This window comes from Streptomyces sp. NPDC058576, assembly GCF_042718715.1.
Taxonomy (GTDB): Bacteria; Actinomycetota; Actinomycetes; order Streptomycetales; family Streptomycetaceae; genus Streptomyces.
In genome coordinates, this window is record NZ_JBHXPF010000006.1 from 111729 (window position 1) to 168903 (window position 57175).

Below are 57175 nucleotides of genomic sequence, written 5' to 3' on the forward strand. Positions count from 1 at the left end.
CGCGGCCGTCATCGGGATGGCGTGCCGGTTCCCCGGCGCCGACACCCCCGAGGCCTTCTGGGACCTGCTCGTCGACGGGTATGACGCCGTCACTCCCGTACCGCATGGGCGATGGGACGACGGCCAGGACCGTTCGGGGGCCCGACCGGCAGCTCCCCGGAAGCGTTGGGCGGCGCTGCTGGAGGACCCGGCCGCTTTCGACGCCGGGTACTTCGGCATCGGTGAGGACGAGGCGCGCGCCCTCGACCCGCAGGCACGGCTCTTCCTGGAACTCGCGCACGAGGCACTCGAACGCGCCGGATACGCGGGGCCCCGTCGGCGCGGTCGCAGGATCGGGGTGTTCGCGGCGGTCGGGGACAGCGGCTACCGGGAGGTCCTGGACCGGGCCTCGGCCGACGGCTCCCCGCTGCCCACCGCTCTCACGGGGAACCTGCCCGCCCTCATCGCCGCCCGGGTCTCGCAGAGCCTCGACCTCGACGGTCCCGCACTCGCCGTGGACACCGCCTGCTCGTCGGGGCTGGTGGCCCTGCATCTGGCCCGGCGCAGCCTGCTGGCGGGCGAGTGCGACCTCGCCGTCGTCGGCGGGGTCAACCTCCACCTGACCTCGACCCCGCACCGGCTGCTCGAAGAAGCGCAGGCCCTGTCCCCCAGCGGTCGCAGCCGCGCCTTCAGCGCCGACGCGGACGGCTTCGTACCCGGCGAGGGCGGCGCGGCGATCGTCCTGACGCGTCTGGAGGCGGCCCGGCTCGCGGACGATCCGGTGCTCGCGCTGGTCCGGGGCACTGCCGTCAACAACGACGGCCGGTCGATGAGCCTGATGGCGCCCAACCCGTTGCGGCAGCGCGAGGTCATCGGCCGGGCGTACGAGGCGGCGGGCGTCGATCCCGCCTCGGTGACCTATGTGGAGGCCCACGGGACCGGCACGGCCGTGGGGGACCCGATCGAGCTGCTGTCGCTGGCCCACGCGTTTCCCGTACGGCCCGACGGCGAGCCGCGGTTGCTCGGTTCGGTGAAGACGAACATCGGCCACCTGCTGAACGCCGCCGCGCTGCCCGCGCTGGTGAAGGTCGTGCTGGCCCTGGGCCACCGCAGGCTGCCGCCGTCGCTGCACCACACCCCGGCCTCGCCGAGCCTCGCCCCCGCGGGTTTCTCCGTGGTGGCCGAGGCCCGGGACTGGACGTCCGCCGGGCCCCGCGTCGCGGGGATCAACGCCTTCGGTTTCGGCGGCACCAACGCCCACGCCGTTCTCGAACAGGCCCCGCCCCCGCCGTCGCCGGATGTCGTGCGCGAAGTCGCTGTCGAGGGGCCCCATCTGCTGACCCTCTCGACGCACAGTGCGGGCGCGCTGCGGGACGCGGCGGGCCGGCTCGCCGAGCACCTGGAGAGCCGTCCGCGGCTGCGCGAGGGTGACGTGTGCCGGACCGCGAGCACGTCCCGGGACGAGGGGCCCCACCGGCTCGCGATCATCGCCGACGGTGATCTACGGGAACGGCTCGCCGCCGTCGCCGCCGGGACGGGCGAAGCGGGAACGGGCCATGCGGGGGCGGGCGACGCGGGAACGGGCGACGCGGGCGGGCGTGTCGGCGGCATCGTCCGTGCGCGGCCGCGCGTGGTCTTCCTCTTCCCCGGACAGGGCGCGCAGTTCCCCGGCCAGGACCGGGCGTTGTACCGGACGGCGTCGGTGTTCCGGGACACGTTCGACGAGGCTTCCGCGCTCCTCGGCCCTGTCCGCGGGCGGCCCCTGCGGGACTGGGGGCTGGACCCGGAGGTGGATCCGGCCGCGCAAGCCGCGACCGAGGTGGCACAGCCGCTCCTCGTCGCCTCCGGGGTGGCGCTCGCCCGCCAGCTGCGTACCTGGGGCGTTGAGCCCGACGCGGTCGCCGGGCACAGCGTCGGGGAGATCACGGCCGCCTGTGTCAGCGGGGTGCTGACCCTCCGGGATGCGGTGCGGTTCGCGGCCGAACGCGGCCGTCTCATGGGTTCGTTCACCGAGCCGGGCGCCATGATCGCCGTTCGCGGGGGTGAGGACGCGGTCGCCGGTGCGGTGGCGGAGTCCGATGGGGCCCTCGCCGTGGCCGCGTACAACGGTCCCGGGCTCCAGGTCCTCTCCGGGAGCGTCTCGGCCGTGGAGCGCGCCGCCCTCGCCCTCGACGCGCAGGGCATCCCCACCCGTCGGCTGCGGGTCTCCCGGGCCTTCCACTCACCGTTGATGCGGCCGGTCGCCGACCGGCTCGCCGACGCGGCCCGTGCGCTGACGCCGCAAACCCCGTCCGTCCCCCTGATGAGCACCGTCACCGCCGCCTGGCAACCGGTCCTCGACCCGGAATACCTGCGCGACCACGCCGAGCGCCCGGTGCTGTTCGGGGCGGCTGTGGAACGTCTGGCCCGGGAGGGGTACGACACCTTCGTGGAAGTCGGCCACGGCGCGACGTTGTCGGGTGCGGTCCGCGCGGCGACGGCGGCGTGCTCGTCCGGCGCGTCCGGCGCGTCCGGCGCGTCCGGCGCGTCCGGCGCGTCCGGCGCGTCCGGCGCGTCCGGCGCGTCCGGCGCGTCCGGTGCGTCCGGTGCGTCCGGTGCGTCCGGTGCGTCCGGCGGCGGAGTCTCGGTGCTGGGGGCCCTGCCGGGTCGTTCCACCGGCCGGGCGGACGCCGCACTGCTGCCCGTTGACGAGCACGGTGGTCGCAGGGCCCTACTGGAGACCGTCGGCCGCCTGTGGTCGCTCGGCGTGCCGCTGGACCGGACCGCGCTCGACGCGGGGCACCGTCGCGTTCCGCTGCCCACCTACCCCTTCCAGCGCAGCCGGTACTGGGCCGATCTGCCCGCGAGTCCTCTGCTGCACCGGGTCCGGTGGGAGGAGGCCGCCCCGCCCGGAAAGCCGGCGGGGACCGTGCGTTCGGTGCTGCTGACGGGACCCGACTCCGCGTCCGTCGACCGGCTCGCCTCGCAGCTCTCCGCAGCAGGCATGCGCAGGTACGAAGCGGGCGACGGGCGGCCGGACGCCGTGGTGCTGGTGGCCGGGCCCGCTCCCGTCCAGGACACGGGCGCCGCACTCGGCCGGGCCCAGGACGCCGCGCTGACCGCCTTCGGCGAGGCCCTCGCACGGTTCGACGAGACAGGCGCGGACCGGCTGCTGGTGGTGACCGAGGACGTGCATGCCACCGGCGCCGTACGGGAAGCGCCGCGGCCCGCCCATGCCGTCCTCGGCGGACTCCTGCTGGCGCTGCCGCAGGAGACCCCGCATGCTTCGGCCACCGCCGTCGATCTCTGTTCCCTGGACACCCCCTCCCAGCGCCTGACCGCCGTGCTGACCGAGCTGGAGTCGGGCCGCGGCGCTCCGGGCAGCGCCGCCACCGTCGCCTGGCGCGCGGGCCGCCGGCTCGCTCGCCGCTTCACGCCGCTCACGAGCGGCGCCGCAGCACGGGAGGAGGCGACGCGGTCACCGTTGCCGGCCGACGGCACCTTCCTCATCACCGGGGGTGGCGGCGGAATCGGCGCCGCACTCGCCCGGGACCTCGCCGGCCGGGGCCGACCGACCCTCGTGCTCACCGGGCGCTCCCCCGGGCTTCCCGTGGGACTGGCCGAGGAACTCCGTTCGCTGGGCGCCACGGTCCATTACCGCGTGGCCGACGTCTCGGTGGAGCGTGATGTCGATGGGCTCATCGCCGGACTGCCCCACCTCGACGCCCTCTTCCACGCCGCGGGGGTCGTGCGACCCGGCACCCTGCGGAACCGGCGTGCGGAGGAGACGGCGGACGCGCTGGCCGCGAAGACGCGGGGCAGTCTGCTGCTCTCGCTCGCCCTGCGCCGGCACGGGCTCGACCCGGCGGTCCGCGTCGCGTTCTCCTCCGTCAGCGCCGTGCTGCCCGGGCTCGCGGGCGCGCTGGGCGACTATGCCGGCGCCAACGCCTTTCTCGACGCGTTCGCGGCGTCGGAACGACACGCGGGCAGGCCCTGGCAGTCGGTGAACCTCACGGCGCTGGCCGGAACGGGCATGGCGGTGGCCCTCGACTCCGGGGCGGGAGTGGGCTCCCCCGCCGTGCGGAGCGGCGAAGGCCGGCCGGTCGACCTCGCGCCCGCGCTGGCCGCGCTCCGTACGGCATGCGGCGTCGACGCACCGCAGCTGCTGCTCGCCGACCTGACGCCGTCCTCGTGGCCCGCGCCCGTGGCGTCCCCGACCGCGACGGCGGGAGCCGAGGGAACGGAAGCCGGAACGGAAAACGGAACGGATCAGGCAGCCTCGGGCCGGGCGTCCGGCACCGGCGCCGACGTGAACCCGCGTACGCGCAGGGAGACCGAACCCCCCACCAGTACCGCGGCCTTGCTTCGCCGGCTGCTGGCCTCGGCGCTGCGTCTGCCCTCCGACACGGTCCCCGACGACGAGCCGTTCCTCACCCTCGGCCTCGACTCGCTCGCCGCCGTCGACCTCGTCCGGCAGCTCGAACGGGAGCTGGGCAGGACCCTGCCCGCCACGCTCTTCTTCGAGTACCGGACCGTCGCCGAACTGGCCGCGCACCTCGACGCCACGCCCTCCCTGTCCCGTCCCTCCGCCTCATCCGGCCCGCCCCCGGTGCCGGACGGGGCCCCCTTCCCGCTCACCCCTGTCCAACTCGCCCTGCACACCAGCAGCCGCCTCCACCCGGATGTGCCGGCCCACGGTTACGTCCGCCAGACCGTCCGGGGGCCCCTGGACGCCCAGCTCCTGGGCCGGGCGCTCGCCGCGCTCGCCGACCGGCACACCATGCTGCGGATTCGTATCGGGAGCACCGAGGGCACCGAGGGCACCGAGGGCACCGAGGGCACCGGGGACAGGATCGGTCCGACGGCACCGGTGCAGTACGTCGCCCCGCCCGCACCTCTGTCCGCCTGGTATGAGGTCCGCGAGCTGCGCGGCCGTATCGAGGAGCTCGAAACGGCCCTGTGCAACCGGCCGTTCGACCTCTCCGCCGACCCTCCCGTGCGCGCGGTCCTCGCCCGGGAGAGTCCGGAGCTGTCCCATCTGGTGCTGGTGATCCACCATGCGGCCGGTGACGGATACAGCCTCAACGTCCTCGCCAGAGAACTCTGGTCGCTCTACACCGCCTTCGCCCACGGGGACGCCCCGACACTGCCCGCGCTCGGCACCGACTTCGCGCGGTACGCGGCCGCGTCCGCCGACGAGCGGTCCTCCACGGACGGCGTGAGAGATCTCGCCGTCGACCGGCGGTACTGGGCGGGCCGACTGGCCTCCCGCGAGCCGCTGCGCCTGCCGTACGACGGTGATCTGTCCGCCCTTCCCACCGCTCCCCTGACCACGCATCAGAGTTCCCTCGACGCCGCGCTGACCGCCGCGTTGGAGAAGCGGGCCGCGGATCACGGCGTGAGCCTGTTCCATCTGCTGCTCGCCGTACACGTGCGCTGTCTGGCCCGGTGGAGTGGGCAGCGGGACATCGCGGTGAACGTCGCCCGCGCCCGGCGGGACGACCGCCTGGCGGGTCTGGACCGGCTCGTGGGGCCGCTTGCCGACACCCTCCCCCTGTTGTGCTCGACCGACCCGGAGGAGTCGCCGGAGACCCTGGCCGAGCGACTGGCGGGGATCTGGCTGGAGAGCGAGCAGCACGCCGGCCTCACCGGCCTGGACCTGGCACGGCTGCTGCCGACGGACCCGTCCGGGGCCGGCCCCCGGACGGTCAGCCCGGCCGGTTTCAGCTTCTCGCGCTTCCCCGCCGCCCTCGACGGGCGTTGTCCGGTGAGCGTGCGGCCGACCGCCGCCGGCACCGCCACCGCCGCGACCCGCCTGAGCCTGCTGTGCTGGCAGGACGAGACGGTCCTGCGCTTCTCGTGGAACTTCCCCGTCCGGCTCTTCGCCCCGGAGACGGTGGCCCGCCTGGACCGTGACTTCCACGACGCGTTGACCGCTCTGGTCCGGTCCCGGCCCGACACCCCCGACCGGCGTCCGACCGCTTCCGGAACCGTCCCCGGAAGCGGAAGCGGAATCCGAACCGGAGCGGACCGGCCCGCATCCGCCACGCTCGTACACCGCCTGGTCGAGCGGTTCCGGGCCAACCCGGACGCGGTCGCCGTCGACACCGGCGCCGCCACCCTGACGTACTCCGAACTCGACCGTGCCTCCCACGCCCTCGCGGCCTCCCTCCTGGCCCGCGGCGTCACCCCGGGAAGCCTCGTCGGGCTTCTCACCGAACCCGGCGCCGACACCGTCGTCTCGGTCGTCGCGGCCCTGCGCGCCGGGGCGGGCTGGGTTCCGCTGGACGCCGGCCACCCGACCGCGCGCCTGACGGACCAGCTCACGCGCTCGGGGGCCCGGACCGTGCTCTGTCACGCCGCGACCCGGGCGGTGGGAGAAACGCTCGGCGATATCACCCTGGTGCCCGTCGACGCTTCGGCGTCGCCGCTCTCGCGGGGTTCCGCCCCGTCCGGGAGCGGGACGCCCGCGCCCGACAGCCCGGTCGACGCCGACGGCATCGCGTACGTGATCTTCACTTCCGGGTCCACCGGCCGGCCCAAGGCCGTGCCCATCACCCACCGGTCGATGGAGAACTACCTCGCCTGGGCGATCGACACCTTCGGCTACGACGAGCACGACCGGCTCGCCCAGACCGCCTCGCCCTGCTTCGACGCCTCCGTCCGCCAGCTCCTCGCCCCGCTGCTCGTCGGCGCCACCGTGGTCACGGTGGACTGGGACCTGTTGCGCGATCCCGACCGGCTGCTGACCCACGTCGAACGCCGCCGGATCACCGTCTGGAGCTCCGTTCCCACGCTCTGGGAACAGCTCCTCGGCGCCTCCGAGGCACGGGTGCGAAACGGCGCACCGCTGCCGGACCTGTCCGCGCTGCGGTGGATCCATGTCGGCGGCGAGGCCCTGTCACCCGCGCACGTACGCCGCTGGTTCGACCTCTTCGGCCACGGTCAGCGCATCGCCAACCTGTACGGCCCGACCGAGGCCACCATCAACACGAGCTGCCACATCATCCGCGACCGGCCCGACGACCAGGTGCGGCGACTGCCCATCGGCCGCCCGGTCGCGGGTACGGAGGTGGAGGTCGTCGGCCCCGACGGAGAGCCGCGGCGGCCCGGCGAGGCCGGCGAACTCCTCATCTCCGGAATCGGTCTGACCCCGGGATACCTCGGCGAACCGGCTCTGACCGAGGCCGCGTTCACGGTTCGGCGCGGGCGGCGCTGGTACCGCAGCGGCGACCGGGTGCGGTGCTCCGAGGACGGCACCCTGGAATTCCTCGGGCGGCTGGACGACCAGGTGAAGATCCGGGGCAACCGGGTCGAGCCGGGCGAGATCGAAGCGGTGCTCCAGACCCATCCCGACGTCACCCACGCCGTCGTGCTCGCCCAGGACGGACGTCTCTCCGCCTTCGTGACCCCCGGTCCCGGATCGTCCGGGGAGGATGCCGTGGCGCTGCGGCGTCATCTGGCCACGTCGCTGCCCGCGTACATGCTTCCGTCCCGGATCACCCGTGTCGAAACGATGCCTCTCACGGGCACGGGCAAGATCGACCGCCGTGCGCTGGCGGCCCGCCGGGACGCGGCCTCGACCGTCCCGCCCGAGGCCGGCCCGGAGACCGGCATCGACGCGCGTACGGCAGACGTCCGCACACCGGTCCCCGCACCGGCCCGCACGGCACCCCGCACTCCGACCGAGATCCGGCTCGCCGCCATCTGGTCCGCTCTGCTCCAGGGCGACGACGTGTGCCGTGAGGACGACTTCTTCGTCCTGGGGGGTGACTCCCTGCTCGTGCTGGAGGTGTTCGCCCGGCTGGAGAAGCAGGGCGGGCCGCTGCCCCGGCCGACCGTCATCTACCGCAGCCGCACGCTCACCGCCCTCGCCGCCGCCGTGGACGCCGCCGCTGAAGCCGCGGTTCACGAAGCCGAGGACACCGCCGCCGACGAAGCCGCCGACACGTCGGCCGACACGTCCACCCCGGGAGGCGACGGGCTGGCCGAACGCCCCGAGGCGCTCGATCCGGGGGCCGCTCCCCCGCCCTTCCCTCTCACACCCACCCAACGGGGCTTCCTGCTGGCCGAAGCCATCGCACCGGGCACGACATCGTCCTGGCTCACCCGGTTGCGCCTGCGCGGCCGTCTCGACCCCGACCGCTTCCAGAGGGCGGTGGACGCGCTCGTCGGGCGCCACCCGATGCTGCGTACCGTCTTCCCCGCCGGGGCACGCCCGGCCGTCCAGCAGGAGCTACCGCCCTCGCTGCGCCTGCCGGTCGACTTCGAGGCCCTCGACGAACCGGAGCAGGTGGAGGAGCGGGTGGCCGCCGAGCGGGAGCGCCGGTTCGAACCCTGGGCCTGGCCCCTGCTGCGCCTGCGCGTGCTCACCGTCGCACCGGACGAACACGTCCTGGTGGCACACGCCCACCACATCATCGGTGACGGCTACAGCGCGGCGCTCCTGGTACGGGAGCTCACGACCGTGTACGACGCCCTGTCCCACGGTGAGGAACCGGCTCCGGCCCCGCTCCGCAGCACCTTCCGCGACCACGCGGTCCGTCTCGCGGAGCGCACGGACAGCCCCTCCGCCACCGGGACGGACCCCGGTGCGGGATCCGTCGCACCGACCGGCGAGGACCGGTGGGCGCGGCTGAGCGCGCCCTACCGGCCGCCCGTACTCTCCGCAGGTACGAGCACCGGCACTTCTCCGGGTGCCGCGCCGAACCCGCTCTTCCACACGCACGGGTTCACCGTCGACGCGGACCGGGTGGAGGCGCTGCGCAGGCTCGCGGCGCGCACCGGATCCACCCTCTTCGCCCCCGTACTCACCGCCTACTACCGAGCGCTCGCGGCCACCACCGGCCGGGCGGATCTGGTGCTGGGTCTCGCGGTGAGCGGCCGGGACCACTCCCTGCCCGACGCACACCGGGTGTTCGGTCCCTTCGCCACGGCTGTTCCCCTGCGGCCGGCGGGTCCGGCGTCCGGGCGGTCCGACGAGGCGGGCTTCGAGGACGATCTGCGGCGCGTCGCCGCCGAGGCCGCCGAGGCGCGGGCGTACGAGGGGGCCGTGCCGCCGCTGCCCGGCGGGCTGCCCCTGGCCTCCCAGTTCTTCTTCACCTTTCTGGACTTCTCCGCCCTGGGCCCGGAGAGCGGAGAGACGCTGACGGTCACCCGGGAGGACGGCGACAGCGTGTACACGCCGCCTCCGGCCGGTACGGATGTGTTCCTGGCCGCCGGTCCGGAGGGCGGGCGGCTGAGGATCACCGTGCGCGCGGCGGCGACGGCGTTCACCCCCCGGGCGCTGGCCGTGTTCGCGGACGCGGTACGCGACGGACTGGCCCAGGCGGCCTCGGCAGAGCCCGGTCCCGGCCGGCGCCCCCGCCCGCACAAGCCTGACCACCCCGGCGGGGACCAGCGGATGGACGCCGCGCTCGTCGGCTATCTGCCGTCCCCGGCCGACCTCGCCCGGCTGGCGGGTCTCCCGGACGCGGCCTTGCCGCGCGAGGAGTTGCGCACCCTGCTGTTCCCCGACGGGCGACCGCGGCTCCTGGAGACGCTGCGTACGCCGCTGGGCCGTTCCGGTTTCGTGTGCGTCCCGCTGTTCGCGGACGAACTCGCCCCCGGCGACAGCCTGCTCGGGCACACCACGCGCGGGGTGGAGCTCGCCTCGTCCCTCGGCGCGCGGGCCGTCTCGCTCGCGGGCATGATCCCCTCGCTCACCGGATACGGCTTCGACGTCCTGCGGGCCGTCGGCACGGCGGGGGCGATCGCTGCCGCCCCCGCTGTCACCACCGGTCATGCGGCGACCGTCGTGTCCGTCGTCAGGACCGTGCACGCCGCTCTCGACGCGACGGGGCGGCAGCTGGGCTCTCTCACCGTCGCGTTCGTGGGGCTCGGGTCGATCGGCTCCTCCTCCCTGGAGCTGCTGCTCACTCTGGCCGGGCGGCCGCCCGCGCGGCTGCTGCTCTGTGACGTGCCGGGCAGTGGGCCACGGCTCAAGGAGCTGGCCGACACCCTCGTGGAGCGCCGTCTCGCCGAGGTGGTGGAGGTGGTCGAGTCGGACCGGGAGTTGCCCGACGCGGTCTACGGGGCCCGCCTGATCGTCGCGGCGGTCAGCGGGGGCAGCACGCTCCTGGACGTCGACCGTCTCGCACCGGGTACGACGGTGGTCGACGACTCGTTCCCGCACTGCTTCGACACGTCTCGCGCCTTCGCCCGGATGGAACGGGCGAAGGACGTCCTGGTCGTCGGCGGCGGGCTGCTGAGCGCCGGGCCCGCCCAGCGGCAGGTGGCCGAGGGGCTGCCGGCCGCCGCGGTGGCCGGCTATCTGGCGCAGCCGATGGTGCCGGACACCGTCGCGTCCTGCCGGCTGGAGTCCTTGCTCCACGCCTCGGGGGCCGGCGTTCCGCTCGTCCACGGTCCGGTCGACACGGCCACGGGCCTCGCCTACTGGGAAGCGGCGGAGGCGACCGGTATCCGCGCCGCGCCCCTTCATCTCCTCACCCGCACCATCGACCCGGGGATGCTCGACCGCGTTGTCAGTGGCCGGGATTAAGTTCGTACACGTCCCGCCGAGACGGTGTGGACATCCCCTTTCGCATGCATGGGAGTTGGCGCGTTGTCGGTCTGGGAGCAGTCGAGTACCGCGCGGGTGATGGCGCCCGCGCGCCCGCGGAAGCTGGCCAAGGTGCCGTTCGTCGAACTGGCCGACGGGCGGTTGCAGGGAGTCGTCTCCAGCGGATCGGATATCGGGCGGGTGTACGTGTCGTCGGTGGCGGCGCGGACGTACGCGTTCTCCTGCAGTACCAACAACAACCGGCCCTGCGGCGGTGCGCACGGCATGTTCTGCAAGCACATCCAGGCGCTCGTCGGCGAGGCGGTGCTGCAGTACGGCGCGGAGCGCGTCGCCCGCTATCTCGCGGTGGAGCCCCCGGACGGGGAGCCCGACGCCCATTCCCTCACCGCCGCCATGACCGCGAAGCGGCCGGAGAAGGCCGACTCCTCGGCGGCTGCCCAGGTGTTCAACCGGTTCCTGCGGCACCTGGCCTATCTCGAACTGACCCCGGTCACTTCACCGTTGCCCGAGATGCAGTGGTTCCCGCCGACGCGGGCGGTGGCCTGATGCGCGGCGACCTGCTGGCCGATCCGGTCGAGTGGCTCGACGAGGCGCTCGCCGCCGTGGACGCCTTCGACGGGGCACTGGTGGCCGGTCTGCTGCGGCCGGGGCCCGCCCAGGCATCCGCGGTTGCCGGGCTCGCCGACGCCGTCGCCGGGACTCCGCTGGCCGCGCGGGTCGCGGAGGCGGCCGGCCGGGCGGCAGCCGGGGCCGCCGGGGAGGACGACTTCGTGGCGCTGGCCGCCGCCCGTGGCGCGCTGCTCGGCTCTGTGCACGACGCCTTGACGCAGCGGATCGAGGAGGCGGTAGGGCGGCCCGTCGGGGCGGAGCCGGCCGCATCCGCCCTCGCGCCCGCCGCGCCGGAGCAGGGGACGAACCTCCTCGCGGCGGCCCGCAGCTGGCTGTGCGACCTCGCCCGCAGCGGCTGGCGGGGCATCGACCACGAGCTGGTCGCCGGAGCCGCGCCGGTGGTCTCCGCGATGCTGCCCGATCCGGGGCTGCGGCGTCGGGCGACGCTGCTCGACGGGTTCGCCGCCGAGCTCGCCGCGTCGTGCCCGGGGGCGACGCTGGAGCGCGTGCCGGTGCGCCGCTGGGGTGATCTGTGGTCGCGCGCCCTGCTGTTGACGGTGCCGGGGTCCGCCGGGGAGCGGCCCGCCGAGGCGGTGACCGGTCGTCTGCTGCCACTGGGGGTCGATGTGCAGGAGCACGCGACGGCCGTACAGGCCCAGGTCCACGCCGTGTTCGAGCCGGCGGACGGAGGCGTACCGCGTCTGGTGCGGGCCGGGGTGTCGGCGCCGAAGCCCGACACGGTGGTCGGGGCGGGCCTGTGGCAGTTGCTGCGTCCCCACATGTCCTTGCTCGGCGCCGTGAGTGAGGGCCGGTCGATGGAGCTGGACGCCGTGCCGGTGACCGTCGAGGGGGATCTGCTCTGGGACGACGAGCGGGCCCGTGCGGGTGAGCCCACCGACGCCTTCGCCACGGCGCGCGTGATGCTCGCCGCCGCGACGTCCGCCCGTGTCGCGCCGCTGGACCGGCATCCCGTGCGGATCGCCGTGCCGGTGCTGCTGGAGGGGTACGCCCCGCACCGCGAGGAGGACCGCCTCGCGTTCGATCTCGCCGGGCGGCTCCTGGCCGTCGACACCGACCGGATCCCCGCCGCCGGCCCGCTGACGCCCGAGGCGGTCGCCGCCTCCCACTCCTGCGTCGGGCTCCTGCGCTGGGACGCCGGGGAGTTCCTGCTCCAGCCGCTCGCGGTCGAGTCGACCGTGCGGAAGAAGACCGTCGCCGTGCACGCCGGGGCGTGGGCGGGCGGCACCACCGACAAGGCCGGTGTCCGGGCGGAGAAGGCCGCCACCGACGCCGTGGCCGTGCTGCGCGAGCGCGCGGGAAGGCTGTTGCGGACATGACCGAGGATCTCGCCCGGCGGTCGCCGGGCTCTGACGTCCCGTCCCCGGCCGGGCCCGACCCGTACGAGAACCGCCGCCAGGTGCTCTACTGGCGGCTCCTGGCCCGCCTCTTCGACGGCGAGGAGCAGCCCGCGCTGGAGTCGGCGAGCCTGGGGGTGGTCGAGGACATCGGGCTGCCGTCTGCGCTGCTGGACCCCGGGACCTCGGTCGACTCGCTTGTGCAGCGCCATCCGGAGCTGGCCGCCGAGTTCGACGGGCTGATGACGCCGGACGACGATGCGGAAGGCTCACGTGACCGGGCGGCGGAGGTGCGGCGCGCCGCGCTGGTGTCGAAGGTGCTGCTCAATGTCTTCGCGACCGGATCGAGCGCGGTGACCGCCGAGCAGTTGGCGCGCTGGCAGTCCGACGCGGGCTGGCTGGAGCGTGCGCTCGGCTGTCCGCCGGGCGGGCTGCTCGGCGGGCGGGCGGCGGGCGCGGGCCTGGACGCCGGCGGCCTCGGGCCCGAGCTGGCGGCGATCGAGGGCGACCTCGTGGGGCGCATGCGGCTTCGGGAGGTGCTGGCCGATCCGGCGCTGGCCGCGCGGCTGACGCCCAGCATGTCGCTGATCGAGCAGTTGCTGCGCGACAAGGGCAATCTGTCGGGTGTGGCCCTCGCCAACGCCAAGTCGCTCATCCGCCGTTACGTCGACGAAGTGGCCGAGGTGCTGCGTACGCAGGTGGAAAAGGCCACCGTCGGGGAGCTGGACCGATCGGTGCCGCCCAAGCGTGTCTTCCGCAACCTCGACCTGGACCGCACGATCTGGAAGAACCTCACCAACTGGAGTCCGGAGGAGGAGCGGCTGTATGTGGACCGCCTCTACTACCGGCACACCGTGCGCCGGACGACGCCGCAGCGGCTGATCGTGGTGGTGGACTAGTCCGGTTCCATGGTCGACTCGATGGTGAACTGCACCATCCTGGCGTCCATCTTCGCCGGGCTGCCGAAGGTGGACGTGCATCTCATCGCCTACGACACGCGCTCGGTCGATCTCACGCCGTGGGTGCACGACCCGTTCGACGTGCTGCTGCGCACGAATCTCGGCGGTGGGAACGACGGCCCGGTCGCGATGGCGATGGCCCGCCCGAAGATAGCCGAGCCGAAGAACACCGTCATGGTGTGGATATCCGACTTCTACGAGTTCGACCGCTCCCAGCCGCTGTTCGAGGGCATCGAGGCCGTGCACCGCTCCGGGGTGAAGTTCATCCCCGTCGGCTCGGTGACCAGCTCCGGGCGGCAGGAGGTCAACCCGTGGTTCCGGGAGCGGTTCAAGGCCCTGGGCACGCCCGTGGTCTCCGGACACATCGGCAAGCTCGTGCACGAACTCAAGACGTTCCTCACCTGAGGTCCCGCGGACCCGGTTTTCCCGCCTCCCCGGCTTCCTCTCCTTCCCCGCTGCTTCCCCGACTTTTCCTGGCTGCCCAGAAAGGCCTACTCATGTCCGATGTGTTGCGCGCCCCTGCCGAGACCAAGTACGCGGAGGAGCTCGACTGGCTGGAGTCGGTCGACGACAGCCCCAAGCCGTTCTCCTGGCGGCTGTCCCCGAAGATGGTCCGGCTCTTCATCCTGGGGTCCGAGCGCGCCGACGGCCTGGACCGGGAGATCTCGCAGAAGTGGTTCGGCGACCGGAGCTTCGTGGAGCGGTCGATCGTCACCCTCGCCTCCGACCGGGGTCTGCTGCTGATAGGAGACCCCGGCACCGGCAAGAGCTGGCTGGCCGAGCTGCTGTCCGCCGCGATCTCCCGCAACTCCACGCTGGTGGTGCAGGGTACGGCCGGCACGACCGAGGACCACATCAAGTACGCGTGGAACGTCTCCAGGGTCATCGCCGAGGGACAGTCGCGCGATTCGATGATCCCGTCGCCGATCATGACCGCGATGGAGACGGGCGCCATCGGCCGCTTCGAGGAACTGACCCGTTCCACCAGCGACGTCCAGGACGCGCTGATCTCGATCCTCTCGGAGAAGTACATCTCCGTCCCCGAGCTGCGGAGCGACGGCGCGGACGCCGGCGACAACATCGTCTTCGCCAAGCCCGGCTTCTCGATCATCGCGACCGCCAACAGCCGTGACCGGGGCGTCAACGATCTGTCGTCCGCGCTGAAGCGCCGCTTCAACTTCGTCCGCGTCCCGGTCGTGACGAACAAGAAGAGCGAGGCGGAGATCGTCCGCTTCCGCACCGAGGAACTGCTGCGCCGGCACGCCATCGACCTGGACGTGCCGCCGACGCTCCTCGACATCCTGCTCCAGAGCTTCGCCGATCTGCGGACCTCGGCCGCGGCGGCGGGCAGCGACGACGAGAAGCTGGAGTCCGCGCTGTCGACGGCGGAGCAGATCGGTGTGCTGGAGGACGCCGTCCTGCACAGCAACTTCTTCGGCGAGCGCACACTGACCGCCCGGACCCTCGCCTCCTCGCTCGTCGGCTCCCTCGCCCGGCGGGACCCGGAGGACCTGGCCATCTTCAACAAGTACCTGCACGGTGTCGTCGAGCCGCGCAGCAAGCAGGAGGGCGGCTCCTGGCCGGAGTTCCTGGACGGCGGCCGCGACACGATCGCCACACTGTCATGAGCGGGTCCCCCACGAACGGCACCGGAGAGACGTCGTTCTCGGCGCTGCGCGGGCAGTTGCACGAGGCCGCCGCAGCATTCGCCGGCGGACCCGACGCGCTGGAGGGCATCCTCCTGGGCATGGTCGACGACGTCGACCGGGCGGTGCGCGAGCCGCTGGAGATCTTCCCGGTCTGCCACCACTCCCCCGCCTCCGCCCTCGCCATGGCCCGTCGGCTGCGCGAGAAGCAGCCCAAGGTCGTGTACCTGGAGCTGTGCGAGGACATGGCGCCGCTCCTCGACGAGCTGCGCAACTGCCGCCTGCCGGTGGCGGTCCAGGCCTTCGCGAGCGACGTGGACGGGTTCCCCGCCGAGTGGGCCCCGCTGTCGGTCGTCGCCCCGATCACCGAGGCGTCCGCCGAGTATCAGGCCATCGCGTACGCGCTGGACACCCCGGGCGTCGAGCTGGTCCTCGTCGACCGGTCATCGGACCACGTCTTCCAGTGGGACAGCCGCCACGGCGAGCGCACTCCCAAGGAGCCGTCCGGTCCTGCGGGCGGGGCTCCGGAGCCCGAGGGGGCGCTGCACGGTGAGGCGGTCGGCGTGGAGATCGGCGACCTGCGGCCCCGCTTCGCGGAGCTGGAGGAGCATCTGCTGCGCCACGGCAAGGTCCGGCACTGGTCGGAGTGGTGGCACCAGTACGTCGAGGTGCCGCTCGGTGACAGCGACCACGACGCCTACCGCCAGGTGATGTTCCTCGTCGGCAGCCTGTTCCGGCGGCTCGCTCCCGGCGACGGGGACCGGGTGCGGGTGGACGAGGAACGTGAGCGGTACATGTGGACCCGGATGCGCGAGCACCTGGCGTCGAGCGGGGCGGACCCGCAGGACTGCCTGTATGTGTGCGGCGCCTTCCACGCGGCCAGCCGGGTCGAGGAGTTCGGGGTGGCGGGCAGCGCGTCGTATCCGATCTCCCCGCGCTCCGCCACCAGCTGGCAGCACGGGCTGATCCCGTCCAGCCATGCGGCGATCGAGGCGCAGTTCGGGCTGGCTTCGGGGTCGGTGTCGATCGCCGCGACGCAGTGGGCGAAGAACCTCAAGCGCACCCGGGTGCGGCCGTACCGGCTGGCGGGCCAGGACGGTGCGAGGAAGTCGGCGGTGTCGAGGAAGGCCGCCCCGGCTCTCCCCGCCGCCCCCGCTCCCCCGCAGGGCGTCGCCGCGGACCGGCTCTCCGGCTTTCTGCGACGGCCGCCGGTCCTCGACACGCTGGACGAGGCCGAGCTGCTGGGCTGGTCGGTGGAGATCGTGCGCGCGGCGCGGCGCAGTGGATATCTGGCGTCCACATCCGACGCCATCGCGGTGTTCGAGACGTCGATCCTGCTCGCCGGGATGCGCGACCGGGCCAAGCCCACCCCGTACGACTTCCAGGACGCGGCGATCACCTGCATCGAGAAGGACTCGGTGCCGGGCCGGCGGGACGTGCGGCGTCTCGTCGAGATCATGATGGGCGGCGACCGGATCGGCCGGGTCGGCTACGACGCGCTGCCGCCGCTGGCCCGCGATGTGCACGACCGGCTCGCACCGCTGGAGTTGAAGCTCCAGCAGCGAGGCGTGCGGCGCGCCCTGCTGGACATGAACTCCCGCCCGGAGCTGGGGGCGTGCTCGGACGTGCTGTGGATGCTCCGCCGGCTGATGCCGCACGGCACGGCCCGGCCGATCATGGGTGAGCGGAAGCTCGGCGAGCGTTCGATCCAGGAGTCGTGGGACCTGGCGCTGGGCACCCATCAGCGGGCGCTCATCGAGCTCGGTTACGAGGGTGTGAGCATCGAGCAGGTCCTCGAACAGCGGCTGCGCCGCGACGCCTACGGGCCGCGGGCGACGACCGCGGTCGTCCTCGCCGCAATCGAGGACGCGACGCTGTACCTCCGCGGCCGCCGTCTCGGCGATGAGCTGGGCGCCCGCGCCCTGGAGGTCCTCATCGCCGAGCGCACCGTCGACGGGGCACCGGAGGTGCTGCGCCGGATACGGGGGCTGCTGGCGTACTACCGGACCGGCGAGCCGGTCCTGCCGCCGTGGGTGGAGTCGTTCGTCAAGGCGGGTTACGCGCACTACTGCACCTTGCTGCCGACGGCGTTCACGGACGAGGACGCGACCGCGGGCCAGGTGGCGGCGATGCTGGGCTTCCTCTTCAGCATGGAGGGTCTGGCGCTGTCCCTGGGCTGCGACCGGGCGCAGCTGGAGCTGGCCGTCGCCCAGTCCCGCCCCACGGATCCGGAGCGGACGGCGCTCCTGTGGGCGGCGCAGGTGCAGCTCGGCGCTCTGTCCCGGGCCGAGCTGCGGGAGCGCTGCGACGAGCTGCTGGCGAACCCGATGGTGGTGCCCGCCTATCCGCGCTATCTGAGCGGCTTCGTGCACGCGTTGGTGCCGGTGCCGGGGCTGGCGGACGTGGTGGTGGAGGCGGTGTCGAACGCGTTCGGGCGGCTGCCGGATCCGGTCCTGCTGCCGTGGCTGCCGACCCTGGTCACGACGCTGCGCGCCGGAGCGGCTGACCTGGCCCCGCTGTTGATCCGTGAGGCGGGGCGGATCTTCCCGGCCCGGCTCGCGGCGCTGGACGCGTGGGTGCCGCCGTGGCGCGAGGTGGCGGAAGCCGATGCGTCGGCCGTCGGCCGTGCGCGGACGGCCGGAGACCGGAGCCGTGGTGCCGCGCTGCTCTTCGCCCACCCGGGGGCGCTCGACGCGGTCGCGGAGCTGCTGGGCTGCGACGGCAGATGGGCCGAGCCCGGGGTGGGCCCGGCGGGTTCGGCCGGTGCCGCGCTGGCGGCCCGTCACCCGGACACCGCGATCGCGTGGGAGTCGCTGCTCACGGGCGCGTGAGGGGGAGGTGCGCGCCGCGCGGGAGGTGCGCGCCGCGCGGGAGGTGCGCGGCGCGGGCGTCTTACGCACGCCGGGCGTTCATGTCGGCCTCCGACGAAACCGGGCATCACGGTGTTCGCCGTGATGCCTCGCCCCGCCACGTCCTTTGCCACCGCAAGCGCCAGCGTCTCCAGCGCGCCCTCGGTCAGGGCGTAGGTCACCGACACCGGAACCGACCGGTGGGCGGCGGCCGACGAAAGGTTGACGATCCGTCCGCACGGAACACCTCGTACAGGGCTTCGGCGTCTCCCTGAATACCGAGCGTGAACGGCGACCAAGGCCCGGTAGCGCGCCGTCGGGCCATCGCCCGACCGATGGCGCGGCCGGCGCCCGTGACCCACGCGCCCTTCCCGCCGTCGAACCCATGACTCCGCCGCCCTGCCTCGATCGCTCCGCAGGTCTCTCGAAGCGCAGCCGTGCCAGGTGTACGAACCCTGCACCCATCTGCTTGATATTGATTGAAAAGCTCGCCTAATATGCAGCTTCGAGCATCAATCGCCGGGAACCGCGAACAGGGAGCACAGATGACACACGTGGCTCAGGAGCTGGCCAGCCAGCCCGACTGCTGGCAGGTGGCCGCCGGCATGGCGGACGGACTGGCCCACCGGCTTCCGGCGGCCGGCGAGCGCATCGCCGTGATCGGCTGCGGGACCTCGTACTTCATGGCCCAGGCCTACGCGGCTCTGCGGGAGGGCAGCGGTCAGGGCGAGACCGACGCCTTCGCCGCATCCGAGTTCCCGGCCGGCCGGCCCTACGACCGGGTCGTGGCGCTGAGCCGCTCCGGCACCACGACGGAAGTGCTCGCACTCCTCGGGCAGATCGGTGACACGACCCGCCGCACGGTGGTCATCGGCGACCCCGACACCCCGATGGCGGCGATGGCCGACGACACGATCGTGCTCCAGTTCGCCGACGAGAAGTCCGTCGTGCAGACCCGTTTCGCGACCTCGGCGCTGACCCTCCTCCGCGCCCATCTGGGGCTGCACAGCGACGCGGTCATCGAGGACGCCCAGGTCGCGCTGGCCGAGCCGTTGCCCGCCGGACTGGTGGAGTGCAGCCAGTTCACCTTCCTCGGGCAGGGGTGGAGCGTGGGGCTCGCCAACGAGGCGGCGCTGAAGATGCGCGAGGCCGCGCTCGCCTGGACCGAGGCGTACCCGGCGATGGAGTACCGGCACGGCCCGATCAGCATCTCCACCCGCTCCACCGCGACCTGGATGCTCGGCGAGGCCCCGTCCGGACTGATGGACGAGGTGCACGCGACCGGCGCCCGATGGGTGGCCGGCGGCCTCGACCCGCTGGCGGAGCTGGTGCGGGTGCAGCGGCTGGCGCTGGCCATCGCGAACGCGCGCGGTCTCGACCCGGACCGGCCGCGCCACCTGACCCGCTCGGTCATCCTCAGCAGCACGGCCTGACGGCACAGGCCACTCCCTTCCCCCGCTTACCGGTCCCTCATCCCGGAGTCGCCATGCCCATCGCCGCCACCGGCGATCTGATCGCCGAGGCCGCCGCACAGCACAGTGCGGTCGCCGCGTTCAACGTCATCACCCTGGAACACGCGGAAGCCATCGCCGAGGGCGCGGAGGCCGCGGGGTCGCCGGTGATCCTGCAGATCAGTGAGAACGCCGTCGCCTACCACCGGGGCCGGCCGCGGCCGCTCGCGCGCGCCGCGGCCGAGATCGCCGACCAGGCGGCCGTACCCGTCTCCCTGCACCTCGATCATGTGCAGTCCACCGAGCTGCTGCACCGGGCGGCGGACTGCGGTTTCAGTTCGGCGATGTTCGACGCAGCCCGGCTGCCGTACGCGGAGAACCTGGCGACCACCCGCGCCGCCGTCGTCTGGGCACACGAGCGGGGCCTGTGGCTGGAGGCGGAGCTCGGGCAGGTCGGCGGGAAGAACGGGGAGCCGGCTCTCGACGCCCATGCACCCGGGGCCCGTACGGATCCGGGCGAAGCGCGGTCGTTCGTCGCGGCCACCGGGGTCGACGCGCTGGCCGTGGCGGTCGGCACCTCGCACGCCATGACCTCGCGGGACGCGGTCATCGACCACGCTCTGCTGAGCGGGCTGCGGGAGGCGGTGCCGGTCCCGCTGGTGCTGCACGGTTCGTCCGGGGCCTCCGACGAGGAGCTGGCCCGCGCCGTGAGGGGCGGGATCCGCAAGGTCAACATCGGCACCGCGCTCAACATCGCGATGACCGGCGCGATACGGGAACGGCTGGCCCGCGACGACCGGGGCGTGGACCCGCGCCGCTATCTGGCGGACGGCCGGGACGCGATGGCCCGCACGGTGGCCCGGATGATCGCGGTGCTGCCCTCGGGGCGTGCGCACGCCGCGTGACAACGGAGAGCCGGGGGGGGGGCGGCAGGCGCGCTGCCGGCCGGCCCCCGGCGTCTTCCTGGCGTCACGTCAGGCCGGCTCCCCCGGCCCCCATTCCCGCAGCAGGGCCGTGAGATCCGCCCGTACCCGCCGCCCCGGGGCCGGTGCGACCGGCGTCGACGAGGGCACGGCCAGCACCCGGCAGCCCGCCGCCTCGGCTGCGGCCACTCCGGTGGGGCTGTCCTCGACCGCCAGGCAGGCCTCGGGCGGCAGTCCCAGACGCGCGGCCGCCTTCAGATAGGGGTCCGGGAAGGGCGTGGAGCGGTCGCTCTCGCCGTCCGCCACCGTCGTACGGAATGCCTCGCCGCCCAGGGTGCGCAGGACCGTGTCCACCACCCGGCGCGGCGAGGCCGACACCAGAGCCGCGGGCAGACCCTCCCGCTCCAGCCGGTCCAGCAGGGCGCGAGCCCCGGGCCGCAGCCGCACGCCCGCTTCGACCGCGGCGAGGAAGGTGTCCTCCAGCTCGGATTCCAGCGCGGCGGCCGTGGTGGGCTCCGGGCACAGCTGTACGAGGCGGACGGCGGTGTCGGCGCAGGTGCGGCCGAGGACCGCGGTCCCGTCCTCCTCGGTGAGGGTGTGGCCGTGGGCCGCCGCGACGGCGCGCGACGCCTCCAGCCGGAGCGGCTCGGTGTCGACGAGCGTGCCGTCCATGTCCAGGAGCACACCGCGCGGCACGGTGGGCACCTGACGTCCGTCCAGCGTCCAGTGCGAGTCGGGCGTGCGGTCCAGGGCCGCGTACACCTGGGCGGCGACATCCTCGTGGCGGACCGGGCGGGCGGGGCGGGCCCCGGCGGTGACGTCCGGGCCCGCGCAGGCGAGCCACGCGGTGCGTTCGGCCGGGCTGTCACCGCCGTGGCCGCCCCCGTCCCGGTGCCCGTGGTCGGTGACGACGAGGACGGTCCAGGCCTCGTCCTCGTACGAGGGCCGGGAGCGCAGGGCGGCGAGCAGGGCGCCCAGGCGGCGGTCGGCCGCCTCGACCGATGCCTCGTACGCGTTGCCGCAGCCGAGGTGGTGGGCCGTCTCGTCGGGGGCGCCGAGGTGGATAAAGGACGCCTCGGGATCCTCGTGGGTCAGGACGGCCACCGCGTCGCGCACGGTCGAAGCGTCGGCCTCCTCCCAGGCGGCGGGGGTGTCGGCGGTCGGAGCGCAGTGGGTGAGCCGGGTGGGCCGGCGGAGCATCGGGCCGCCGTCGGCGACGGTGACCAGCGGCTCCCAGGCCGCCGCGACATAGGTGCGGCGGCCGTCCTGGCGGGACAGGCGGGTGGCGAAGTCCGGGAAGACGCCGAGGCGGTGGCCGCTGAAGTCGTTGCTCCACACGGCGTGCTTGGTGACGCCCACGCCAGTGACGATCGTCGCCCAGCACGGCCCCGACATGGTGGGCGTGCCCTCCCCCACCGTCACCGGGGCCAGGAAGCCGGCGTCGGCCACCACGTCGAGGTGCGGGGTGGGGACACGGTGCAGGGTGTCGAGGCGCACTCCGTCGATGCCGACGACGAGCACGCGGCGGGCACGGGTCATGACAGCTCTCCCGGAGAGGTACGGGGGTGTGGGTACGGGAACGGGTTCAGGCCTGCTGGTGCAGGGTGCGGGGGTCCACCGCGTGGGCGAACGGCAGGCCGTGCGCGTACCGTTCGAGCTCGTCGACGGCGGCGTCCGCGAGCCGGTGGAGTTCGCCGCCCTGCGAGCCGGCGATGTGCGGGGTGAGCAGCACGTTCGGCAGGTCGTAGAGGGGCGAGTCGGCGGGCAGGACTTCCGGTTCCGTGTGGTCGAGGACGGCGTTCAGGCGTCCGGTGGCCAGTTCCTTCACCAGCGCGTCGGTGTCGACCAGGGAGCCGCGTGCGGTGTTGACGAGGGTCGCCCCGTCCTGCATCAACGCGAGGCGCGGGGCATCGAACAGGTGGCGGGTTCCCGGGAGTTCGGGGGCGTGGATGGTGACGACGTCGCTCTCGGCGGCCAGGGCGTCGAGCCCGGCGCGCTCCACACCGAGGGCCCGGGCCGCCGCCTCGTCGAGGTACGGGTCGTGGACCAGGACGCGCAGATCGTAGGGGCGCAGCAGTTCGACGACGCGGCGGCCGATGCGGGAGGCGCCCACGATGCCCACGGTCCGGCGGTAGTTGCCGATGCCGGGGAACCGTTCGAGGAGGTTCACGCGGGAGCGCGACCGACGGTAGAGGCGGGCGCTCTCCAGGATGTTCTTGTTGGCGAAGAGGATCGCCGCGACCGTGTACTCGGCGACCGGGACGGCGTTGGCCGTGGCGGCGGTGCTGACGGCGATGCCGCGGTCCCAGACGTCCTGGGTGATGTGGTGCTTGACGGAGCCGGCGGTGTGGATCACGGCGCGCAGCCGGGGCATCGCGCTCAGGGCCGTCGGGTCCAGGGGCGGGCAGCCCCAGCCGGTGAACAGCACCTCGGCCTGATGGAGCCCGGTGCGCTGGGCGGGGTCGTCGGCGCCGAAGTCGGTGACGAGGAGGCCGGGGACGAGGTCGGCGACGCGGGCGAGCCGGTCCAGGGCCGCGGGGGCCAGGACCGCCGCACGGGTCTCGCCGCTCATCGCCAGGACGGTGCGGGGGCGGGCCCGCCGGTGCGGGGCGGGGTGGCTCACTTGACGGCTCCTGCGGTGAGGCCCGAGCGCCAGAAGCGCTGGAGGCAGAGGAAGGCGACGATCAGGGGGACGACGGCGACGAGGGAGCCGATGATGACCAGCGGGTAGAGCTCGGGCTGCTGGTAGACGTTCTGGTTCCACATGAAGAGGCCCAGGTTGACCGGGTAGAGCCGGTCGTCGTTGAGCATCATGAGCGCGCCGTAGAAGTTGTTCCAGCTCGCGGTGAAGGAGAACAGGAAGATGGTCACGAAGCCGGGCGCGAGCATCGGCAGGGCGACCTTCACGAAGGTCCGCACCTCCCCGGCTCCGTCGACCCGGGCCGCTTCGAGGACCTCGTCGGGCACGTACCCCTCGGAGAAGACGCGGGCGAGGTAGACGCCGAAGGGGTTGACGAGGCTGGGGATCAGGACGGCCCAGTAGGTGTTGACGAGGCCCAGTTCGGAGGCCATCAGGTACAGCGGGAGCTGGACGACGGTCGAGGGGATGAGGACGCCGACGAGGACGACCCCGAACCACTTCTCCCGGCCGCGGAAGGCGTACTTGTCGAAGGCGTAGCCGCAGGCGACGGAGATGAGGGTGGAGAGAAGGGAGGCGACGACGGTGTAGAGGAGGCTGTTGAGCATCCAGCGGACGAAGACACCGTCGTTGTGTGCGAGCAGGGCGTTCAGGTTGGCCAGGAAGTGGAAGTCGCCGAGGCTGAACGGGTTGGTGGCGAACAGGTCCCGGTAGCTCTTGGTGGAGGCGATGAGGAGCCAGGTCAGCGGCATCAGCGTGTAGACGGCGACGACGGCGAGCACGGAGTTCACCGCGACGCGGGAGGTGAGGCCCCCGGTGCGGCCCCGGCGGGCGGGCGGGCGTGGTGCGGTGCGGTGTTCGGCCCGGTCGCGCCGGGTGGCGGCGGTCGGCGCCTCGCGGTTGGCTGTCTGGATGCTCATGAGGCCTTCCACCGGTTGCCGAGCTTGGTGACGACGAAGGACAGCAGGCCGGCGACGAGGGCGAGCAGGAGGGAGCTCGCGGCGGCCAGGCCGTAGTCGTGGCCCTTGAAGGCCGCGGTGTAGATGAACATGGTCGGCGACCAGTCCTCGCCCATGGTGTTGGCACGCAGTTGGACGAGTTTGGGGGCGTCGAAGAGCTGGATGGCGCCGACGCAGGTGAAGAGCAGGGTCAGGACGACGGTCGGCCGGATCATGGGGATCTTGACCTGGAGGGCGGTGCGCAGGGCTCCGGCTCCGTCGACGGTCGCGGCTTCCAGGACCTCGCGGGGAACGGCCTGGAGACCCGCGTAGAAGATGATCATGTTGTAGCCGGTCCACTGCCAGGCGGAGATGTTGACGACGGAGAAGATCGCCTCGTCCTCGCCGAAGAAGTTCCAGTGCGCGCCGAACGCGTCGAGGGCGTCGGTGACGGGGCTGAGGCCGGGTGTGTAGAGGTAGAGCCAGATCAGTGAGGCGATCAGGCCGGGCACCGCGTGCGGCAGGAAGTAGGCGATCTGGAAGAAGCGCCTGGCCCGGGCCATGGTCGAGTCGACGAGCAGGGCCAGGACGAGCGCGCCGCCGACCATCGCGGGGATGTAGAGGGCGCAGTAGAGGGCGATGTTCCCGAAGGAGCGGAGGAATGCCTCGTTGCCCAGGGCTTCGGTGAAGTTGCCGAACCCGGCGAAGACGCGCTCGGTTCCGCCGAATCCCAGGCCGGAGGATTCCTCCCGGTAGAGGCTCATCCACGCCGCGTAGACCATCGGCAGGACGGTGACGGCGGCGAAGAGCGCGAAGAACGGGACGGTGAACAGGGCGACGGCCCGGCGCTGTCCGCGTCGTGTGCCGGGGCCGCCCGGGGCTCCGGGCTTGCCCGGTCCGGCGGGGACGGCCGGCGGCGGCACGGCCTGGGGTGCCGGGGTCCTGTCCGGCCGGGCGAGTGGGGCTGCCACCTGGTGCTCCTTCGGCGGGGTGGGGTGGGCTGGGGCGGAGGCGGCCCGGCAGTTCGTGCGCCGGGCCGACGTGCGGCTACTTGTCGAGCTTCAGGCCGCGGTCGGTGACCGCGCTCTCGCCCTTCGCCTGGCCGGAGTCGAGCATCTTCGTGTGGTCGCCGCCGGCGGCCATCTGCACCGAGGTGACCTGCTGCTGCACCGGCCCCCAGGTCCAGCCGGGCACGATGGTGCCGGCGGCCTGGCCGGCCACGGCGTAGACGTCCTGGTCGCCGAAGTAGGAGTTGTCGAACTGCTTGGCCGCCGCGGCGCGCATGCCCTCGTTGGCGGGCAGGGCGCTGCTGGGGGTCTTGAGCGAGCTGAGGCGGGCGGTCATGGCCGCCGGGTCGGTGGTGACCCACTTGATGAACTCGGCCGCGGCCTCCGTGTGTTCGCTGCCCTTGGGCACGATGTAGGAGGTTCCGCCGTACATGCCGGTGCTCGCCTCGCCGTCCCAGGTGGGCAGGGGCGCTATGCCCCACTTCCCCTGGGAGTCGGGGTAGCTGACGGGGAAGTTGCCGGCGCTCCAGGCGGCGCCGATGATGGTGGCGACCTTGCCGGTGGCGCGCTCCTTGGTCTCGCCCTCGCCCCAGAGCGGGGTCTTGGAGGCGAGGCCGTCGGCGAGGAGGTCGTCCCAGTAGGCGGCGACCTTGCGGGAGGCCGGGTCGTCGATGTTCACCTTCCAGGCGTCGCCGTTGGTGCCGTACCACCGGGCGCCGGCCTGCCAGGCGAGCCCGGAGAGCAGAGCGGGGTCGCCGCCGCCGAAGTTGGTGATGGTGACGTCGGGGTCGGCGGCGTGGATCTTCTCGGCGGCCGTACGGTATTCGGCCCAGGTGGTCGGCACCTCGACGCCGTGCTTCTTGAACAGGTCCTTGCGGTAGAAGAGCTGGATCGGCGTGACGTCGAACGGAACCGCCCAGGTGGACCCGCCGAGGTTGACCAGGGACTGGACGGCCTCGGGGAACTCCTTCTTCACCAGGTCGCCGGAGCTGGGGGTGAGGTCTTCCAGGTTGCCCTCGCTGGCGTACTCGGGCAGGGCCGAGTAGTCCATGGTGGCCACGTCGGGGGCGTTGGAGCCCTTGACCGCGTTGGACAGCTTGGTGACGCCCTCGGGTCCGGCGGGAACCATGGAGAACTTCACCTTGACGTCGGTGTGCGTCTTGTTGAACGCGTCGGCCGTCTCCTTGGCGCCCGCGGTGGCCGACCAGAAGGTGAGGGTGACGGGCTTGCCGTCGCCGGGGCCCGAGCCGTCCGAGCCCGAGCCGCCGCAGGCGGTGACGAGCAGGGCGAGTGAGGCGGCGGACGCCGCGAGGGCGAGGCGGGACGTGCGGGCGGTACAGGGCATGGGCCGGCTCCTACGGGACCTCGAACTGCGGGAGATGAGGTGAACGGCACACATCATTTTGCGCAGAACTGATCGCCGTCAAGAGCAAATGACCAATTCAATCGAATCGATCACGGAGGAGGTGGACCCCGTTCGTGACAACCGCCGGCAACGGGAACCCGAAGAGCCGCGCCTCCAGGGCCTGTTGACCCGGGGCGCGGCTCGCGGCGCGGTGCTTCTTCGGTCAGAGAGCGGCTGCGGCCGCCCCGCAGGAGACCCGGACCCGCAGCGTGGGCAGGATGTCCAGATGCCGACGGGCGCCCGTGGCCGCGCCCGCGTCCGTCGCCCCCGGTTCCGCCACCCCCAGTCGGGACAGCAGGAGCCGCGCGGCGGCGGCCCCCACGGCGTGCTTGTCCGGGGCCACGGCGGTGAGCGGCAGGTCGGCGAGGCCGGCGACCTCGTCGTCGTACGCGATCACCGCGAGGTCCTCGGGCACCCGCACCCCCCGGGCCTGGAGCCGGGGGATGAGGACGATCGCGTCCGCGTCGCTGTGCACGATCGCGGCGGTGACGTTGCCGCTCGCCACGGCCTCGCACAGATACTCCAGCGTCCGCTCGAAGCGTTTCGCCTCCGACCGCGACCGGGCGTCGTCCAGCGGCGCCGCCGACACCGGGCTCAGCCCGAGCGCCTCCACGGCGGCCCGGTAGCCCACCCGGAGCCGGGGAGCGGTCGGGCTGTCCTGCACGGCGAGCGCGATCGCCCGGTGCCCGAGCCCGGCCAGGTGCGCCACCGCTTCGGCGGCCCCGTGCGCATGGTCCGAGCGGACCCGGTCCAGGCGCGCCGCCGGATGCCCGAGGGGCGCCGAGCGTTCCACCAGGACGACCGGGGTCTCCTGCTCCACCGTCCACAGCCCCTCGCCCTGTTCCGGGACGCCGCGTTCCCAGCTGGGGGTGAGCAGCAGTCCGTCGGCGCCGGTGGACAGCAGCCGGCGGGCCTGGGCGGCGTCCTCGTCGGGGAGGTAGCGGGAGAGCCCGATCGTCAGCCGGGCGCCCGCGGCCTCGACGGTCTGCCGGGCGCCGCGCACGACGTCCGCGTAGTAGTACTCGGTGGTCGGCACCACCATGCCCACCACCAGCCCTTCGGCGGGGGGCGCGGCGGCGGGGGCGGGCCGGGACTGCCCGGCGGGCCACACCACCGCGCCGTGCAGCCGCTCCACGAGACCCTGGGCGGCCAGCGCCTCGACGTCCCGGCGCAGAGTGACGGCGGACATGCCGAGTTCCTCGGCGAGTTCGGCGACGCGCAGGCTGCCGCGCTCGCGGACGAGCTCGAGCACCCGCTCGTGGCGCTGATCGACGTGCAGTCGCATGGATCCCCCTGGACTCGGAGATGGCTGGGCTCTGGCCCGACGGCGTGACGGCGGCGACCGGCGGCCACCCCGGATGGCTGCCGTCCGGGGCCCGCCCGGCACGCCCCAACCATATCGATCACATCCGCTCGAAACGATCCGAGCGGTGTTTTGCCCCGGCGCGACGGGCGCGCGCCGGTTCTCGCCCGGCAGACGCTTACACCCCCCGAGAAACGATCGACACGATCAATTCGGCCAAAGTCATTGAGCGAGTCGCCTGGCGGCTGCTAGAAAGTGCCCGCCCGCTCAGAACAGTCGGATCCCGGGGCCAGTCCAGCGCCCTGCGCGCCGGGTTCCCACCGGAGACACGTCACCGACCCGGAGCTCTCCCATGACTTCTGCCTGGTCCCGCCGTACCTTCCTGGCCACCTCAGCGGCGCTCGGCGCCGCGGGCGGCGGAGCCCTGATGCTCACCGCGCCGGGCGCCGCATCCGCCGCCCCCGAGGCCGACCCGTACGCCGCGCTCCGCACCACATGGAGCGCGCTGATCCTCGGCGAGGGGTTCAGCCCGACCGCCGAACCCTTCAGGAGCCGGCTGGCCGATCTCGGCGCGAAGGCGTCGCGGTGGCTGGAGACGATGGCCCCGGCGGAGGGCTCGCTCTGGCCCGACGCGGTGTTCGCCGACCCGGACCCGGACACGGACCCGGAGTCGTACGTGCTCTCCGGGCGGATGGCAGACAGCTTCATCCGCCTCAACACCATGGCGCAGGCCTACCGTCAGCAGGGCACCGGCCTGACCGGGAGCACCGCGCTGCGCGATGCCGTGCTCAGCGGCCTGGAGCACCTCAACACCGAGGTCTACAACGACGGGCAGACTCGGTACGGCAACTGGTACAGCTGGCAGATCGGCGCGCCGCAGGCCCTGCTGGACGTGTGCGTGCTGATGTACGACGCCATCGCCCCGGAGCGGCTCACTCGCTACTGCGCCGCCGTCGACCATTTCGTACCGGACTCCGCCGTCGACTCGTACACCGGGACGAGCACCGGGGCGAACCGGGTCGACCTGTGCCGGGTGCTGGCGCTGCGCGGGGTCGTCGGAGGGAGCGCGGCGAAGATCGCGCTGGCCCGGGACGCCCTCTCCCCCGTGTTCCCGCTGGTGACCAAGGGCGACGGGCTCTACGCCGACGGCTCGTTCATCCAGCACACCACCGTCCCCTACACCGGCAGCTACGGATCGGTGATGCTCGGCGGGCTCGGGCTGCTCTTCGCACTGCTGAAGGGGACGGCGTGGGAGGTCAGCGACCCGAAGCGGCAGGTGGTCTTCGACGCGGTGGAGAACGCCTGGGCCCCGTTCCTCTACAACGGCCTGGTCATGGACTCCGTCGCGGGGCGCGCCATCAGCCGCGGCGAGGTCGACGACCACCGGCGCGGCCATCCGATCCTCGCCTCCATCGTGCTGCTGGGGCGGGGCGCTTCGGCCGCCGAGAACGCGCGGTGGCGGGCGCTCGTCAAGGGCTGGGCGCAACGCGACTGCTACAGCCCGCCGCTGAGCAATCCCGCGCTCGGGCTCACCGCGCTGGCCCGGATCAAGAGCGTCCTGGACGACACCTCGCTCACCCCGCTCCCCGAGCCGGACGGCCACCGCCTCTTCCCCGACATGGCGCGGGCCACGCACCGCCGTCCGGGCTGGGCGGCGTCCCTGAGCATGGCCGACCGGCGGATCACCTATTACGAGGTCGGCAACGGCGAGAATCTGCGCGGCTGGCACACCGGGAACGGGATGCTCTACTGGTGGGGCGACACCTTCGCCAACGGCCAGTACAGCGACGCCTTCTGGCCCACCGTCGACCCGTACCGGCTTCCCGGCACCACGGCCTCGCGCAAGGTGCTCGCCGACGGGGCGGGCGGCGACTGGGGCGTCGCGCTCCCCGATGTGAACTGGGTCGGCGGGGTGACCGACAGGAAGCACGCCGCCGTGGGCCAGTACCTCAAGGGCCTGTCGAGCACGCTGATGGCCAAGAAGTCGTGGTTCTTCCTCGACGACACCGTGGTGTGCCTGGGCGCGGGCATCCACGGCCGCGACGGCGCCGCCGTGGAGACCACGGTCGACAACCGCAACCTGGGGCCGGCGGGCAACGCCCCGTTCACCGTCGACGGCTCGGCGAAACCGGTCACCGCCCCCTGGTCGGCGACGCTGACCGGCGCCTCCTGGGCGCATCTGGCCGGGCACGGGGGTTACGTCTTCCCCGGCGGGGCCACCGTGAAGGCGCTGCGGGAGAACCGGACGGGGCGCTGGCGCGACATCAACACCGCGGGCTCCACGGACCCGGTCTCCCGGACATACCTCACCCTCTGGTTCGACCACGGCCAGGACCCGTCGGACGGTACGTACGCGTACCAGTTGCTGCCCGGAGCGTCCCCAGCGCGCACGGCGGCGCGGGCGGCCGACAGCGACTGGCTGCGCGTGCTCGCCAACACGGATGACCAGCAGGGGGTGGCGGTGCCCTCGCTCGGGCTGACCGCCGTGAACTTCTGGTTCGGCGGCAGCGTCGGGCCGCTGGTCGCGGACGCCCCGTGCTCCGTGATGGTCACCGAGCACGCCGACGGGACGGCGACGGTCTGCGTGAGCGACCCCATGCGGATGCGGACGAGCCTGACCCTCACCTGGAACCGGCCCGTCGCCTCGGTCGTGTCGAAGCCGGCGACGGTGACCTCGGCGACCACGGGGGCATCGCTACGACTGGTCTTCGGCGACCTGTCCCGGACGCGCGGGGCGACGCAGACGGTCAAGGTGCGGCTGTCCTGAACCGCGTCGGCGCCGACGTTCAGGCGGCCGGGTTCAGATGCTCCTCGATCCAGCGGACGCCGAAGTCCACGGCCCGGCCGGCATCGAACAGGCAACTCTCGGCCGCCCCGACGAAGCCCACCCGCCCGATGCCGGCGGCGAGCATGTCCCCGACGATCACCGCGAAGGGGTCCTGCCCCTCGGGCACGACCGGGGCGTAGTCGAACGCGCCGTTCTCGGAGTCGATGTCCTGGAAGGTGCGCCAGACCCGCTCGCCCTCCACCTCGATGGGCTGCTCGTACGTCACGAACCGTTTGCCGGGGGCCTGCGCCAGCGCCTCGGCGTGGTGCAGCAGCGTCATCGACTCCCGCGGCGCGCCGAGCAGCAGCACCCGGCCGCCGAGGGCCACGAGGCGCGCCAGCGGGCTGCCGGGACCGTGCGGGTCGTCCCAGGGATGGGCGGCCATCAGTGCGGCGGCCGAGGCGCCGAGCGCGGCGAAGCTCACGTCGGGGTGGCGGCTGCGTACGGCCCCGGGCCTGCGGCGCAGGGCCTCCGGGAGGCGGCCGTTGGCGTGGTCGGCCTCGCTCGTCCCCGGGTCGAACGCGGGGTGGTGGGCGCGCAATGCCTCCTGCCAGGGGCGGGGCCAGGTGGTGAAGTCGTAGGGCGGGGCGTCGTTCCAGCCGCAGGTGACCAGCAGGGTGCCGGTGGGTCCCACGACGTCCAGCAGGGCGTCGATGACGGTCTGGGGGCCGCCGGGGACGTAGCCGATCGCGGACAGCCGGGTATGGAACATCACGGTGTCGCCCGGGGCGAGGCCGAGTGCGGCCAGGCCGTCGCGGACCCGGCCCCGGGTCACCGGGCCGCCGGAGCGTCGCAAGAGTTCCGTCACGTCCATGCCTCCACACCCTAGAGGGCGTCTCGGGGTCGTCTCGGGGCGCGGCGGAAACCCGCCTGACCGGGCGGGAGCGGGCCGGTCATACTGTCGGCCGGCACACGGACTGGGGAACATCATCATGACGAACGACGACCGGATCGGGCCTCCGCTGCTGGGGAGCGAACGCGAGACGCTGCGGGCCTTTCTCGACTACCACCGGGACACCCTGGCCATGAAGTGCGCGGGACTGAGCGACGAGCAGTTGCGCGAGCGGTCGATGCCGCCGTCGACCTTGTCGCTGCTGGCTCTGGTACGGCACCTGGCGGAGGTGGAACGCACCTGGTTCCGCAGGGTGTTCGAGGACGGGGCGGCTCCGATGGTGTGGTCGGTGAAGCCCTTCGACTTCCAGGCGGCGTACGACGCGAGCGCCTCGACCCGGGCCGAGGCATTCGCCGCCTGGGAGGCGGAGGTGGAGATCTCGCGCCGGATCGAACGGGAGGCGGATTCACTGGACCTGGTGGGGCGTCAGCCGCGCTGGGAGAAGGACGTCTCGCTGCGGATGGTCATGGTGCACGTCCTGGTGGAGTACGGCCGCCACAACGGTCACGCGGACCTGCTGCGGGAAGGGGTGGACGGCACGGTGGGCGCCTGAGACGGCGAGGGCCCAGGCGCCCGGTGGGCGCCCGAGACGGCGGGGGCCCCGGACGCCGGGTGGGCGCCCGAGACGGCGGGTTGGGCGGCCCCAGTCGCCGGGTGGCGGCCGCTCCCGTACACCCGTCGACCGCCGTGGGCTCCCTCGTAGACTCGGCTCCATGACTCAGCAGCCGACGCCTTCCGCCCTCGTCGCCACGTTCGCGCCCGGCGGCACCCTGCGTGCCTCGATCAACCTCGGCAACCCGATCCTGGCCCACCGGGATCCGGCGAGCGGCGAGCCGGCCGGGGTCTCCGTGGACCTGGCCCGGGAGTTCGGGCGACGGCTCGGGGTGCCCGTCGAGCTGGTGGCCTTCGAGCGGGCCGCGCTGTCGGTCGACGCGGTGCGGGCCGAGCGGGCGGACATCGGATTCTTCGCGGTCGACCCGGCGCGGGGCGAGGGGCTGCGGTTCACCGCCCCCTATGTCCTCATCGAGGGCAGTTATCTGGTGCCGGAGCGCGCCCCCATCTCCGCGAACGATCAGGTGGACCGCGAGGGCACCCGGATCTCGGTCGGGGCCGGGTCGGCGTACGACCTCTTCCTCACCCGCGAGATCCGCCAGGCCGAGGTCGTCCGGCTGGAGGGCGCCCCGCGCGCGCTCGCGGCCCTGCGGGCGGGCGAGGTCGAGGTGGCCGCCGGGATCCGCCAGTTGCTGGAGGCCGAGGCCGCGCGGGAGGAGGGCGTACGGGTGCTGCCGGGGCGGTTCATGGTGATTCAGCAGGCCATGGGGGTGCCGGCCGGGCGAGGGGCGGCGGCCCGGGAGCTGCTGGCGTCGTTCGTGGAGGAGATGAAAGCGGGCGGCTTCGTCGCGGACGCCCTCAAACGTCACGGCGTCGAGGGCGCGATCGTGGCGCCCGCCGCCTGAACCCTCCTCCGGACGCGGTGCGTCCGTCAGCTCCTGGCACGGGAGGCGGTCGCCGGAGGTGGCGAGCAGGTGGAGCGCCGTGGTGGCGGGCGCGGGACACTCCGCCGGGTGTGGCGGCGCGGCAGGCGATGCCTCCGGGTCCCACCGTCAGACGGTAGGACCGGCGGTCAACCGGGGCGGCGAACTCGTCGAGGCGGGCGACGCGCCAAGCGTCACCTCCGAGCCCCGGCACCCCTGTACGCCGGAGCTGATGCTCGCGGCGCCCGTGGCGGGACCTCGGAGAGCAGCGGCGGCGACGGGAGGCGGCGCAGGCATCGGCGTCGGGCTGATCGGCGGGGCGGCCGACGGTCAGCGGTGGCGGGTCAGCACCCGTGTGGTGCTGCCGTCGTCCTCCGCGATGTCCCTCATGTGCTCGAAGCCGATTCTGTTCAGCAGGGTCAGCGAGGCCTCGTTCGCGGCGGCGACGGTGGCGTGGACCTCGGCCAGTCCGAGGGCGCCGAAGCCGTGGGCGACGACGGCCAGTGCCAGCTCGGTCCCCAGGCCGCACCCCCATGCCGAGGGCGCCAGGGCGTAGATGATCTCGTGGCCGTCGACGACGTCGGTCCGCTTGATCTCGGCGTGCCCGACGAGCAGGCCGTCGCGGCGGACGGCCCAGACGGCGAACAGGTCCTGGGCGTAGACCTGGGTGAAGACCCGTCCGAACAGGGCCCGGTCCGCCGCCTCGGAGGACGGGCCGTCACCCATCCATCGGGACACCCTGGTGTCCTGGAACAGGGCGACGAAGTCCTCTTCGTCCTCGGGGACGTAACGCTCCAGCAGGAGCCTGTCGGTGCGCAGAGTCGGGGTCACGGCGCGTGACGCTACCCGGGCGGCGGGCGCCCGGGCAATCGGCTTTCGCCCGTATCACCGGCGCTGGCGGCCGGGGTCGGACGCGGGCGCCTCGCGCAGCAGGCGCAGGGCCTTCTCCCGCAGCCGCCGGCGGTGCTCGGGGTCGGTGGCCCGGTCGGCGGCGCGACCCAGTTCCTCGGCGCGTTCACGGGTGCGGCGGGCTCGCTCCACCGGGCTGTCGTACAGGTTCATGGGGGTGTCCTCCGTCGTGGGTCCTCCGTCGGCGACCGGCGTTGCGTGCGCGACCGGAGCCCCAGCGTCACCGGAGTCGGTGCGCTCCGCATCTCGTGCGGCTACGTTCGGTGACGGGGCCGGGGCCGGGGCCGGGGGATCCCGATACGGCCACAGCCGTCGGCCCCACCGCCGGTCGGATCGACGGTGGGGCCGTGAGGGGACGATTCAGCGCCTGCGGCCCCCGATCCGGCTGCTCGTCCCCACGCCCGCGACGTGCAGGGCGAGGAGCACGAGGCCGATGAGCATGACGTTGGTCGACGCGAAAACGTCGTTGGTGGAGATGTCGGCGGCGTTGATCAGGAACGCGATGAAGAACAGGACTGCGGCAGCTATACCGAGCATGGGGAGCTCCTTCCGAGCGGTGACCTCCGTGTGCCCGGGATCGCGGGACGTACGCCGGGGTGCGCCTGCCTCAACGCCCCGCGGAAGCGCGTCAGTCGGCGGTGTGGTCCGGATGCCCTTCGGTCCGCCGGGCGGCCTCCATCTCGGCTTCGTAGAGGTGGTCGTGACCCTCGGCGAGTTCCTGTCTGATCTGCCGTTCGATCGTGCGGAACACGTCGTAGTAGGTGGTGTTGTACTCCTCGACGATCTGGAACGTCCAGTGTCCGGGGATGACGTTGCGGCCGAGGACCTCCCGTTCGACCCGCTCGGCCTGTTGCCCGTGCCCTGCGGCACGGAGCAGTCCCACGGCCTCGTCGAGGGCGAGGTCGGCGCTCCCGGTGAGCTGATGGAAGTCGTAGAGGGCACCGCGGGCACGCTCGGCGGTCTCCAGGGCCTTCGAGAGGGCCCCGAGGGCTTCGACGGTGGTGTCGGTGACGCCTTCGGGGCGTCGGTGCCGCGGGTCGGGCGGCCCGGCTCCGGGATTCATGGGACTCCTTGTCCACGTGAGCGAACGTTCGCTTCCCACCTTCTTGCCCCGGGGCCCGTCGCACACGCCGAGAGCGTCCGACACGGAGAAGCACCGACCATCACCTTCTCTCGAATACCCAATCATTACCTATCGGGGGAACGATAAAGTACTTTGCAGTACGATGCGGCCTCATGGGGAACGACGAGCGTGAGCTGTACTCGATCGGCGAGGTGGCCGAGCGGCTGGGCCTGCATGTGCGGACCGTCCGGAACTACGTCCGCGACGGCCGCCTCAAGGCCGTCCGGATCGGCAAGCAGTACCGGATCAGCAGGGAGGATTTCGAGGCCCTGACCGGCAGGCCGACCGGCGACACGCACTCGGACCCACCGCCCACGCCCGGGCACGTCGAGGTCTCCAGCATCGTGCAGATCGACGCCCTCGGCCCGGACGCCGCGCACCGCCTGAGTACGTACGTGACGGCCGGCGGGCAGTCCCTGCGGGGGGCGTCGGACTCCCTGCGCATCCAGACGGTCTACGACAAGGAGCGAGCCCGAATGAAGCTCGTCATTCTCGGCGGTGCCACCGCCACCGCCGATCTGCTGCACCTGATCGACGGCCTGCTCGGGCCGGACAGCGGCCTGTTCACGTCCTCGTCCGCGACCGTGGGCGAGCAGGAGGCGGACCGTGGCTGACGTCATCGAGCACCACGGCATGCCGGTCCTCGTGTGCGACACCGACGGGGCGTCGATCACCACGGTCCAGGACGCTCTCGACCATCTGATCGGTGCCGCGTTCGCGTGTGCGGAGGTGGTCGCGGTGCCGTCCACGCGGCTGGACGACCGCTTCTTCGACCTGAGCACCGGCTTCGCCGGAGACATCCTGCAGAAGTTCGCGAACTACCGGCTGCGTCTGGTCGTCATCGGGGACATCGACCGCCATTTGGCGGCCAGTTCGGCCCTTCCCGACCTCGTCCGGGAGGCGAACCGGGGCCAGGACATCTGGTTCCTCCCGGACCTCGACGCCCTCTCCGAGCGCCTGGCCCCGGGCGGAGCGGGCCGAAAGGCGGGCTGAGCCGCCTTCCGGCCCGGGACTCCCTCAGGTCAGCCCTCGTCCTCGCCCTCCTCGTCCTCCTCGCCCTCGAAGGCGTCGCCGATCTCGTCGACGACCTCGGCCGCGACCATGCCGCCCACGACGCCGACGGCCACACCCGCGGCGGCCCCGGCCACCACCGCACCCGCGCCGGGGCCCGAACGGTGCCGGCCGTCCTGATGGCCGGCGTGGTGCTCTCCGTACGAGGGCGGCGTGCCGTGCCCCTCGTGGCCGGCGATGACCTCCTTCAGCCAGGCGTCGACCTGGGCGTTCCAGTCGGTCTGCGGGGCCGCGTGGTGGGAGGCGGTGAAACGGTGGACCGTGTCGTGGCCCTCGGAGAGGAGTCCGGCACGCTTGTCCGCCTCGATCACGACCTCCAGACCGCCCGGTGCGGCGAGGAAGGTCACCTCGATCTCGTTCACGGCGTGCGCGTGGCCGGCCGGCGGAAGGATCTCGATCTCCTGGTAGCAGGGAAGTCGCTGACCGGTGCCGCGGATGTGGCCGAGCTCCAGGTCCGCGGACCTGAACACGTAACCGAGCTGCCCGAAGGCCTCCAGGATCGCCTCCTGCGCGGGCAGCGGTCCCACCGCGAGCGCGTCGAGGTCGCCCTTGTCCCGCGCTCCCGCGACCTCCAGCTCCGTGCGGATGCCGAGGACGGGCCCGAGGTGCTGGCCGTGCAGCTCGGTGACCGGCGTCTCCCACGGCAGGGTGACGGTGAACGGCACCGTGTGTTCGGCTTCTTCCGCCAGCCGGAACCCACCGCCGACGGTGAACCGTTCGAGGACGACCGTGCCCTCGTCCTCTTCCTCCGCACCCTCCCTCTCGACCCGGGCGACGAGGAGAAGGGAGATCCGGTCGACGGTCACGTCCGACCCGCCGCCCCGCAGGCGGACCTCTCCGGAGAGGAGGCCACCGGGCAGAGCTGGGCCGGACTGCAGGACGGTGTCGACCGAGGGGCCACCGACCCCGAGGGCTCCGAGCAACTTCTTGAACACCATGTGCGGCGTCCGCTCCTTCTGTGGATGGGCGATCGAGGCTGCGTGAGCCACCTCGCCGGGCAGAACCTCCCGGGAAGGAGAGGATTTCCCAAGCCCGCGACCGCTACGCACAGTTCCGGCCACCCGGATCACAGGTGACCGGCCCCGCCACCGCCGCGAGGCGCCTCTCCCGGGCGGCGTTCCGGGCGGCACTCCGTGTGACACCCGCCACTCCCCTTTGCTTTGCGTTCCCTTTACTATCTATCAGGCGGGTTCACACCCGTCCCCCACCGTCGATCCCGACGACCCGAACAGAGAAGGAGCTGCGGCACCGCAATGGGTGAGCCTCCCAGTACGAACCGTGTCATCCCTGACCCCGCGCACCAGGGGACGGAGGTGACACGGTGAGCGAAGTGGTCCTTCTCCTTCTCGCCCTCGCGCTGACACTGGCCTGTGCGGTGTTCGTCGCGGCCGAGTTCTCGCTCACGACCATCGAGCGGAGCGAGCTCGAACGCGCCGCGAAGGCCGGTGAGCGCGGTGCCGAGAGCGCCCTCAAGGCGGCCAAGCGGCTCACCTTCCAGCTCTCCGGCGCCCAGCTCGGCATCACCGTGACCTCCCTGGTCATCGGCATGCTGGCCGAACCGTCCCTCGCGGTGCTGCTGCGCGGCCCGCTGGAGACCGTCGGGCTGCCGGCCGGCGCCGTGTCCACGGTCGCCACCCTCCTCGGCGTGGCCGCGTCCACCGTGGTCCTCATGGTCGTCGGCGAGCTGGTCCCGAAGAACTGGGCGATCTCCAGCCCGCTCACGGTCGCCAAGGTCGTCTCGACCCCGCAGCGGGCCTTCACGGCCGCTTTCGGCCCGCTGATCCGCCACCTCAACAACACCGCGAACCGCTTCGTGCGACGGCTGGGCCTGGAGCCGGCCGAGGAGCTGGCCTCCGCCCGTACGCCGCAGGAGCTGATCGCGCTCGCCCAGCACTCCGCCCGCGAGGGCGCCATCGAGCAGGACTCGGCCGAGCTGTTCGTCCGTACTCTGCACCTGGCGGAGCTGTCCGCCGAGAACGTGATGACGCCGCGCGTCGACGTCCGGGCGCTGGAGGCGCACGCCACCGCCGCCGACGCCGCCAACCTCACGCTGGCCACCGGCCTGTCCCGCTTCCCGGTCTACCGGGACAGCCTGGACGAGGTGATCGGCACGGTCCACATCCGCGACGTCCTCGCCCTGGACGAGTCGGAGCGGGCCCGGACCCCGGTCACGACGCTCGCCACCGAGCCGCTCCTCGTCCCCGACTCGCTGCCCGTCGACCGGCTGCTCGCGCAGTTGCGCAAGCACCGGACGATGGCAGTGGTGATCGACGAGTACGGCGGCACGGCAGGGGTCGCCACCGTCGAGGACATCGTGGAGGAGGTCGTGGGCGAGGTCCGCGACGAGCACGATCCTCATGAGCGTCCCGACCTCGCACCGGCCGAGCCGCTCGGCGACGGACGCCAGGTCTGGGAGGCCGAGGGCAGCATCCGGCTGGACCAGCTCGACCGGATCGGATTCGGCGCGCCGGAGGGCCCGTACGAGACGCTCGCCGGTCTGCTCGCCAACCAACTGGCCCGCATCCCGGTCCGTACGGACCGGGTGGAGGTCGACGGCTGGCAGTTCGACGTGCTCGACATCGAGCACCACCGGGCCGACCGGGTCCGGATCACCGCGCCCGTACCGGCGCTGGCCCTCGTGGAGGAGGACGCCCGATGACCACCATCCAGCTCGCCATCGGCGCGCTCACCCTTCTCACCAACGCGTTCTTCGTGGGCGCGGAGTTCGCCCTCATCTCGGTCCGCCGCAGCCAGATCGAGCCGCAGGCCATGCGGGGCAGCCGACGCGCCAAGAGCACCCTGTGGGGTCTCGAACACCTGTCGGCCGCCATGGCCACCGCGCAGCTCGGCATCACCATCTCCTCCCTGGTGCTGGGCGCCGTCGCGGAACCGGCCATCGCCCATCTGCTGGAGCCGCCGTTCGACGCGGTCGGTGTGCCGGAGGCGCTGGTCCACCCGATCGCCTTCGTGATCGCGCTGACGCTGGCGACGTATCTCCACATGCTCATCGGCGAGATGATCCCGAAGAACATCGCGCTGGCCGCTCCCGTCGCGACCGCACTGGCGCTGGGGCCGTCCCTGGTGGCCCTGACCCGGGCGCTGCGGCCGGTCATCTTCGGCATCAACGCCTTCGCCAACATGCTGCTGCGGCTGCTCAAGGTGGAGCCCAAGGACGAGGTCGCCTCGGTGTTCACCGACGACGAGCTCGTGCGGCTGGTGAAGGACTCCAGCGACGCAGGGCTGCTGGCCCCGGCCGACGGCGAACGTCTGCGGGACGCGCTGGAGCTCGGGACCCGACCGGTCGGCGAGGTGATGGTCCCGCTGAACCGGACCGTCACCGTCGACCTGGGCATCACCCCGCAGGGTCTGGAGCGGGCCGCGGTCTCCTCGGGCTTCTCCCGGCTTCCCGTCACCGGGCCCGACGACGGGCTGCTGGGCTACTTCCACATCAAGGACGCCCTTGGTGTCGCGGAGCGCACCAAGGCGCTGCCCACGAGCGCCCTCCACCCCGTCATCCGGGTCGAGATCGACACCCCGCTCGACGACACCCTCACCGCGATGCGTGCCGCCGGTACGCACCTCGCGGCGGTCGCCGGGGGCAAGGGCACGGTCATCGGCTTCGTGACCATGGAGGACGTCCTGGACGAGCTGGTGGGGGCCGCCGCGGTCTGACCGGCCCGGCGGTGAACACCCCCGCGTGAAGCGGAAGAAGAGGCGGACCGTCGTGCGACGGTCCGCCTCTCACGCTTCCGTGCACAGGGCTCTACCGGTCCTGCCCGAGCGCGTAAGCTCGGCGAATGGCCAAGTACTTCGACGTGCACCCCGCAAACCCCCAGCCCCGCACCATCGGCACGGTGGTCGACAGCATCCGCTCCGGTGCGCTCGTCGCGTACCCGACCGACTCGTGCTACGCCCTGGGCTGCCAGTTGGGCAACCGCGACGCCATCGGCCGGATCAAGTCGATCCGGAACCTCGACGACCGGCACCATTTCACGCTGGTGTGCCACGACTTCGCGCAGCTGGCGCAGTTCGTCCGCGTGGACAACGACGTGTTCCGGGCGGTCAAGGCGGCGACACCCGGGAGCTACACCTTCATCCTCCCGGCGACGAAGGAGGTTCCCCGCCAGTTGTGGCACCCGAAGAAGAAGACGGTCGGTGTGCGCATCCCCGACCATGTCGTGACCCAGGCGCTGGTCGCCGAGCTCGGCGAGCCGCTGCTCTCCAGCACCCTGCTGCTGCCGGACGAGGAGGAGCCGATGACGCAGGGCTGGGAGATCAAGGAGCGGCTCGACCACGAGGTGGACGCCGTCATCGACTCGGGCGACTGCGGCACCGAGCCGACCACGGTCATCGACTTCTCCAGTGACGAGCCCGAGATCGTCCGCCGCGGAGCCGGGGACCCCTCCCGCTTCGAGTAGCCCGTACGGCGGCGACGCCGAGACCGCCGCGCCGGCCCCCGGTCCTCCCCCGCCGCCCGTGACGGGGGAGACTGGTGGGCGTGACAGGTGAGCGGCTGCGGTTCGACGGCTGGATCGCCGGTGTGGGGACGTCCTCGGGCACCCGGCTCGTGGTCGGGCACTGGCCGCGCTCGCCGTTCGGGGCGTTCGGCGACGTGATGGTCGAGCATCCCGACGGCGAACGGGTCCTGCTGGCCCCGTCCCGGCGGATCGCGGACTTCGTGGCCGCGACCTACCGCTTCGACCGGATCGAGGTGGTGCCCGTGTCCGTCACCGCTGTCAGCGTCGCCGACGGCACCTGGCGCGTCGAGGCGGGACCGCTGCGGCTGCGGCTGCGCACCGGACGCCGGTCCGCCCTCGGTCTGCTGCTGACCGCCGTACCGGCCCCGCTCGCCCGCAGCCCGCTCTGGGCAGCGCTGTGCGATGTGCCCGCCCGGTTGCTGATGCCCGGCGTACGCACCCTGGGCCAGGCGGCTCCAGGACGGCGCGAGTGGTACGGGGCCCGAGGACTGCGGCCGGTCGTGGCCGCCGACGCCGAGCTGGACGGGGTGAGCCTGGGGGCGCTGGCCCCGCTCGACCCACCCGTCGCCTTCGGGTTCGGCTCCGCACCGCGCAGCCCCTCACTGGTGCGTGTCACCACAACGGTGGAACTCGCTCCGGCCGGGCGGTGAGGCCCTCCGCGGCCCCCGGGGAGGCCGCCGGAGCCTTTTCCGCGCCGTCCGCGGCTCGCTCCCGGTGGAGGTCGGCCGGGGATGCGAGGGTGCGGGGCGCGTCGCAGGGTGGAGCCATGGCAAATCCCCCGATCGTCATCCACCGTCCGACCCCCTCGGGGGGCCGCCGGGTGACCGTGCACTACGAAGGCCGGGACGAGATACTCGGGCTGGCCCACAGCGACCACGACGTCATCGTGTTCCTGAGCGAGGCCGGCCTCGAAGAAGCGGACCGGATCCTCGACAACCCGGTCTGGGTGGAGTGGCGGGGCGGGCGGGCCCACAGCTACGAGGCGGCCTGAGGGGCCGCACCACCCTCGTCTCCCCCACCGCCCAGTCCGTCGAGGATGGCCGAAACCGTCTCTTCGGGCGTCTGGCCGGACGTGTCCAGCCACAGCCCGATACGCGGCGTCCCGCTCCGCAGATGCGCGTCGAACGCCTCGACCGTCCACGCCCCGTACCCGGTCTTGCCCCGGGCCTCCTCCCGCTCGCGCACGGTTCCCGGCGAGGGGGCGAGCACGACGACATGGAGCGGGCGGGTGCGGACCCTGTCGACGTAACGGGGCAGGTCCGCACCGAGCACGATGTCCTGGACGACGGCCGTCCACCCGTCGTCCGCGTAGACGTCGGCCACCTGCGCGGAGAGCCGCTGACGCAGGTCGAGCTGGCTCCGTGCCTCCGCCGCCTCGTCGGGTGTCATCTCCGCGCGGCCGGAGACGATCATGCGGCGGAAGAGGTCGCCGCGCACATGGACCGCACGCGGCAGGCTCTCCGCCAGCAGCTGGGCGACGGTGGACTTGCCCGCGGCCATCACGCCCGTGATCAGTACGACGCAGGGGCCCAGGTCGGCGCCCGTCACGCCGTGCCCGCCCGCGTCGATTCCGGGCTCCCGAACACATCGCGGACCTCGTCGGCGTCGGTCTCCCGCAGTTCGTCGTCGAGCAGGATCCAGCGGGTGATGCCGACGGACTCCAGGAACGGCAGATCGTGGCAGGCGATGACGAGGGCCCCCTCGTAGGACTCCAGGGCGCTCGTCAGCTGGCGCACACTGGCCAGGTCGAGGTTGTTCGTCGGCTCGTCCAGCAGGAGCAGCTGCGGGGCGGGGGCGGCGAGCATCGTCGCCGCGAGCGCGGCCCGGAAGCGTTCGCCGCCCGAGAGGGTGCCGGCCGGCTGCTCGGCACGGGCTCCCTTGAAGAGGAACCGGGCGAGCTGGGAGCGGATCTCGTTGTCGGTGGTGCCGGGTGCGGTGCGGGCGACGTTGTCGGCGACGCTCAGGGCGTCGTCGAGGACGTCCAGCCGCTGCGGGAGGAACTTCAGCGGCACCGCCGCCGTGGCCTCTCCGGCGCTCGGCGCCAGTTCCCCGGTGAGCGTGCGCAGGAGGGTGGTCTTGCCGGCCCCGTTGCGGCCGACCAGGGCGATGCGCTCGGGTCCCTTCACCTGGAGGCTGCCCTCGCGCAGCCGTCCGTAGGGGAGGCTCAGGTCCCGTACGGTCAGGACGGTTCGGCCCGCGGGTACCGCGGTGTGGGGCAGGCTCACCTTGATCTCGGCGTCCCGGCGGATGGCTTCGGCCGCTTCCTCCCTGCGCTCGCGGGCGTCGTCGAGGCGGTCCTCGTGCAGGCCGCGCAGCCGGTCCCCGGACTCCTGGGCCGAGCGTTTGCGCTCCCCGGCGACGATGCGCGGGGCCTTCCGCTGGGCGTTCAGCTTCTTGTCGTGACGCTGGCGGCGGGCCACCTTGATCCGGGTCTCCTCCAGTTCGCGCTGCTGCCGGCGTACGTCGGCGTCGGCGGCGCGCAGCATCCGCCCGGCGGCCTCCTGCTGGGTGGCGAGGGCCTCCTGGTACGCGGACCAGCCGCCCCCGTACCAGCTCACCGAGCCCGATCGCAGTTCGGCGATGCGGTCGACGCGCTCCAGCAGGTCCCGGTCGTGGCTGACGACGATCAGGATCCCGCTGCGCCAGGAGTCCACGGCGTCGTAGAGCCTGCGGCGGGCGAACAGGTCGAGGTTGTTGGTCGGCTCGTCGAGGAGGAGGACGTCGGGGCGTTCCAGGAGCAGCGCGGCCAGGCGCAGCAGGACGGTCTCCCCGCCGGACAACTGCCCGACGGTGCGGTCCAGTTCGATGGAGCCGAGCCCGAGGGTGCCGAGGGTGGCCAGGGCGCGTTCCTCGACGTCCCAGTCGTCGCCGACCGTCTCGAAGTGCTCCTCCCGTACGTCCCCCGACTCGATGGCGCGCAGGGCGGCCCGCCGCTCGGCGATGCCGAGGGCGGCATCGACGCGGAGGCCGGTGTCCAGGGTGATGTTCTGGGGCAGGTAGGCGAGGTTCCCGCCGATGGTGACGGACCCCGACGCGGGGCGCAGGAGCCCGGCGAACAGCCGGAGCAGGGTCGACTTGCCGGCTCCGTTGGCCCCGGCGAGACCGGTACGGCCCCGGGGGACGGTGAGGGAGAGCCCGTCGAAGAGGTTCGTGCCGTCGGGCCACTGGAAGGTGAGGCTGGAGGTGGCCACGGAGGCGGCGGGCGCGGTGGGATGGCTCATGGGGGTTCTCGCAGTCGGAAGCGGTGGGAACACACGGGCTTCGTTTGCGAACAGCACGCGGCGACCCGGCCGGAGGGCCGGAGAGTGGTGGAGGAACAGTCCTGCGAAGGTGAGGGACGGCTCAGCACCGAGGTCGCATCCACGCGGAAGTCACGGGCGGCAGAGATGCCGACAGCGTCGTGACCGTGTACGGGCCAGGGCCGTACCGCGCGATGATCGCGGACCTCAGATGCGCAACGTCCACCTCTATCGGAGACGACAGGACTCGCTCAGCGTAACCGAGGGTCTCCTCGGGCGTCGAGGGGATTTCTTTATGGCGTGTTCTGCGGGGCCGGGGTGGGGGAAGCGGCGGCCGCAGGGGTGTTCTGGTGCTCCGCCGCGTCCTTGGGGCTGCGCCGACCGGGCAGTCGGACGCCGGGCGGCACGACGGGGGCGCGGCGGATCGCGAGGGTGCCGAGGAGGACGGCGAGGCCGGCGAGGACGAATCCGTAGGGCGGGGTGGCGCCCATGGGGTGGGTCTCGTACACCAGGGCCGCCGAGAGCACGATGAGGACGGCGGAAAGCCTGCCGTACTGCTGGGTCGCGGCGACGACGGCCATGCCCCACAGCAGGTACCAGGGCTGGACCATGGGCGAGAGGGCGACCAGCGCGAGCAGCGAGAGGCCCAGTGCGTGGGCGGGCGTCATGCTGCCCCGCATCGCACGGTGGGCCAGCACGACGATCAGGCCGAGCGCGGCGGCCAGGCCCAGCGTCTGGACGGCGGACTTGACCGGCTCCGCCTCGACGTCCAGCAGCAGGTGGGCCAGTTCGCCCAGTCCGAGGCCGAGGTCACTGGTGACGGAGAGCGCGGTGTGGATGTTCGCGGCGACGCCTTGGGTGTGGAGCCAGCCGAATCCGGTGCCGCTGACCAGGGTGGCCCCTCCGGCGACCGCGCAGGCGACCAGCCCGGGCGCGAACAGTCCCTTGATCCAGCGGCGCCACGGGGGGCCGGAGGCGGAGGCGTGCACGAGGACCCCGATGAAAAGGAGCGACACGGCCGCCGGCGACTTCACCATCATGGCGAGGCCGACGAGGGCGCTGCCCGCGATCCACTTTCCGCGCAGGGCGAGCACGAGACCGGCGAGCATCAGGCCGATCATCAGGCCGTCGTTGTGCGCGCCGCCGATGACGTGGATCAGCAGCAGCGGGTTGAGGGCTCCCAGCCAGAGGGCACGGCTCTCGCCGTGGCCGTGTTCGCGCGCCAGGCGGCGCAGCGCCCAGACGATCAGGACGAGCGAGACGAGCGCGACGAGTCGCATCGCGAGGACGGCGGGGACGATCGTGCCGCCGGTGCTCCAGGCGACGGCGGCGGAGATGAGCAGGAAGAGCGGCCCGTAGGGAGCAGGGGTGTCGCGCCAGTGGTTGCCGACGCTCGCGGCGGCGTCGCCGCCGATTCCGCCGGGGTCCAGGGCCGAGGGTCCGACGGTGTAGACGTCGTGCCCTTCGACGACCATCGAGCCCTGGGCGATGTAGCTGTAGACGTCGGCGCTGTAGAGCGGGGGCGCGAGCAGGAGCGGAGCCGTCCACCAGGCGAGGGTGACGAGGGTGTCGCGGACGGTGGAGGCGGTCTTGCCGTACTGCCACCAGGCCACGACGAGCACGGTCAGTCCGACGTAGGTGAGGACGGCCGCTGCTGCCTTCGCGGTGGACCCGTGGTCGGTCCACAGCCCCCAGGGGTCATGGACGGGCAGCTTTCCGGCGAACCAGCCGCCGACGACGATCGCCAGGGATCCTGCCGCACCCAGCCGACGGTGCCCGACCGCGCTCATAGCCCACATGACCGGCCAACCTATCGGACGGCCGGGGTGGTCCCACAGCCGCTCCCCCGGCTTGCCGGGCGCCCGGAGGGGGTCCGGACGCCCGTGGCGTTCAGCCGGCGAGCGACCGCGCGAGAGCGGCGAGGCCGTCGGCGTAGATGCCGTGGAAGAGAGCGGCGGCCTCGTCGTCGCCGATTCCGTCCGGGGTGAAGGTGCCGGACCACTCGACGCGCGACCGGCCGGGCGTCGCACCCTCGTGCACGGCGATGGTGGACAGGTAGCCGGTGACCGGGAAGGGGGCCTTGAGGATGGAGTAGCTGTAACTGCGCGAGGCGTTGTCGAAGGCTTCGAGGCGCTCGACGATGACGCCTCCCTCCTCGTTGACGAGGGTGCGGACGCGGCCGCCCTCGCTCGGTTCGCTGGTCGGGATGTACGGGAGCCAGTCGGGCAGGGAGTCGAAGCCGCCGATGAGCCGCCAGACGCGGTCGGCGGGTACGGGGAGTTCGGTGGAGGCGGTGGTGTGGGCCATGGGGAGTCCTGGAGGTGTCCGCGCCCGGTGGGGGCGCTGTCGGCTGCGGGTGGTTCAGGCGGTGGGCACGGGGGCGACGGCGGAGATGAGCTTCTCCTCGCGCAGGGCCCCCCAGAAGGCCGCGGGGACCTTCTCGTCGAGCGCGGCGAGGTCCTCGGCGATGCGGCTGGGCCTGGTCGCGCCGGGGATCGCCGCCGCGGTTGCCGGGTGGGCCAGGGCGAACTGGAGGGCGGCGGCCTTGATGCCGATGCCGTGCTGCTCGGCGAGGGCCTTGATGCGCTGGACCTTGGCGACGATGTCCGCGGGGGCCTTCTGGTACTCGAAGTGGGCGCCGCCCGCGAGAATGCCGGAGCTGTACGGTCCGCCGACGACGAGGTCGACGTCGTGCTCGGCCGCCGCCGGGAGGAGCCGCTGCAGGGCGCGGTCGTGGTCGAGGAGGGTGTAGCGCCCGGCGAGGAGGAACGCGTCGGGGCGCGGTTCGTCGAGGTCGAGGGTGAGTTCGAGCGGCTCGACCTTGTTGACGCCGAGGCCCCAGGCCTTGATGACGCCTTCCTCACGGAGCCGGGTCAGCACCCTGAAGGCGCTGGTGCGGGCGCTCTCGTAGGCCGCGAGCCACTCGTCGCCGTAGAAGTCCTGGGCGACGTCGTGCACCCAGACGATGTCCAGGCGGTCGGTGCGCAGCCGCTTCAGGCTGTCCTCGATGGAGCGCAGGGTGGCGTCCGCGCGGTAGTCGTTGATCATCTTGTTGGGGCGGCCGTGCTCGAAGAGCCCGCCCTTCTCACCGAGGTCGCGGGCGGCGGGGTCCTCGGTCTCGTCCAGGACGACCCGGCCGACCTTGGTGCTCAGGACGTAGGCGTCGCGCGGGTGCTGGGCGAGAACCTCACCGAGCCGGATCTCGGAGAGGCCAGCGCCGTAGAAGGGGGCGGTGTCGAAGTAGCGGATGCCCTGGTCCCAGGCGGCCTGCACGGTGGCGGCGGCCTCGTCGTCGGGAATCGCGCGGAACATGTTGCCGAGCGGCGCGGTGCCGAAGCCGAGACGGCCGGGGAGGAGGTGGCTGATGCTCACGTATGCGTCCTTGAGGGTGGGGAAGGAGCCGACCGTTCATGGGCTTTTGAGCCTGATGGTTCTGGTTGCGCATGCTCTGTCGGCCTGACGCATTCGAGGTTAGGATCGAGCGTTGAGACTGTCCAAGACTTGTTTGGGCTGACTTGAGTCTCCGAAGGTCTCACCAAGGACGTGACATGCTCGATCTCCGCCAGCTCCGCTACTTCGTCGCCGTGGCCGAGACGGAACACGTCGGCCGAGCCGCCGAGCAGCTCCACATCTCCCAGTCGCCGCTCAGCCGGCAGATCGCCCAGCTGGAGAAGGAGCTCGGCCTGGCCCTGTTCGAGCGCGACCGGCAACGGATCCGCCTGACGTCCGACGGCCGCGTCTTCCTCGCCGAGGCGCAGGCCCTGCTCACCCACGCCGGGCGGCTGGAGAACCTGGGGCGTCGGCTCGGGCGGGGCGAAGAGGGCGGGCTCTGCGTCGGCTACGTACCCGACGCCATGCACACCGGGCTCCTGCCCGCAGCACTGCGCACGCTGCGCCTGGAGCGTCCCGGGATCCATGTGGCGCTGTACGGGCAGCAGAGCGCCGAGCAGTTCGAGGGGTTGCGGCAACGCAGTCTCGACATCGCGCTGGTCCAGGAGCCGCCGGCCGAGGACGACCCGGATCTGCGCTCGGCGCTGCTGCTGGAGGATCCCCTGCTGCTCGTGCTGCCGGGCGGCCATCCGCTGGCGGACAAGCCGGATCTGCTGCCGGCGGATCTGGACGGGCAGCCGTGGATCGCCGTGGAGAGCAGCAGCGATCCGGGCTGGCGCGACGCGTTCGTCGCTTCGTGCGTAGCGGCCGGTTTCACCCCGGACATCACGCTGGACGCCGCCGAACCCCTCACCGCGCTGGGGCTCGTCGCCTCCGGGTTCGGCCTGGCGCTGGTGCAACGCAGCATGGTGCGGGGCACGGCGCCCGGCGTGGCCGTGCGCGAACTGCCCTGGCACAGCGGGTCCGCCCGGCTGTGGGCGGCGTGGCACCGCATCGATCTGCGGCCCGTGGTGGGGTCCTTCCGCGCCACGGTGCTCGGCGCCACACCGACGTAAACCTGTTGGCGCGATCATCGCGGCCTGGCAGGCTTCACCCGTAACCACCCACAACCAAGGGGCGTAGCTCAGCGGCCAGAGCGGCGGTCTCCAAAACCGTATGTCGCAGGTTCGATTCCTGCCGCCCCTGCCATCACCGGCCGGTCTCCGGCCACCACCCGGCCTCGGTCAACGCACGTCGCCACGCCAGTCCCACTGGTGGCTGTCGGGCGACCGCGGCCCGTACTCGGCGCGTCCGCCGGGCCCGTAGGCGCCGATCTCGGTGACCAGCCCGACGCCGTCACGCAGGTCCGCGTCGCCCCAGCCGGTGACGTCGAGCAGTAGCCCGTCGAGCGGGCCGCCGACCAGCTCGCGGTAGTCGTGTCCCGGCCTCGGTCCCGGGCGGGGGTCGTCGTGGTCGGTGCCGTACACCCGTCGCTGCCTCATCAGCTCGTCCATGCGGGCAGCATCCCACCGAGCACTGACAACGGCTCGGTACGAGGGTCCATCCGGCCACGCCCCATGCCGGGCCGTCCGGTCCGGTACCGGGCGGTGGCCGGAAATCGGCGCGCGCCCGCCCGTCTGCTGTGGCACGCTCCACCGATGCACCTCTCACCGCGCCTGATCCCGCTGCTGGAGCAGTTCGACTTCGCCTGCGAGCGGCTCCTCGCCCGCCTGGCCGGTCCCGTCATGGACAGCGGCAACGGCGTCGACATCGGCGTCCCCCCGCTCGGCGACGAGGAGTACCTCTGGGAACCCGTGGCCGGCTGCTGGTCCGTACGCCGTCGCGGAGACGGGCCCGGGGCACGGGCGACCGCCCTGACCGGGGCCGGGGACTGGGGGCGGGACTCGGCGGAATCTCCGCATCCGTTCCCCCCGCCGTTCACCACCATCGCGTGGCGTCTGAGCCATCTCACCGAGATGCTCGCCCTCCGCGCCGATCACACCCACGGGAGCAGGGCGCTGACGCGCGACGGCTACCGCACTCCGGGGGACGCCGCCGGGGCGGTCGCCGCGCTGGAGACCGCGTCCGCCGCCTGGCGCGAGTCCCTGCTCACGGCCGACGACGTGGCCCTGGACACCGTCGGGTACAGCACCTATCCGAACGGCAGCGACGCCGAAGATCTCTTTGTCGACATCGTCTGGTGGGTCAACCAGGAAGTGCTGCACCACGGCGCCGAGATCGCCCTGCTCCGCGATCTGTACCGCGCCCGGCAGTCCTGAGCGACGCCCCCGCGGCCGGGCGGCCGCAGCGGTCGCCGCAGTCGCCGCTCAGGGGCCCCCGCCATATGATTCAGGGACTTAACGCACCGCGGAGCGGCACATGAACCGGCGTCGGACTCCCCGCTCAGCTAGCGCCGAAGACCTGCTCAACAGCTTGCAGGACCTCACTGCGCGCGCACGGCGCGAAGTGGAGTTCCACCAGGCCAGGGTGGAACTGGCGCAGGCACTGCAGCGCGACATGCTTCCGGCGACCCTGCCGGCGCTCCCGGGTCTCCAGTCCGCGGCCCGCTACGCGCCCGCCCGCCACGGTCTGGACATCGGCGGCGACTGGTACGACGGATTCACGCTCGCGGACGGGGCCCTCGGCTTCGCCATCGGCGACGTACAGGGTCATGACGTCGAGGCGGCCGCCTTCATGGGGCAGGTCCGCATCGCCATGCGGGCCATCGCGGGTACGGCGTCCGATCCGGGCGAGGTGCTGGGCCGGACGAACGATCTGCTGCTGTCCGTGGACTCGGGACTCTTCGCGACCTGTACGTTCATGCGGCTGGACCCGGCGACCTGGGAGCTGCACAGCGCGCGGGCCGGGCACGTGGCGTGCGTGTGGGCCACCACGGAGGGCAGGTCCGGCGTCACGGAGGACCCGGGCGGCCTGCCGCTGGGCATCGAGCCCGGCGAGGGCTACCCGGTCACCCGGCGCACCCTGGACTCCGACGGGGCGATCGTGCTGCTCACCGACGGGGTCGTCGAGGGACCGTCGCTGCTGATCGAGGACGGCCTGGAGCGGGTCCGGCTGCTGGTCGCCGCGCACGCGGGGGCGAGCGCGGCTCAACTGGCCGACGAAGTCCTGGGCGCGGCGGAACTGACGGGGCACGAGGACGACGCCGCCGTACTGATCCTGCGGCACGCCGCCGCCCGCCGCGGACCGCGGTGACGCCGGACCGTACCGCGCGTGTCACCTGCCGACTCCCGCGGCGGTCGGTGTCTGATGAGTGGTGTGATCCGCAGCAAGGAAGCCAGACGTCGAGCCGTGTACGTGGCGCAGATCCTGGGCGTGGCCGGCGCCTACTACCTGTCGGGCCGGCTCGGGCTGATGCGCCAGGTGGTCGTGGACGGCGCGGTCGTCACTCCGCTGTGGCCGCCCACCGGCATCGCGCTGGCCTCGTTGCTGTGCCTGGGCCCCCGCGTCTGGCCGGGCATCGCGCTGGGCACGCTGGTCACGGTCTCGGAGATCGGCGACGCGTTCACGGTGAGCCGGCTGGCCATCATGCTGGGCAACACCGTCGCCCCGCTCACCGCGTACGCCCTGTTGCGGAGGTTCGGATTCCGCAATGAGCTGGCCCGGCTGCGGGACGGGGTCTGCCTGGTCTTCATCGGGGCGTTCGCGGGGATGCTGATCAGCGCCACGGTCGGGAGCTTCACTCTGCTGCTCGACGGCAAGGTGCCACCGGGGCGGTTCTGGCTGGTCTGGGCGTCCTGGTGGGCGGGTGACGCGATGGGCGTCCTGGTGGTCACCCCGTTCCTGCTGGTCCTGCGCGGGGTGCGGTGGCCCCGCCCGAGCGACCGGTGGCTGGAGGCATCGGTCCTCGCGGTCGTCGTGGTCGTGTCTTCGCTGCTCGCCACGCGCAGCTCGCTGTCGATGATCTACCTCGTGTTCCCGGTGATCATCTGGTCGGCCCTGCGCTTCCAGCTACCGGGCAGCGCGCCGTGCGCCCTGGTCGTCTCGGTGCTCGCCATTCTCGCCGGCACGGACGCACTGGGGCCGTTCGCAGGGCACAGCCTGATGGAGATCATGGCCAATCTCTCGCTGCTCAACGGATGCGTCGCGCTCACGGCGCTGCTGCTCGGGGCCATCGTCGCGGAGCACAAGAACATCCGCCGTGAGACGGAATACGCCGTCGAGGAGCTGGAGGCCCTGGTGGAGCAGCTCGCGCCGTTGTCGGGGCCGACCGCGACACGGTACGAGGACAGACCGCGGCGGCACAACCCGCTCGACGGCGGCCCCCACCCGGATCACCGGTAACCCGTACGGACGTAGATCACCGGCGACTCGTGGGGACGTACCGACGCCTCGAAAGGGCGTGGCGCCGACGGTCAGTACGGCAGGGGGCGGCCGGACGGTGTGCGCAGATCGAGCGGCGGCGGCCCCGAAGGGGGCGGGGGACGCCGGACGACAACTCGGATGCGGCCCATTGCCACCACCTCCTCCTGGTCAAACGGTATGTGCCCAGTCGGCGCGGCTTCACACTTCCGGCGCTCCCCGGCCCGTCCGCCCGGTCCGCCCCGGGGGTGCGGCGCGGATGCGGGCGGGGCCCGGTGCGGTGACCCTTGATGTGTGGGGGCGCAGAGTCGACGAGGAGGACGCATGTCCGCAATGGACAAGATCAAGAAGATGCTCAAGGGCCACGAGGACCAGGCCGGCAAGGGCGTCGACAAGGCCGGCGACATGGTCGACGACCGTACGCAGGGCAAGTACAAGGGTCACGTCGACACCGCCCAGGACAAGCTCAAGCAGCAGCTGGGCACGGACCGCGACCAGGACGGGCCGCCCCGCGCCTGAGCCGCCCCGCCCATGACCGGGTGGCCGCCCCCGGTCGCCGCCCGTCCCGCGCACCGGTCCGTGTCACGGATCACCTTCCGTGACACGGACCGGTGCGCGCGGTGCGTCGGACCTGCTGCGCACCGTGCCTCCGTGAGCCCGACGGGGCCCGGCGGCGGAGGGCCGCGGTGAAGGTTTCCGGGGTTTCTCGCCGGATTCTTGTTATCGTCCCGCCCGCACCCCTTCTCCCGAGTGTGGGAAGTGACAGCACCGGACCCCGGAAGAGTGAGCACAGCATGGGCAAGGATCACCCGTCGGTCTTGATCGCGGCGGCGCAGGGCGGCGACCAGCAGGCCAAGGACCAGCTTGTCTCGGCGTACCTGCCGCTGCTGTACAACGTCGTCGGACGCGCGCTGGACGGTCACGCGGACGTGGACGACGTGGTGCAGGAGACGGTGCTGCGGATGCTCCGGGGCCTGCCCGAGCTGCGCGACCCGGAGCGTTTCCGTTCCTGGCTGGTGGCGATAGCCATGAACGAGATGCGCACGCACTGGCGCGAGAGGCAGTCGGGTGCGGTGCCGGCGGACCGGCTGGACGCCGCGTACGACCTGCCGGATCCCCGCGCGGACTTCGTCGAGGTGACGATCCTGGAACTCGGCCTGACCGGCCAGCGGCGGCAGGTGGCGGAGGCGACGCGCTGGCTGGACGAGGACGACCGCGCCCTGTTGTCGCTGTGGTGGCTGGAGACCGCCGGGCATCTGTCCCGGGCCGAGGTCGCCGCCGCTCTCGAACTCTCCCCGCAGCACACCGCCGTACGGGTGCAGCGGATGAAGGCCCAGCTGGAGGCGGCGAGGGTCGTGGTGGGCGCGCTGGCGGCGGAACCGCCGTGCGTGCTGCTGGAGGACATCACCGCCGGCTGGGACGGCGTCCCCTCCGCCCTGTGGCGCAAGCGGCTGGCCCGCCATGCCCGCGAGTGCACGGTGTGCTCCGGTCACGGCTCGGGGCTGGTGCCCGCCGAGGGGCTGCTGGTGGGTCTCGCGCTCGTTCCGGTGGCCGCGGCGGCGGGAGCGGGAGCAGCTCCCGACCTGCTCGCCACGGCGGCGCACCTCCAGGCGCCCGCTCCGGGCGCCGACAGCGCCGGGGCGGGGCGCGCCGAGCGCAGACGGGTGCAGGCCCGGCGGCGCCGTCGTAACTCGGCCGTCGCCGCCGTGGTCGCGGTAGCCGCGCTGGGCACGGGCGGCGCCGCGGTGCACCTCTACACCGACGGCGACGAGCGCAACGCGAAGACCGTCACAGCCGACGCCCCGGCACCCCGGACGGAGGCGTCCACGTCGGCCGCGCCGACGTCCTCCCCCTCCCCCTCGGCCTCCGAGTCAGCCAGCGCCTCAGCGTCGCCGAGCCCCTCGCGCAAGCCCAAGCCGAAGCCGAAGCCGAAGAAGAGCACGACGCCGCCGCCCGCTCCGAGTTCCGCCGCCCCGGTTCCGAAGCCGGACCCGCCCGCCCCCGCGCCGCCCGCCCCGTCGGGCATGGCCGGGCAGGTCGCCGGGCTGGTCAACGCGGAGCGAGCGAAGGAGGGCTGCGGTCCGGTGTCCGTCAACGACCTGCTGAACACGGCCGCGCAGCGGCACTCCGCCGACATGGCGGCCCAGGACTACTTCTCGCACACCTCGCAGGACGGCAGGGACCCGGGCGACCGGATCACCGCCGCCGGATACCGGTGGTCCACCTATGGCGAGAACATCGCCAAGGGCCAGCGGACGCCGGCCGATGTGATGCAGTCCTGGATGGACAGTCCGGGGCACCGTGCGAACATCCTCAACTGCTCGTTCAAGGAGATCGGTATGGGGAAGCAGGATTCCGGCGGCGGTCCGGTGTGGACGCAGGTGTTCGGCGCCCGCTGAGTCCGCGCAGCGCACGCCTACGATGCGGTCATGATCGCTGAACTGGAGTGCGTGGTCCTGGACTGCTCGGACCCGGGGGAACTGGCCGGCTTCTACGCGTCGTTGCTCGGCGGCGAGGTCGACCGGCCCGACCGGCGGTGGGAGTGCGGGGCGGACTGGTCCACGCTGCACGCCCCCGGTGGACTCGTCCTCGCCTTTCAGCGGGTGGCCGGCCACCGGCCGGCTCGCTGGCCCGACCAGGACCCGCCCCAGCAGTTTCACCTGGACTTCGGCGTCTCCGACCAGGAACGGGCGCACGAGGAGGTGCTGGAGTGCGGGGCGTCCCTGCTCGACGCCGGGGACGGCGGGCGGAGCTGGCGCGTGTACGCCGATCCCGCCGGGCACCCCTTCTGCCTGGTACGGCACTGATCGTTCCGGCCCCGCTCCTGCGCTCCTGGCTCGTCCGGTGCGGCCGTTCACCGGCCGCACCGGAGCGCATCGGGGTCAGCGCAGGGCCAGCGTCAGCGCCGTGCCGAGGCAGCTCGCCGCGCCCACCGCACCCACCGAGACGGCGACGCAACGGGCCCGGAGCCGGGCGTAGCGCCCGGTGTACTCCTCGCGCAGTTCATCCGCGCGGTCGCGGATGCGGGTGAGTGACTCCCGGGATGCGGCGACGCGTTCGGCGATGAACACCCGCTCGACGTCCTCACGCTGCGCCGTGGTCAGCCAGGGCAACTGGTCGGTGAAGCGGCGTGCCTGCCGTCGCGCCCGTTCGACCTCGGCGTTCCACAGCAGAAAGCCCTCCAGCTGCGCCAGGCCCCGGGCGCTGTCCTTGTCGGGTTTCACCTGTCCTCCTCTCCGTCGCGTCGTCAGAACCGGGGCCGGAGTCACTCCTGCCGGTCCCCCGGGGCGACGATCCTGGATGTGTCGGGACGGTTGGTGCTCTCCTGCACGGACCGGACCGTCGGGTGGTGCAGGTCGAACGCCGGGGATTCGGAACGGATCCGCGGCAGGGTGACGAAGTTGTGCCGCGGCGGCGGGCAGGAGGTCGCCCACTCCAGCGAACGGCCGTACCCCCACGGGTCGTCGACCTCGATCTTCTTGCCGTACTTCGCGGTCTTCCAGACGTTGTAGAAGAACGGCAGGATCGACAGGCCGAGCAGGAACGAGGAGATCGTCGAGATCGTGTTCAGCGCGGTGAAGCCGTCGGCGTCGAGATAGTCCGCGTAACGACGCGGCATGCCCTCGGCACCGAGCCAGTGCTGCACCAGGAACGTGCCGTGGAAGCCCACGAACAGCGTCCAGAACGTCATCTTCCCGAGCCGCTCGTCCAGCATTTTGCCGGTGAACTTCGGCCACCAGAAATGGAATCCGGCGAACATCGCGAACACCACCGTGCCGAACACCACGTAGTGGAAGTGAGCGACGACGAAGTACGAGTCGGAGACGTGGAAGTCCAGGGGCGGCGAGGCGAGAATGATCCCGGTCAGACCGCCGAACAGGAAGGTGACCAGAAACCCGACGGCCCACAGCATCGGGGTCTCCATGGAGATGGACCCCTTCCACATCGTGCCGATCCAGTTGAAGAACTTCACGCCGGTCGGCACCGCGATGAGGAACGTCATGAACGAGAAGAACGGCAACAGCACTCCGCCCGTGACGTACATGTGGTGCGCCCAGACCGTCGCGGAGAGCCCTGCGATGGCGATGGTGGCCGCGACCAGTCCGATATAGCCGAAGACCGGTTTGCGGCTGAAGACCGGGAAGATCTCGGTGACGATGCCGAAGAACGGCAGGGCGATGATGTAGACCTCGGGGTGACCGAAGAACCAGAAAAGGTGCTGCCACAGGAGTGCGCCGCCGTTGGCCGCGTCGAAGACGTGCGCGCCGAATTTTCGGTCGGCCTCCAGCGCCAGCAGGGCCGCCGCGAGGACCGGGAAGGCCAGCAGGACCAGGACACCGGTCAGCAGGACGTTCCAGACGAAGATCGGCATGCGGAACATCGTCATGCCGGGTGCGCGCATGCAGATGATAGTGGTGATGAAGTTGACCGAGCCGAGGATCGTGCCGAAGCCGGAGAACGCGAGGCCCATGATCCACATGTCGGCGCCGATACCCGGCGAACGGACCGCGTCGTTCAGCGGGGCGTAGGCGAACCACCCGAAGTCCGCCGCGCCCTGCGGGGTGAGGAAGCCCGCCACCACGATGAGCGAGCCGAAGAGGTACAGCCAGTACGCGAACATGTTCAGCCGCGGGAACGCCACGTCGGGCGCGCCGATCTGCAGCGGCATGATCCAGTTCGCGAATCCGGCGAACAACGGCGTCGCGAACATCAGCAGCATGATCGTGCCGTGCATCGTGAACGCCTGGTTGAACTGCTCGTTCGAAATCAACTGGATGCCGGGCCGGGCCAGCTCGGCCCGCATGACCAGGGCCAGGAGTCCTCCCACGCAGAAGAACGCGAAGGAGGTGACGAGGTAGAGCGTACCGATCGTCTTGTGGTCCGTCGTGGTCATCCACTTGATGACCACGTTGCCGGGTTCCCCGCGCCGTACCGGCATTTCGTCCTGGTCGGCGGTATCGGTCTCCACCGGTTGCGAGATGCCCCTCGTCGTCACTACGACGCTCCTTCGGTCGACGGCCCGTATGGACTCGGCGACCAGAATGGACCCGCGGCGATCGGTGCGGTGGGACATCCCTCCCCGTCCGGCGCGAGCGGCCGACAAGGACACTCAAATGGCCTACGGCGAACGCTCCGTCCTCGGTCCGGGCGACCGGAAGTGCCCGTCAACGCCCGGGAGCCGATCGGATATTCCCTCGCCGGGAGCGGAATAGCGCCTCTGGAAACGGAGTTGGTGAAGCGACGGAACCACTGCTCTTCACTCACCCTCATTTCTCTCCACTCCTGCCCACTCGGCAAGCTTCGGAAGGTCGGATCCATGAAGATCGGCATCATCGGCGCGGGCAACATCGGCGGCAATCTGACGCGACGTCTGGCCGCCCTCGGCCACGAGGTCTCGGTCGCCAACTCCCGCGGCCCTCATACGCTCACCGCTCTCGCCGAAGAGACCGGGGCGAAGCCGGTGGCAGCGTCCGATGCCGCGAACGGCGCCCAGGTGGTCGTGGTCACCGTGCCGCTCAAGGCCGTTCCCGACCTGCCCGCCGGCTTTCTCGACGGCGCGGCGGAGGGCGCCGCGGTCATCGACACGGGCAACTACTACCCGCAGCGTGACGGGCGCATCGCCGTCATCGAGGACGGGCTGCTCGAGAGCCGGTGGACGGAGCTGCACATCGGCCACCCCGTGATCAAGGCGTTCAACGGCACGTATGCCCAGGACATCCTGGACCGGGGCCGCCCGCGGGGCACCGGGGGCCGGCAGGCGCTCCCGGTGGCCGGCGACGACCCGCGGGCGAAGCAGGTGGTGCGCGACCTCATCGACGAGCTGGGCTTCGACACGGTCGACAGCGGCGGCCTGGACGACTCGTGGCGCC

45 protein-coding genes, 1 tRNA gene and 3 pseudogenes (2 of these 49 only partly in view) are annotated in these 57175 nt (G+C 72.5%); 27 read left to right on the top strand and 22 right to left on the bottom strand.

All coding sequences use genetic code 11. From position 1 onward, the window contains the following. The 6 genes and pseudogenes from ACFWRV_RS07200 to ACFWRV_RS07225 form a co-directional block, all read left to right on the top strand. Nucleotides 1-10498, top strand: partial view of an amino acid adenylation domain-containing protein gene (locus ACFWRV_RS07200; protein WP_384329483.1) — the 3' portion only. 2216 nt of this gene lie to the left of the window's left edge; 10498 of the gene's 12714 nt are visible here — the last part of the coding sequence; the start codon falls outside the window, past its left edge; its stop codon occupies nucleotides 10496-10498. A gap of 48 nt (nucleotides 10499-10546) precedes the next feature. Continuing rightward, entirely contained in the window at nucleotides 10547-11065 is a 519-nt protein-coding gene (locus ACFWRV_RS07205; RefSeq protein ID WP_384329486.1) for a hypothetical protein, read from the top strand. Next, nucleotides 11035-12465: a hypothetical protein gene (locus tag ACFWRV_RS07210; protein WP_384329489.1), complete on the top strand. Its 1431-nt coding sequence runs from the start codon at nucleotides 11035-11037 to the stop codon at nucleotides 12463-12465. Before ACFWRV_RS07205 ends, ACFWRV_RS07210 begins: the two co-directional genes overlap by 31 nt. Continuing rightward, nucleotides 12462-13847 (top strand): annotated as a pseudogene (locus tag ACFWRV_RS07215) (VWA domain-containing protein). The gene ACFWRV_RS07210 and the pseudogene ACFWRV_RS07215 overlap by 4 nt, the downstream one beginning before the upstream one ends. A gap of 92 nt (nucleotides 13848-13939) precedes the next feature. Then, a complete protein-coding gene (locus tag ACFWRV_RS07220) occupies nucleotides 13940-15070 on the top strand; it encodes an AAA family ATPase (RefSeq protein ID WP_384329492.1) in 1131 nt (376 codons plus the stop codon). Beyond that, nucleotides 15067-17919, top strand: a complete 2853-nt coding sequence (locus ACFWRV_RS07225; protein ID WP_384329495.1) for a hypothetical protein — start codon at nucleotides 15067-15069, stop codon at nucleotides 17917-17919. The genes ACFWRV_RS07220 and ACFWRV_RS07225 overlap by 4 nt, the downstream gene beginning before the upstream one ends. Here ACFWRV_RS07225 and ACFWRV_RS07230 read toward each other — a convergent pair. Further along, nucleotides 17871-18398, bottom strand: a complete 528-nt coding sequence (locus ACFWRV_RS07230) for an SDR family oxidoreductase (protein ID WP_384329498.1) — start codon at nucleotides 18396-18398, stop codon at nucleotides 17871-17873. The two genes, ACFWRV_RS07225 and ACFWRV_RS07230, sit on opposite strands and share 49 nt — an antisense overlap. An 84-nt stretch (nucleotides 18399-18482) precedes the next feature. On the opposite strand from ACFWRV_RS07230, the gene ACFWRV_RS07235 reads away from it, so the two are divergent. Together ACFWRV_RS07235 and ACFWRV_RS07240 are read left to right on the top strand one after the other, a co-directional pair. Beyond that, on the top strand, nucleotides 18483-19370 hold the full coding sequence (locus ACFWRV_RS07235) for an SIS domain-containing protein (RefSeq protein WP_384329501.1): 888 nt from the start codon (nucleotides 18483-18485) through the stop codon (nucleotides 19368-19370). A gap of 53 nt (nucleotides 19371-19423) precedes the next feature. Continuing rightward, entirely contained in the window at nucleotides 19424-20293 is an 870-nt protein-coding gene (locus ACFWRV_RS07240) for a ketose-bisphosphate aldolase (RefSeq protein ID WP_384329504.1), read from the top strand. Nucleotides 20294-20362: 69 nt separating this feature from the next. Here ACFWRV_RS07240 and ACFWRV_RS07245 read toward each other — a convergent pair whose 3' ends face one another. The 6 genes from ACFWRV_RS07245 to ACFWRV_RS07270 form a co-directional block, all read right to left on the bottom strand. Next, nucleotides 20363-21850, bottom strand: coding sequence for an HAD-IA family hydrolase (locus ACFWRV_RS07245; RefSeq protein ID WP_384329507.1), 1488 nt, complete (start codon nucleotides 21848-21850; stop codon nucleotides 20363-20365). 46 nt (nucleotides 21851-21896) lie between these two features. Then, nucleotides 21897-22883 (bottom strand): hydroxyacid dehydrogenase, encoded by a 987-nt coding sequence (locus tag ACFWRV_RS07250; RefSeq protein ID WP_384329800.1) that lies wholly within the window; start codon nucleotides 22881-22883, stop codon nucleotides 21897-21899. Nucleotides 22884-22930: 47 nt separating this feature from the next. After that, nucleotides 22931-23869, bottom strand: a complete 939-nt coding sequence (locus ACFWRV_RS07255; protein ID WP_384329509.1) for a carbohydrate ABC transporter permease — start codon at nucleotides 23867-23869, stop codon at nucleotides 22931-22933. Further along, the gene (locus ACFWRV_RS07260; protein ID WP_384329512.1) at nucleotides 23866-24858 is read right to left on the bottom strand and encodes a carbohydrate ABC transporter permease; all 993 of its coding nucleotides are present in this window, start codon (nucleotides 24856-24858) and stop codon (nucleotides 23866-23868) included. Before ACFWRV_RS07260 ends, ACFWRV_RS07255 begins: the two co-directional genes overlap by 4 nt. 76 nt (nucleotides 24859-24934) lie before the next feature. Next, complete coding sequence (locus ACFWRV_RS07265; protein ID WP_384329515.1) at nucleotides 24935-26239, bottom strand: ABC transporter substrate-binding protein; 1305 nt, start codon at nucleotides 26237-26239, stop codon at nucleotides 24935-24937. A 223-nt stretch (nucleotides 26240-26462) separates the two neighbouring features. Then, entirely contained in the window at nucleotides 26463-27584 is a 1122-nt protein-coding gene (locus ACFWRV_RS07270) for a substrate-binding domain-containing protein (RefSeq protein WP_384329518.1), read from the bottom strand. 370 nt (nucleotides 27585-27954) lie between these two features. Between ACFWRV_RS07270 and ACFWRV_RS07275 the strand changes: the two genes are divergently transcribed. Then, nucleotides 27955-30369, top strand: coding sequence for a polysaccharide lyase 8 family protein (locus ACFWRV_RS07275; RefSeq protein ID WP_384329521.1), 2415 nt, complete (start codon nucleotides 27955-27957; stop codon nucleotides 30367-30369). A gap of 19 nt (nucleotides 30370-30388) precedes the next feature. On the opposite strand, the gene aac(3) is transcribed toward ACFWRV_RS07275, so the two are convergent. Further along, a complete protein-coding gene (gene aac(3) / locus ACFWRV_RS07280; protein WP_384329523.1) occupies nucleotides 30389-31243 on the bottom strand; it encodes an aminoglycoside 3-N-acetyltransferase in 855 nt (284 codons plus the stop codon). Nucleotides 31244-31361: 118 nt separating this feature from the next. Here aac(3) and ACFWRV_RS07285 point away from each other — a divergent pair, with 118 nt between their 5' ends. Continuing rightward, the gene (locus tag ACFWRV_RS07285) at nucleotides 31362-31874 is read left to right on the top strand and encodes a DinB family protein (protein ID WP_384329526.1); all 513 of its coding nucleotides are present in this window, start codon (nucleotides 31362-31364) and stop codon (nucleotides 31872-31874) included. Nucleotides 31875-32034: 160 nt separating this feature from the next. Next, entirely contained in the window at nucleotides 32035-32778 is a 744-nt protein-coding gene (locus ACFWRV_RS07290) for a transporter substrate-binding domain-containing protein (protein WP_384329529.1), read from the top strand. Between the two features lie 348 nt (nucleotides 32779-33126). Here ACFWRV_RS07290 and ACFWRV_RS07295 read toward each other — a convergent pair whose 3' ends face one another. The 4 genes from ACFWRV_RS07295 to ACFWRV_RS07310 form a co-directional block, all read right to left on the bottom strand. Continuing rightward, the gene (locus tag ACFWRV_RS07295; protein WP_384329532.1) at nucleotides 33127-33627 is read right to left on the bottom strand and encodes a GNAT family N-acetyltransferase; all 501 of its coding nucleotides are present in this window, start codon (nucleotides 33625-33627) and stop codon (nucleotides 33127-33129) included. A gap of 54 nt (nucleotides 33628-33681) precedes the next feature. Further along, on the bottom strand, nucleotides 33682-33858 hold the full coding sequence (locus tag ACFWRV_RS07300) for a DUF6381 family protein (protein WP_384329534.1): 177 nt from the start codon (nucleotides 33856-33858) through the stop codon (nucleotides 33682-33684). 207 nt (nucleotides 33859-34065) lie between these two features. After that, nucleotides 34066-34242: a hypothetical protein gene (locus tag ACFWRV_RS07305; RefSeq protein WP_384329537.1), complete on the bottom strand. Its 177-nt coding sequence runs from the start codon at nucleotides 34240-34242 to the stop codon at nucleotides 34066-34068. Between the two features lie 91 nt (nucleotides 34243-34333). Next, on the bottom strand, nucleotides 34334-34768 hold the full coding sequence (locus ACFWRV_RS07310) for a hypothetical protein (RefSeq protein ID WP_384329540.1): 435 nt from the start codon (nucleotides 34766-34768) through the stop codon (nucleotides 34334-34336). 173 nt (nucleotides 34769-34941) lie between these two features. Here ACFWRV_RS07310 and ACFWRV_RS07315 point away from each other — a divergent pair, with 173 nt between their 5' ends. Beyond that, the gene (locus ACFWRV_RS07315) at nucleotides 34942-35442 is read left to right on the top strand and encodes a helix-turn-helix domain-containing protein (protein WP_384329543.1); all 501 of its coding nucleotides are present in this window, start codon (nucleotides 34942-34944) and stop codon (nucleotides 35440-35442) included. Beyond that, the gene (locus ACFWRV_RS07320) at nucleotides 35435-35821 is read left to right on the top strand and encodes a DUF4180 domain-containing protein (RefSeq protein WP_384329546.1); all 387 of its coding nucleotides are present in this window, start codon (nucleotides 35435-35437) and stop codon (nucleotides 35819-35821) included. The genes ACFWRV_RS07315 and ACFWRV_RS07320 overlap by 8 nt, the downstream gene beginning before the upstream one ends. 29 nt (nucleotides 35822-35850) lie before the next feature. Here ACFWRV_RS07320 and ACFWRV_RS07325 read toward each other — a convergent pair whose 3' ends face one another. After that, on the bottom strand, nucleotides 35851-36837 hold the full coding sequence (locus ACFWRV_RS07325) for a sporulation protein (protein WP_384329803.1): 987 nt from the start codon (nucleotides 36835-36837) through the stop codon (nucleotides 35851-35853). A 383-nt stretch (nucleotides 36838-37220) separates the two neighbouring features. Between ACFWRV_RS07325 and ACFWRV_RS07330 the strand changes: the two genes are divergently transcribed. The 5 genes from ACFWRV_RS07330 to ACFWRV_RS07350 all read left to right on the top strand — a co-directional run bounded on the left by ACFWRV_RS07330 (nucleotide 37221) and on the right by ACFWRV_RS07350 (nucleotide 41368). Further along, on the top strand, nucleotides 37221-38558 hold the full coding sequence (locus tag ACFWRV_RS07330; protein WP_384329549.1) for a hemolysin family protein: 1338 nt from the start codon (nucleotides 37221-37223) through the stop codon (nucleotides 38556-38558). Further along, the gene (locus ACFWRV_RS07335) at nucleotides 38555-39571 is read left to right on the top strand and encodes a hemolysin family protein (RefSeq protein WP_384329552.1); all 1017 of its coding nucleotides are present in this window, start codon (nucleotides 38555-38557) and stop codon (nucleotides 39569-39571) included. The genes ACFWRV_RS07330 and ACFWRV_RS07335 overlap by 4 nt, the downstream gene beginning before the upstream one ends. A 125-nt stretch (nucleotides 39572-39696) precedes the next feature. Beyond that, a complete protein-coding gene (locus ACFWRV_RS07340; protein WP_384329555.1) occupies nucleotides 39697-40317 on the top strand; it encodes an L-threonylcarbamoyladenylate synthase in 621 nt (206 codons plus the stop codon). Nucleotides 40318-40397: 80 nt separating this feature from the next. Then, nucleotides 40398-41027, top strand: a complete 630-nt coding sequence (locus ACFWRV_RS07345; protein ID WP_384329558.1) for a hypothetical protein — start codon at nucleotides 40398-40400, stop codon at nucleotides 41025-41027. Between the two features lie 116 nt (nucleotides 41028-41143). After that, nucleotides 41144-41368: a hypothetical protein gene (locus ACFWRV_RS07350; protein ID WP_065480053.1), complete on the top strand. Its 225-nt coding sequence runs from the start codon at nucleotides 41144-41146 to the stop codon at nucleotides 41366-41368. On the opposite strand, the gene ACFWRV_RS07355 is transcribed toward ACFWRV_RS07350, so the two are convergent. The 6 genes and pseudogenes from ACFWRV_RS07355 to ACFWRV_RS07380 form a co-directional block, all read right to left on the bottom strand. Beyond that, nucleotides 41353-41925 carry an AAA family ATPase gene (locus ACFWRV_RS07355; RefSeq protein WP_384329561.1) on the bottom strand — a complete coding sequence of 191 codons (573 nt, stop codon included), beginning with the start codon at nucleotides 41923-41925 and terminating at the stop codon, nucleotides 41353-41355. The genes ACFWRV_RS07350 and ACFWRV_RS07355 overlap by 16 nt on opposite strands. Nucleotides 41926-42121: 196 nt before the next feature. Continuing rightward, nucleotides 42122-42863: pseudogene (locus ACFWRV_RS07360) on the bottom strand (ATP-binding cassette domain-containing protein); the annotation flags it as partial. Nucleotides 42864-42998: 135 nt separating this feature from the next. Further along, a pseudogene (locus ACFWRV_RS07365) lies at nucleotides 42999-43598 on the bottom strand (ATP-binding cassette domain-containing protein); the annotation flags it as partial. Between the two features lie 311 nt (nucleotides 43599-43909). Next, on the bottom strand, nucleotides 43910-45415 hold the full coding sequence (mptB, locus tag ACFWRV_RS07370; RefSeq protein ID WP_384329564.1) for a polyprenol phosphomannose-dependent alpha 1,6 mannosyltransferase MptB: 1506 nt from the start codon (nucleotides 45413-45415) through the stop codon (nucleotides 43910-43912). A 91-nt stretch (nucleotides 45416-45506) separates the two neighbouring features. Then, on the bottom strand, nucleotides 45507-45923 hold the full coding sequence (locus tag ACFWRV_RS07375) for an SRPBCC family protein (protein WP_384329567.1): 417 nt from the start codon (nucleotides 45921-45923) through the stop codon (nucleotides 45507-45509). 54 nt (nucleotides 45924-45977) lie between these two features. Continuing rightward, nucleotides 45978-46988: an aldo/keto reductase gene (locus ACFWRV_RS07380; RefSeq protein ID WP_384329570.1), complete on the bottom strand. Its 1011-nt coding sequence runs from the start codon at nucleotides 46986-46988 to the stop codon at nucleotides 45978-45980. A gap of 176 nt (nucleotides 46989-47164) precedes the next feature. Between ACFWRV_RS07380 and ACFWRV_RS07385 the strand changes: the two genes are divergently transcribed. Beyond that, nucleotides 47165-48061: a LysR substrate-binding domain-containing protein gene (locus ACFWRV_RS07385; protein WP_384329573.1), complete on the top strand. Its 897-nt coding sequence runs from the start codon at nucleotides 47165-47167 to the stop codon at nucleotides 48059-48061. A gap of 57 nt (nucleotides 48062-48118) precedes the next feature. Further along, a tRNA-Trp gene (locus tag ACFWRV_RS07390) sits at nucleotides 48119-48194 on the top strand. Nucleotides 48195-48229: 35 nt separating this feature from the next. On the opposite strand, the gene ACFWRV_RS07395 is transcribed toward ACFWRV_RS07390, so the two are convergent. Then, the gene (locus ACFWRV_RS07395; RefSeq protein ID WP_352242516.1) at nucleotides 48230-48499 is read right to left on the bottom strand and encodes a hypothetical protein; all 270 of its coding nucleotides are present in this window, start codon (nucleotides 48497-48499) and stop codon (nucleotides 48230-48232) included. A gap of 144 nt (nucleotides 48500-48643) precedes the next feature. Between ACFWRV_RS07395 and ACFWRV_RS07400 the strand changes: the two genes are divergently transcribed. The 6 genes from ACFWRV_RS07400 to ACFWRV_RS07425 all read left to right on the top strand — a co-directional run bounded on the left by ACFWRV_RS07400 (nucleotide 48644) and on the right by ACFWRV_RS07425 (nucleotide 54112). Continuing rightward, nucleotides 48644-49264, top strand: a complete 621-nt coding sequence (locus tag ACFWRV_RS07400) for a DinB family protein (protein ID WP_384329577.1) — start codon at nucleotides 48644-48646, stop codon at nucleotides 49262-49264. Nucleotides 49265-49364: 100 nt separating this feature from the next. Further along, nucleotides 49365-50198 (top strand): PP2C family protein-serine/threonine phosphatase, encoded by an 834-nt coding sequence (locus ACFWRV_RS07405; RefSeq protein WP_384329581.1) that lies wholly within the window; start codon nucleotides 49365-49367, stop codon nucleotides 50196-50198. Between the two features lie 63 nt (nucleotides 50199-50261). Further along, nucleotides 50262-51287, top strand: a complete 1026-nt coding sequence (locus tag ACFWRV_RS07410; RefSeq protein WP_384329584.1) for an MASE1 domain-containing protein — start codon at nucleotides 50262-50264, stop codon at nucleotides 51285-51287. A 342-nt stretch (nucleotides 51288-51629) separates the two neighbouring features. Beyond that, nucleotides 51630-51824 carry an antitoxin gene (locus tag ACFWRV_RS07415; protein WP_023607830.1) on the top strand — a complete coding sequence of 65 codons (195 nt, stop codon included), beginning with the start codon at nucleotides 51630-51632 and terminating at the stop codon, nucleotides 51822-51824. 275 nt (nucleotides 51825-52099) lie between these two features. Continuing rightward, nucleotides 52100-53704: a sigma-70 family RNA polymerase sigma factor gene (locus tag ACFWRV_RS07420; protein WP_384329588.1), complete on the top strand. Its 1605-nt coding sequence runs from the start codon at nucleotides 52100-52102 to the stop codon at nucleotides 53702-53704. A gap of 30 nt (nucleotides 53705-53734) precedes the next feature. Next, the gene (locus ACFWRV_RS07425; protein WP_384329591.1) at nucleotides 53735-54112 is read left to right on the top strand and encodes a VOC family protein; all 378 of its coding nucleotides are present in this window, start codon (nucleotides 53735-53737) and stop codon (nucleotides 54110-54112) included. 75 nt (nucleotides 54113-54187) lie between these two features. On the opposite strand, the gene ACFWRV_RS07430 is transcribed toward ACFWRV_RS07425, so the two are convergent. Then, a complete protein-coding gene (locus ACFWRV_RS07430; protein ID WP_384329594.1) occupies nucleotides 54188-54529 on the bottom strand; it encodes a hypothetical protein in 342 nt (113 codons plus the stop codon). Between the two features lie 41 nt (nucleotides 54530-54570). Further along, nucleotides 54571-56244 (bottom strand): cytochrome c oxidase subunit I, encoded by a 1674-nt coding sequence (gene ctaD, locus ACFWRV_RS07435; protein ID WP_384329806.1) that lies wholly within the window; start codon nucleotides 56242-56244, stop codon nucleotides 54571-54573. Nucleotides 56245-56622: 378 nt separating this feature from the next. Here ctaD and ACFWRV_RS07440 point away from each other — a divergent pair, with 378 nt between their 5' ends. Beyond that, nucleotides 56623-57175, top strand: partial view of an NADPH-dependent F420 reductase gene (locus tag ACFWRV_RS07440; protein WP_384329597.1) — the 5' portion only. The gene runs 104 nt beyond the window's last position; the window shows 553 of its 657 coding nt (coding positions 1-553); it begins with the start codon at nucleotides 56623-56625; the stop codon falls past the right edge of the window.

What these genes read in the sequence shown, in the direction of transcription:
- ACFWRV_RS07205 (WP_384329486.1), top strand. Translation starts at nt 10,547, where the DNA reads ATGGGAGTTGGCGCGTTGTCGGTCTGGGAGCAGTCGAGTACCGCGCGG.
- ACFWRV_RS07220 (WP_384329492.1), top strand. Translation starts at nt 13,940, where the DNA reads ATGTCCGATGTGTTGCGCGCCCCTGCCGAGACCAAGTACGCGGAGGAG.
- ACFWRV_RS07225 (WP_384329495.1), top strand. Translation starts at nt 15,067, where the DNA reads ATGAGCGGGTCCCCCACGAACGGCACCGGAGAGACGTCGTTCTCGGCG.
- ACFWRV_RS07235 (WP_384329501.1), top strand. Translation starts at nt 18,483, where the DNA reads ATGACACACGTGGCTCAGGAGCTGGCCAGCCAGCCCGACTGCTGGCAG.
- ACFWRV_RS07240 (WP_384329504.1), top strand. Translation starts at nt 19,424, where the DNA reads ATGCCCATCGCCGCCACCGGCGATCTGATCGCCGAGGCCGCCGCACAG.
- ACFWRV_RS07245 (WP_384329507.1), bottom strand. Translation starts at nt 21,850, where the DNA reads ATGACCCGTGCCCGCCGCGTGCTCGTCGTCGGCATCGACGGAGTGCGC.
- ACFWRV_RS07250 (WP_384329800.1), bottom strand. Translation starts at nt 22,883, where the DNA reads ATGAGCGGCGAGACCCGTGCGGCGGTCCTGGCCCCCGCGGCCCTGGAC.
- ACFWRV_RS07255 (WP_384329509.1), bottom strand. Translation starts at nt 23,869, where the DNA reads ATGAGCATCCAGACAGCCAACCGCGAGGCGCCGACCGCCGCCACCCGG.
- ACFWRV_RS07265 (WP_384329515.1), bottom strand. Translation starts at nt 26,239, where the DNA reads ATGCCCTGTACCGCCCGCACGTCCCGCCTCGCCCTCGCGGCGTCCGCC.
- ACFWRV_RS07270 (WP_384329518.1), bottom strand. Translation starts at nt 27,584, where the DNA reads ATGCGACTGCACGTCGATCAGCGCCACGAGCGGGTGCTCGAGCTCGTC.
- ACFWRV_RS07275 (WP_384329521.1), top strand. Translation starts at nt 27,955, where the DNA reads ATGACTTCTGCCTGGTCCCGCCGTACCTTCCTGGCCACCTCAGCGGCG.
- ACFWRV_RS07285 (WP_384329526.1), top strand. Translation starts at nt 31,362, where the DNA reads ATGACGAACGACGACCGGATCGGGCCTCCGCTGCTGGGGAGCGAACGC.
- ACFWRV_RS07290 (WP_384329529.1), top strand. Translation starts at nt 32,035, where the DNA reads ATGACTCAGCAGCCGACGCCTTCCGCCCTCGTCGCCACGTTCGCGCCC.
- ACFWRV_RS07300 (WP_384329534.1), bottom strand. Translation starts at nt 33,858, where the DNA reads ATGAACCTGTACGACAGCCCGGTGGAGCGAGCCCGCCGCACCCGTGAA.
- ACFWRV_RS07305 (WP_384329537.1), bottom strand. Translation starts at nt 34,242, where the DNA reads ATGCTCGGTATAGCTGCCGCAGTCCTGTTCTTCATCGCGTTCCTGATC.
- ACFWRV_RS07310 (WP_384329540.1), bottom strand. Translation starts at nt 34,768, where the DNA reads ATGAATCCCGGAGCCGGGCCGCCCGACCCGCGGCACCGACGCCCCGAA.
- ACFWRV_RS07315 (WP_384329543.1), top strand. Translation starts at nt 34,942, where the DNA reads ATGGGGAACGACGAGCGTGAGCTGTACTCGATCGGCGAGGTGGCCGAG.
- ACFWRV_RS07325 (WP_384329803.1), bottom strand. Translation starts at nt 36,837, where the DNA reads ATGGTGTTCAAGAAGTTGCTCGGAGCCCTCGGGGTCGGTGGCCCCTCG.
- ACFWRV_RS07335 (WP_384329552.1), top strand. Translation starts at nt 38,555, where the DNA reads ATGACCACCATCCAGCTCGCCATCGGCGCGCTCACCCTTCTCACCAAC.
- ACFWRV_RS07340 (WP_384329555.1), top strand. Translation starts at nt 39,697, where the DNA reads ATGGCCAAGTACTTCGACGTGCACCCCGCAAACCCCCAGCCCCGCACC.
- ACFWRV_RS07350 (WP_065480053.1), top strand. Translation starts at nt 41,144, where the DNA reads ATGGCAAATCCCCCGATCGTCATCCACCGTCCGACCCCCTCGGGGGGC.
- mptB (WP_384329564.1), bottom strand. Translation starts at nt 45,415, where the DNA reads ATGTGGGCTATGAGCGCGGTCGGGCACCGTCGGCTGGGTGCGGCAGGA.
- ACFWRV_RS07375 (WP_384329567.1), bottom strand. Translation starts at nt 45,923, where the DNA reads ATGGCCCACACCACCGCCTCCACCGAACTCCCCGTACCCGCCGACCGC.
- ACFWRV_RS07385 (WP_384329573.1), top strand. Translation starts at nt 47,165, where the DNA reads ATGCTCGATCTCCGCCAGCTCCGCTACTTCGTCGCCGTGGCCGAGACG.
- ACFWRV_RS07395 (WP_352242516.1), bottom strand. Translation starts at nt 48,499, where the DNA reads ATGGACGAGCTGATGAGGCAGCGACGGGTGTACGGCACCGACCACGAC.
- ACFWRV_RS07400 (WP_384329577.1), top strand. Translation starts at nt 48,644, where the DNA reads ATGCACCTCTCACCGCGCCTGATCCCGCTGCTGGAGCAGTTCGACTTC.
- ACFWRV_RS07405 (WP_384329581.1), top strand. Translation starts at nt 49,365, where the DNA reads ATGAACCGGCGTCGGACTCCCCGCTCAGCTAGCGCCGAAGACCTGCTC.
- ACFWRV_RS07415 (WP_023607830.1), top strand. Translation starts at nt 51,630, where the DNA reads ATGTCCGCAATGGACAAGATCAAGAAGATGCTCAAGGGCCACGAGGAC.
- ACFWRV_RS07420 (WP_384329588.1), top strand. Translation starts at nt 52,100, where the DNA reads ATGGGCAAGGATCACCCGTCGGTCTTGATCGCGGCGGCGCAGGGCGGC.
- ACFWRV_RS07425 (WP_384329591.1), top strand. Translation starts at nt 53,735, where the DNA reads ATGATCGCTGAACTGGAGTGCGTGGTCCTGGACTGCTCGGACCCGGGG.
- ctaD (WP_384329806.1), bottom strand. Translation starts at nt 56,244, where the DNA reads ATGCCGGTACGGCGCGGGGAACCCGGCAACGTGGTCATCAAGTGGATG.